The 57,072-nt window shown below is 60.1% G+C and carries 51 protein-coding genes, 4 tRNA genes and 1 other RNA gene (1 of these 56 cut by a window edge); 17 read left to right on the forward strand and 39 right to left on the reverse strand.

All coding sequences use genetic code 11. From position 1 onward, the window contains the following. Window positions 1-5 precede the first annotated feature (5 nt). Window positions 6-2,324, forward strand: a complete 2,319-nt coding sequence (locus J9788_RS17310; protein WP_182265657.1) for a zinc/cadmium/mercury/lead-transporting ATPase — start codon at window positions 6-8, stop codon at window positions 2,322-2,324. A gap of 59 nt (window positions 2,325-2,383) precedes the next feature. On the opposite strand, the gene J9788_RS17315 is transcribed toward J9788_RS17310, so the two are convergent. The 3 genes from J9788_RS17315 to tusA form a co-directional block, all read right to left on the reverse strand. Next, window positions 2,384-2,659, reverse strand: coding sequence for a type II toxin-antitoxin system RelE/ParE family toxin (locus J9788_RS17315; RefSeq protein WP_094141612.1), 276 nt, complete (start codon window positions 2,657-2,659; stop codon window positions 2,384-2,386). Further along, window positions 2,659-2,859, reverse strand: coding sequence for a stability determinant (locus tag J9788_RS17320; RefSeq protein ID WP_227414621.1), 201 nt, complete (start codon window positions 2,857-2,859; stop codon window positions 2,659-2,661). Before J9788_RS17320 ends, J9788_RS17315 begins: the two co-directional genes overlap by 1 nt. Before the next feature lie 62 nt (window positions 2,860-2,921). Further along, window positions 2,922-3,167, reverse strand: coding sequence for a sulfurtransferase TusA (tusA, locus tag J9788_RS17325; protein WP_025304890.1), 246 nt, complete (start codon window positions 3,165-3,167; stop codon window positions 2,922-2,924). Window positions 3,168-3,387: 220 nt separating this feature from the next. Here tusA and J9788_RS17330 point away from each other — a divergent pair, with 220 nt between their 5' ends. The 3 genes from J9788_RS17330 (at window position 3,388) to J9788_RS17340 (ending at window position 5,167) form a co-directional block, all read left to right on the forward strand. Next, window positions 3,388-4,047 carry a 7-cyano-7-deazaguanine/7-aminomethyl-7-deazaguanine transporter gene (locus tag J9788_RS17330; protein ID WP_182265656.1) on the forward strand — a complete coding sequence of 220 codons (660 nt, stop codon included), beginning with the start codon at window positions 3,388-3,390 and terminating at the stop codon, window positions 4,045-4,047. 41 nt (window positions 4,048-4,088) lie between these two features. Then, window positions 4,089-4,523, forward strand: coding sequence for a GNAT family N-acetyltransferase (locus tag J9788_RS17335; RefSeq protein ID WP_182265655.1), 435 nt, complete (start codon window positions 4,089-4,091; stop codon window positions 4,521-4,523). An 80-nt stretch (window positions 4,524-4,603) separates the two neighbouring features. Beyond that, complete coding sequence (locus J9788_RS17340; RefSeq protein WP_025304887.1) at window positions 4,604-5,167, forward strand: DcrB family lipoprotein; 564 nt, start codon at window positions 4,604-4,606, stop codon at window positions 5,165-5,167. A gap of 34 nt (window positions 5,168-5,201) precedes the next feature. On the opposite strand, the gene glpC is transcribed toward J9788_RS17340, so the two are convergent. Genes glpC through glpA form a run of 3 tightly spaced genes read right to left on the reverse strand, consistent with a single transcriptional unit; the run spans window position 5,202 to window position 9,305 of the window. Continuing rightward, window positions 5,202-6,401 (reverse strand): anaerobic glycerol-3-phosphate dehydrogenase subunit GlpC, encoded by a 1,200-nt coding sequence (glpC, locus tag J9788_RS17345; RefSeq protein ID WP_182265654.1) that lies wholly within the window; start codon window positions 6,399-6,401, stop codon window positions 5,202-5,204. After that, on the reverse strand, window positions 6,398-7,666 hold the full coding sequence (gene glpB, locus J9788_RS17350) for a glycerol-3-phosphate dehydrogenase subunit GlpB (RefSeq protein WP_038874127.1): 1,269 nt from the start codon (window positions 7,664-7,666) through the stop codon (window positions 6,398-6,400). Before glpB ends, glpC begins: the two co-directional genes overlap by 4 nt. Then, a complete protein-coding gene (glpA, locus tag J9788_RS17355) occupies window positions 7,656-9,305 on the reverse strand; it encodes an anaerobic glycerol-3-phosphate dehydrogenase subunit A (protein WP_182265653.1) in 1,650 nt (549 codons plus the stop codon). Before glpA ends, glpB begins: the two co-directional genes overlap by 11 nt. Before the next feature lie 364 nt (window positions 9,306-9,669). Here glpA and glpT point away from each other — a divergent pair, with 364 nt between their 5' ends. Further along, window positions 9,670-11,022 carry a glycerol-3-phosphate transporter gene (gene glpT, locus J9788_RS17360; protein ID WP_015376273.1) on the forward strand — a complete coding sequence of 451 codons (1,353 nt, stop codon included), beginning with the start codon at window positions 9,670-9,672 and terminating at the stop codon, window positions 11,020-11,022. A gap of 82 nt (window positions 11,023-11,104) precedes the next feature. Beyond that, complete coding sequence (glpQ, locus tag J9788_RS17365) at window positions 11,105-12,184, forward strand: glycerophosphodiester phosphodiesterase (protein ID WP_182265652.1); 1,080 nt, start codon at window positions 11,105-11,107, stop codon at window positions 12,182-12,184. Between the two features lie 217 nt (window positions 12,185-12,401). On the opposite strand, the gene yigL is transcribed toward glpQ, so the two are convergent. Continuing rightward, window positions 12,402-13,199 carry a sugar/pyridoxal phosphate phosphatase YigL gene (gene yigL / locus J9788_RS17370; RefSeq protein ID WP_046898837.1) on the reverse strand — a complete coding sequence of 266 codons (798 nt, stop codon included), beginning with the start codon at window positions 13,197-13,199 and terminating at the stop codon, window positions 12,402-12,404. Window positions 13,200-13,203: 4 nt separating this feature from the next. Next, on the reverse strand, window positions 13,204-14,247 hold the full coding sequence (pldB, locus tag J9788_RS17375; protein ID WP_182265651.1) for a lysophospholipase L2: 1,044 nt from the start codon (window positions 14,245-14,247) through the stop codon (window positions 13,204-13,206). Window positions 14,248-14,394: 147 nt separating this feature from the next. On the opposite strand from pldB, the gene rhtB reads away from it, so the two are divergent. After that, window positions 14,395-15,015 (forward strand): homoserine/homoserine lactone efflux protein, encoded by a 621-nt coding sequence (rhtB, locus tag J9788_RS17380; RefSeq protein WP_033645013.1) that lies wholly within the window; start codon window positions 14,395-14,397, stop codon window positions 15,013-15,015. Window positions 15,016-15,063: 48 nt separating this feature from the next. Here the strand turns inward: rhtB and rhtC are convergent, their stop codons facing one another. Both rhtC and recQ read right to left on the reverse strand, forming a co-directional pair. Further along, on the reverse strand, window positions 15,064-15,684 hold the full coding sequence (rhtC, locus tag J9788_RS17385; RefSeq protein WP_046898835.1) for a threonine export protein RhtC: 621 nt from the start codon (window positions 15,682-15,684) through the stop codon (window positions 15,064-15,066). A gap of 12 nt (window positions 15,685-15,696) precedes the next feature. Beyond that, window positions 15,697-17,529 (reverse strand): ATP-dependent DNA helicase RecQ, encoded by a 1,833-nt coding sequence (recQ, locus tag J9788_RS17390; protein WP_046688049.1) that lies wholly within the window; start codon window positions 17,527-17,529, stop codon window positions 15,697-15,699. A 199-nt stretch (window positions 17,530-17,728) separates the two neighbouring features. Between recQ and J9788_RS17395 the strand changes: the two genes are divergently transcribed. Further along, window positions 17,729-18,199 carry a thioesterase family protein gene (locus J9788_RS17395; protein WP_033645017.1) on the forward strand — a complete coding sequence of 157 codons (471 nt, stop codon included), beginning with the start codon at window positions 17,729-17,731 and terminating at the stop codon, window positions 18,197-18,199. A 66-nt stretch (window positions 18,200-18,265) separates the two neighbouring features. Then, the gene (gene rarD, locus J9788_RS17400) at window positions 18,266-19,153 is read left to right on the forward strand and encodes an EamA family transporter RarD (RefSeq protein ID WP_033645018.1); all 888 of its coding nucleotides are present in this window, start codon (window positions 18,266-18,268) and stop codon (window positions 19,151-19,153) included. Window positions 19,154-19,169: 16 nt separating this feature from the next. On the opposite strand, the gene corA is transcribed toward rarD, so the two are convergent. Next, window positions 19,170-20,120, reverse strand: a complete 951-nt coding sequence (gene corA, locus J9788_RS17405; protein WP_004934262.1) for a magnesium/cobalt transporter CorA — start codon at window positions 20,118-20,120, stop codon at window positions 19,170-19,172. A 446-nt stretch (window positions 20,121-20,566) separates the two neighbouring features. Here corA and J9788_RS17410 point away from each other — a divergent pair, with 446 nt between their 5' ends. After that, window positions 20,567-21,040 carry a WbuC family cupin fold metalloprotein gene (locus J9788_RS17410; RefSeq protein ID WP_025160392.1) on the forward strand — a complete coding sequence of 158 codons (474 nt, stop codon included), beginning with the start codon at window positions 20,567-20,569 and terminating at the stop codon, window positions 21,038-21,040. 51 nt (window positions 21,041-21,091) lie between these two features. On the opposite strand, the gene uvrD is transcribed toward J9788_RS17410, so the two are convergent. The 6 genes from uvrD to J9788_RS17440 form a co-directional block, all read right to left on the reverse strand. Continuing rightward, window positions 21,092-23,254 (reverse strand): DNA helicase II, encoded by a 2,163-nt coding sequence (gene uvrD, locus J9788_RS17415; protein ID WP_046898834.1) that lies wholly within the window; start codon window positions 23,252-23,254, stop codon window positions 21,092-21,094. 78 nt (window positions 23,255-23,332) lie between these two features. Beyond that, window positions 23,333-24,049 carry a 5-amino-6-(5-phospho-D-ribitylamino)uracil phosphatase YigB gene (gene yigB, locus J9788_RS17420; RefSeq protein WP_033636653.1) on the reverse strand — a complete coding sequence of 239 codons (717 nt, stop codon included), beginning with the start codon at window positions 24,047-24,049 and terminating at the stop codon, window positions 23,333-23,335. Next, the gene (gene xerC / locus J9788_RS17425) at window positions 24,049-24,960 is read right to left on the reverse strand and encodes a tyrosine recombinase XerC (RefSeq protein WP_033645020.1); all 912 of its coding nucleotides are present in this window, start codon (window positions 24,958-24,960) and stop codon (window positions 24,049-24,051) included. The genes yigB and xerC overlap by 1 nt, the downstream gene beginning before the upstream one ends. Further along, the gene (locus J9788_RS17430) at window positions 24,957-25,670 is read right to left on the reverse strand and encodes a DUF484 domain-containing protein (protein WP_033645022.1); all 714 of its coding nucleotides are present in this window, start codon (window positions 25,668-25,670) and stop codon (window positions 24,957-24,959) included. The genes xerC and J9788_RS17430 overlap by 4 nt, the downstream gene beginning before the upstream one ends. Then, complete coding sequence (gene dapF, locus J9788_RS17435; protein ID WP_004934244.1) at window positions 25,667-26,491, reverse strand: diaminopimelate epimerase; 825 nt, start codon at window positions 26,489-26,491, stop codon at window positions 25,667-25,669. Before dapF ends, J9788_RS17430 begins: the two co-directional genes overlap by 4 nt. A 71-nt stretch (window positions 26,492-26,562) precedes the next feature. After that, entirely contained in the window at window positions 26,563-26,769 is a 207-nt protein-coding gene (locus J9788_RS17440; protein WP_080273427.1) for a lipoprotein, read from the reverse strand. 78 nt (window positions 26,770-26,847) lie between these two features. Here J9788_RS17440 and cyaY point away from each other — a divergent pair, with 78 nt between their 5' ends. Next, window positions 26,848-27,168, forward strand: a complete 321-nt coding sequence (gene cyaY / locus J9788_RS17445) for an iron donor protein CyaY (RefSeq protein ID WP_033645025.1) — start codon at window positions 26,848-26,850, stop codon at window positions 27,166-27,168. Between the two features lie 36 nt (window positions 27,169-27,204). Here the strand turns inward: cyaY and J9788_RS17450 are convergent, their stop codons facing one another. Further along, entirely contained in the window at window positions 27,205-29,757 is a 2,553-nt protein-coding gene (locus tag J9788_RS17450) for a class I adenylate cyclase (RefSeq protein ID WP_046898832.1), read from the reverse strand. Window positions 29,758-30,073: 316 nt separating this feature from the next. Here J9788_RS17450 and hemC point away from each other — a divergent pair, with 316 nt between their 5' ends. From hemC to hemY, 4 genes are read left to right on the forward strand one after another with little or no spacing between them, the layout of a single operon-like run. Continuing rightward, window positions 30,074-31,015 carry a hydroxymethylbilane synthase gene (hemC, locus tag J9788_RS17455; RefSeq protein ID WP_182265650.1) on the forward strand — a complete coding sequence of 314 codons (942 nt, stop codon included), beginning with the start codon at window positions 30,074-30,076 and terminating at the stop codon, window positions 31,013-31,015. After that, on the forward strand, window positions 31,012-31,752 hold the full coding sequence (gene hemD, locus J9788_RS17460; protein WP_033645028.1) for a uroporphyrinogen-III synthase: 741 nt from the start codon (window positions 31,012-31,014) through the stop codon (window positions 31,750-31,752). Before hemC ends, hemD begins: the two co-directional genes overlap by 4 nt. A gap of 22 nt (window positions 31,753-31,774) precedes the next feature. Then, entirely contained in the window at window positions 31,775-32,899 is a 1,125-nt protein-coding gene (hemX, locus tag J9788_RS17465; RefSeq protein WP_046898830.1) for a uroporphyrinogen-III C-methyltransferase, read from the forward strand. 3 nt (window positions 32,900-32,902) lie between these two features. After that, complete coding sequence (hemY, locus tag J9788_RS17470; protein ID WP_033645031.1) at window positions 32,903-34,099, forward strand: protoheme IX biogenesis protein HemY; 1,197 nt, start codon at window positions 32,903-32,905, stop codon at window positions 34,097-34,099. A gap of 707 nt (window positions 34,100-34,806) precedes the next feature. Here hemY and J9788_RS17475 read toward each other — a convergent pair. The 20 genes from J9788_RS17475 to trxA form a co-directional block, all read right to left on the reverse strand. After that, a non-coding RNA gene (locus J9788_RS17475) (RtT sRNA) lies at window positions 34,807-34,933 on the reverse strand. Window positions 34,934-34,967: 34 nt separating this feature from the next. Then, window positions 34,968-35,044 (reverse strand) — tRNA-Pro (locus J9788_RS17480). Window positions 35,045-35,118: 74 nt separating this feature from the next. After that, window positions 35,119-35,205, reverse strand: a tRNA-Leu gene (locus J9788_RS17485). Between the two features lie 42 nt (window positions 35,206-35,247). Beyond that, window positions 35,248-35,323 (reverse strand) — tRNA-His (locus tag J9788_RS17490). A gap of 63 nt (window positions 35,324-35,386) precedes the next feature. Then, a tRNA-Arg gene (locus J9788_RS17495) sits at window positions 35,387-35,463 on the reverse strand. Window positions 35,464-35,598: 135 nt separating this feature from the next. After that, a complete protein-coding gene (locus tag J9788_RS17500) occupies window positions 35,599-37,002 on the reverse strand; it encodes an amino acid permease (RefSeq protein ID WP_004934226.1) in 1,404 nt (467 codons plus the stop codon). Between the two features lie 365 nt (window positions 37,003-37,367). Beyond that, on the reverse strand, window positions 37,368-38,108 hold the full coding sequence (gene wecG, locus J9788_RS17505; RefSeq protein WP_182265649.1) for a lipopolysaccharide N-acetylmannosaminouronosyltransferase: 741 nt from the start codon (window positions 38,106-38,108) through the stop codon (window positions 37,368-37,370). 14 nt (window positions 38,109-38,122) lie between these two features. Next, complete coding sequence (wzyE, locus tag J9788_RS17510) at window positions 38,123-39,490, reverse strand: ECA oligosaccharide polymerase (protein ID WP_033631481.1); 1,368 nt, start codon at window positions 39,488-39,490, stop codon at window positions 38,123-38,125. After that, window positions 39,487-40,572 (reverse strand): TDP-N-acetylfucosamine:lipid II N-acetylfucosaminyltransferase, encoded by a 1,086-nt coding sequence (locus J9788_RS17515; protein ID WP_033631480.1) that lies wholly within the window; start codon window positions 40,570-40,572, stop codon window positions 39,487-39,489. The genes wzyE and J9788_RS17515 overlap by 4 nt, the downstream gene beginning before the upstream one ends. Next, window positions 40,569-41,819 (reverse strand): lipid III flippase WzxE, encoded by a 1,251-nt coding sequence (gene wzxE / locus J9788_RS17520; RefSeq protein WP_033631479.1) that lies wholly within the window; start codon window positions 41,817-41,819, stop codon window positions 40,569-40,571. The genes J9788_RS17515 and wzxE overlap by 4 nt, the downstream gene beginning before the upstream one ends. A 1-nt stretch (window position 41,820) precedes the next feature. After that, a complete protein-coding gene (gene rffA, locus J9788_RS17525; RefSeq protein ID WP_033631478.1) occupies window positions 41,821-42,951 on the reverse strand; it encodes a dTDP-4-amino-4,6-dideoxygalactose transaminase in 1,131 nt (376 codons plus the stop codon). Beyond that, the gene (gene rffC / locus J9788_RS17530; protein WP_182265648.1) at window positions 42,938-43,669 is read right to left on the reverse strand and encodes a dTDP-4-amino-4,6-dideoxy-D-galactose acyltransferase; all 732 of its coding nucleotides are present in this window, start codon (window positions 43,667-43,669) and stop codon (window positions 42,938-42,940) included. The genes rffA and rffC overlap by 14 nt, the downstream gene beginning before the upstream one ends. Then, on the reverse strand, window positions 43,647-44,528 hold the full coding sequence (gene rfbA / locus J9788_RS17535; RefSeq protein WP_182265647.1) for a glucose-1-phosphate thymidylyltransferase RfbA: 882 nt from the start codon (window positions 44,526-44,528) through the stop codon (window positions 43,647-43,649). Before rfbA ends, rffC begins: the two co-directional genes overlap by 23 nt. A 48-nt stretch (window positions 44,529-44,576) precedes the next feature. Further along, the gene (gene rffG, locus J9788_RS17540) at window positions 44,577-45,644 is read right to left on the reverse strand and encodes a dTDP-glucose 4,6-dehydratase (RefSeq protein WP_182265646.1); all 1,068 of its coding nucleotides are present in this window, start codon (window positions 45,642-45,644) and stop codon (window positions 44,577-44,579) included. Further along, window positions 45,641-46,903, reverse strand: coding sequence for a UDP-N-acetyl-D-mannosamine dehydrogenase (gene wecC / locus J9788_RS17545; protein ID WP_182265645.1), 1,263 nt, complete (start codon window positions 46,901-46,903; stop codon window positions 45,641-45,643). Before wecC ends, rffG begins: the two co-directional genes overlap by 4 nt. After that, window positions 46,900-48,030 carry a non-hydrolyzing UDP-N-acetylglucosamine 2-epimerase gene (wecB, locus tag J9788_RS17550; protein WP_004934198.1) on the reverse strand — a complete coding sequence of 377 codons (1,131 nt, stop codon included), beginning with the start codon at window positions 48,028-48,030 and terminating at the stop codon, window positions 46,900-46,902. The genes wecC and wecB overlap by 4 nt, the downstream gene beginning before the upstream one ends. A gap of 87 nt (window positions 48,031-48,117) precedes the next feature. Further along, window positions 48,118-49,173 carry an ECA polysaccharide chain length modulation protein gene (wzzE, locus tag J9788_RS17555; RefSeq protein ID WP_182265644.1) on the reverse strand — a complete coding sequence of 352 codons (1,056 nt, stop codon included), beginning with the start codon at window positions 49,171-49,173 and terminating at the stop codon, window positions 48,118-48,120. 27 nt (window positions 49,174-49,200) lie between these two features. Beyond that, on the reverse strand, window positions 49,201-50,298 hold the full coding sequence (gene wecA, locus J9788_RS17560) for a UDP-N-acetylglucosamine--undecaprenyl-phosphate N-acetylglucosaminephosphotransferase (RefSeq protein WP_025160399.1): 1,098 nt from the start codon (window positions 50,296-50,298) through the stop codon (window positions 49,201-49,203). A 296-nt stretch (window positions 50,299-50,594) separates the two neighbouring features. Next, window positions 50,595-51,854, reverse strand: coding sequence for a transcription termination factor Rho (gene rho / locus J9788_RS17565; RefSeq protein WP_004934188.1), 1,260 nt, complete (start codon window positions 51,852-51,854; stop codon window positions 50,595-50,597). A gap of 400 nt (window positions 51,855-52,254) precedes the next feature. Beyond that, window positions 52,255-52,581 (reverse strand): thioredoxin TrxA, encoded by a 327-nt coding sequence (trxA, locus tag J9788_RS17570; RefSeq protein WP_004934187.1) that lies wholly within the window; start codon window positions 52,579-52,581, stop codon window positions 52,255-52,257. Between the two features lie 131 nt (window positions 52,582-52,712). Between trxA and rhlB the strand changes: the two genes are divergently transcribed. Both rhlB and ppx read left to right on the forward strand, forming a co-directional pair. After that, window positions 52,713-53,999, forward strand: a complete 1,287-nt coding sequence (gene rhlB / locus J9788_RS17575; protein ID WP_025160400.1) for an ATP-dependent RNA helicase RhlB — start codon at window positions 52,713-52,715, stop codon at window positions 53,997-53,999. A 5-nt stretch (window positions 54,000-54,004) separates the two neighbouring features. Beyond that, window positions 54,005-55,501, forward strand: a complete 1,497-nt coding sequence (gene ppx, locus J9788_RS17580) for an exopolyphosphatase (protein ID WP_182265643.1) — start codon at window positions 54,005-54,007, stop codon at window positions 55,499-55,501. Window positions 55,502-55,533: 32 nt separating this feature from the next. Here ppx and rep read toward each other — a convergent pair whose 3' ends face one another. Beyond that, window positions 55,534-57,072: the 3' portion of a DNA helicase Rep gene (rep, locus tag J9788_RS17585; RefSeq protein ID WP_033652441.1), read on the reverse strand. 486 nt of this gene lie beyond the right edge of the window; 1,539 of the gene's 2,025 nt are visible here — the last part of the coding sequence; the start codon falls outside the window, past its right edge; the stop codon is at window positions 55,534-55,536.

Consider the following 57,072-nt stretch of genomic DNA (forward strand, 5'->3'; position numbering starts at 1 on the left):
ACGTTATGCACAATCAGCAAAATCATAATCATCAGGAACATCACCACGCCGAAGGCGGATGCGGCTGCAACCACAGCCACAGCAAAACCCAGCATGGCTGCAGCAGCGAGCCGAAGAACGCCGCTGTGCAGACCGAACACGCCCACCACCATCACGATCATGGCGATAGCGGCTGCTGCGCCGCCGCCCCCGACGATCCGGACGAGGAAAGCGACAGGCTGGCCGCCGCTCCCCCTTCCGGCAGCCAACGTTTCAGCTGGAAAGTCACCGGCATGGACTGCCCCAGCTGCGCCAAGAAAATCGAAAATGCCGTCACCGCGCTCCCCGGCGTTGACAGCGCACGCGTATTGTTCGCCACCGAAAAACTGGTGGTCGACGCACAGTCCGATATCAGCCTGCGGATCCAGGACGCGGTCGCCCAGGCCGGTTTTACCCTGCTCGGCGCTCAGACCGCCAAAGATGCCGCGCCAAAAGCCTCGCGCTTCGGCGAATTTGCGCCGCTGCTGTTGTTAACCACCCTGATGGTGGTCAGCTGGGTGCTGGATCGGATTAACCCGGAGCTGGGTCGCATCGCCTTTATCGCCACCACGCTGGTCGGGTTGGCGCCGGTCGCCGCCAAGGCGCTGCGTCTGATTCGCTCCGGCACGCCGTTCGCCATCGAAACGCTGATGAGCGTGGCGGCCATCGGCGCGCTGTTCATTGGCGCCACCGCCGAGGCGGCGATGGTGCTGCTGCTGTTTATGGTCGGCGAGCTGCTGGAATCCTACGCCGCCAACCGTGCGCGGCGCGGGGTAAAGGCGCTGATGGAGCTGGTGCCGGAAGATGCGCTGCTGCTGCAAGGCACGGAACGCAAACGCGTGCCGGTCGCCAGCCTGCGCCCCGGCGACGTGATTGAAATCGCGCCCGGCGGGCGCCTGCCGGCCGACGCCGAGCTGCTCAATCCGTTCGCCAGCTTCGACGAAAGCGCCCTGACCGGTGAATCGGTGCCGGTCGAGCGTCAACAGGGGGAAAAAGTGGCCGCCGGCAGCCTGTCCGTCGATCAGGCGGCGCAGATGAAGGTGATCTCCGAGCCCGGCAAAAATGCCATCGACCGTATTCTACAGTTGATTGAAGAGGCCGAAGAGCGCCGTGCGCCGATCGAACGCTTCCTCGATCGCTTCAGCCGCTATTACACCCCGGCCATTATGCTGCTGGCGGTCGCGGTGATCCTGGTGCCGCCGCTGCTGTTCTCGCAACCATGGGATACCTGGATCTATCGCGGCCTGACGCTGCTGTTAATCGGCTGTCCATGCGCGCTGGTGATCTCGACCCCGGCGGCCATTACCTCCGGACTGGCGGCCGCCACGCGGCGCGGCGCGCTGATTAAAGGCGGCGCAGCGCTGGAACAGCTGGGGCAGGTGCAAACCATCGCCTTCGATAAAACCGGTACCCTGACCGAGGGCAAGCCGACGGTCACCGACGTGCTGCCCATCGGCACGCTCACCGAACAACGGCTGTTGCAGCTTGCCGCCGCGGTGGAAGCCGGTTCACATCACCCGCTGGCGCAAGCGATCATCAACCGCGCCGCCGAGAGCGGGGCTGAGCTACCGCTGGCGCAGGCGCGCCGCGCGCTGGCCGGCATCGGTGTGGAAGGAATAGTGGACGGCAAGACCGTGCTGATCAGCGCGCCGGGCAAGCTGGCGCCAGGCCTGCTCGACACCCAATGGCAGACCCGGGTGGACAAGCTGGAAAACGCCGGTAAAACGGCGGTGGTGGTGCTGGCAGACGGCACGCCCATCGGTTTGCTGGCGCTGCGCGATACGCTGCGCGGCGACGCCAAACAGGCGATAGCCGAACTGAACGCGCTGGGTATTCGCGGCGTGATGCTGACCGGCGACAACCCGCGCGCCGCCGCGGCGATCGCCGGCGAACTGGGCCTCGACTATCGCGCCGGTCTGCTGCCGGAAGATAAGGTCAAAGCGGTCACCGAGCTGAGCGAACTGCGCCCGACGGCGATGATCGGCGACGGCATCAACGACGCCCCGGCGATGAAAGCCTCCAACATCGGCATCGCCATGGGCAGCGGCACCGATGTGGCACTGGAGACCGCCGACGCCGCCCTGACCCACAACCGGCTGCTGGGCGTCGCGGAAATGATCCGCATCTCGCGCGCCACCCACGCCAACATCCGGCAAAACATCACCATCGCGCTGGGATTGAAAGGGGTCTTTCTGATCACCAGCCTGCTGGGGTTAACCGGGCTGTGGCTGGCGGTGCTGGCGGACTCCGGCGCCACCGCGCTGGTCACCGCCAACGCGTTGCGACTGTTGAGAAAGCGCCAATAACATGGTGTCAGACCGGGTTTCTCAATGGAAGCCCGGTATGATGGATTACGGTGCCGATACTAAGGATATTGTCGGCGCGCATGTAAAACCCTCAACACCCGGATGTGAGTTTCCAGCACTTGATAAACCAAGAGATAATTGGGATGTAGAGGAATTTCATGCGTGCCGTCCACTCTGCCACGCCGGAAAAGTCGAGGATGACTGGCGGCGGGAATGACCGCCTCCATGATGAGAAGCTTCATTTTTCTGGCCGCCAAAGGATTGTCATTGGCGATGAATCCCACAATCTCCGCCAGATCCTGACGTGCGGCTCGAGTCCATTCGATGCTGAGCATTATGACTGTTTAGCTTTGATCCTGGCTTCTGCAGCAGCGATAACAGCATCCATTTCAGCCATCACGTCATCATGAGGAATACCGGGCAATGGCTCATCCATGGCTTCCTGAACTTTTTCAAGAAACCAGCGCTCATAGCCCTGCGTGTGTTCCTCATTTTCCATCTTGGCAACCGTAGGCACTAGTAAAATACTCATCATCGTTTGTCCCTTTCGAACGCTCCCCCAATCGCAGGGAGCTTATCTTACGAGACGATTAAAAACTATACACCTTTACGTAACAGATAACGGTATGGCGCCTGCTCGGTCTCCTGCGCCACCAGCGTATGCTCCATAAAGCGGCAGAACCCCGGGATATCGCGGGTGGTGGCCGGATCGTCGGCGATAATCAGCAGCGTTTCGCCGTTGTCCATATGGCGCACGGTTTTGCGCACCATCATCACCGGTTCCGGGCAACGCAGCCCCAGCGCGTCGAGCGTCTGGTCTGCCTGGGCAAATAAGTCAGTCATGCAATTTTTCTCGTTCAAAAACGATCGGCGAACGCTCGCCGCATCTCATTAGCGCCTAGTTTACGCCGGTAGTTTTTCTGCGCAAGATGCGTTAACGTTTACGTTAAATTTAACCATTGCATTGGTTGCGCAAACGCGTATCATGCCGCCGCGCAGCGTTTTTTGCTGTTTTGACAAGACACACTGGGTTCCCTCACCCCACTGCTAAAAAGGCTACAACATGTATTCGTTTACCGCACAGCAGCGCTTCACGGCGTTGGTCTGGCTTTCGCTGTTTCATATCGCCATCATTACCTCCAGCAACTACCTGGTGCAGCTGCCGATCAGCGTTTTCGGCTTCCATACCACCTGGGGCGCCTTTACCTTCCCGTTTATCTTCCTGGCGACCGATTTGACCGTGCGCATCTTCGGCGCGCCGCTGGCGCGGCGCATCATCCTGGCGGTGATGGTGCCGGCGCTGTTCATCTCCTACGTGATCTCCACCGTCACCTATCAGGGAGAATGGCAGGGCATCGCCGCGCTGAGCAGTTTTAACCTGTTCGTGGCGCGCATCGCCGTGGCCAGCTTTATGGCCTATGTGCTCGGCCAGATCCTCGACGTACACGTCTTCAATCGCCTGCGTCAACGCAGCGCCTGGTGGGTGGCGCCGGCGGCGGCGATGTTCCTCGGCAACATCAGCGATACGCTGGCGTTCTTCTTCATCGCCTTTTATAAGAGCAGCGATCCCTTCATGGCCAACAACTGGGTGGAGATCGCGCTGGTGGATTACAGCTTCAAGGTGATGATCTGCCTACTGTTCTTCCTGCCGATGTACGGCGTGTTGCTGAACATGCTGCTCAAACGCATCGCGGCGCGCAGCGGCAGCCTGCAGCCGGGCTGAGTCGTGTTATTCTGGGCGGCCTTATCCTTTGGAGGCCGCTCATGACCCCAATCGTCCGCACCGCCACGCTCGAAGAAATCCACCGCCTTTACCAACGCATCCCCGAATTCGGCGGCCTGCACAGCCTGGCCGATCTGCAGCAACGTATCGGCACCGCCCCCGCCAGCCTGTTGATCGCCGAGATAGGCGGACAGCCGGCCGGTTTCAAACTCGGTTATCAACAGCAGGAAACGGTGTTTTACAGCTGGCTGGGCGGCGTGCTGCCAGCGTTCCGTCGCCACGGCGTGGCGCAGACCTTGTTGGCCGAACAAGAGCGCTGGGCGCGGGCGCAGGGCTATCACCAACTGACGGTCAAAACCCGTAACCGGTTCCGCGCCATGCTGACGATGCTGCTCGCCCATCACTATCAGATTGTTCATCTGGAAAAGAAAGGCGAAGTGGCTGATTATCGGCTATTACTGGAAAAAAACTTGTGACAACATCTGCCTTGCATTTCAACCTGGAATAGGTTGCGATACGACAGTGAATCCCTACCGGAAAGGAATAAGGAAGCCCGATGCGTAAAGTAGCGAAATTGATGGGTATCAGCCTGCTGGCGCTTGGCCTCGCGGCCTGCGACGGCAACACCAAAGACACCAAGGCAGCGCCAGACGGCGCGGCGGCCAGCGCGCCGGCCGGGCAGCAGGTGAGCCTGCTGGATGGTAAACTGGCGTTCACCCTGCCGGTCGGCATGGCGGATCAGAGCGGCAAGCTGGGCAACCAGGCCAACAACATGCATGTTTACGCAGACAGCACCGGCCAGCGCGCAGTGATCGTCATCTTGGGCGACAAGACTGCCGACAGCCTGGAGACTCTGGCCAAGCGCCTGGAGAACACCCAGCGCGCGCGTGACGCCAACCTGCAGGTGATCACCAACAAGGCGCTCGACGTCAACGGCGTGCCGCTGCGTCAGCTGGACAGCATCATCACCAGCGGCGGCGAGAAAGCCTATTCTTCCGTCCTGATCGGTTCGCTGAACAACAACATGCTGACCATTCAGGTGACGCTGCCGGCGGACAACCAGCAGCAGGCGCAGACCGAAGCCGAAGGCATCATCTCCACCCTGAAACTGAAGCAGTAATCCCGCAGGGGCCGGTTTGCCGGCCCCTGAGTCTTTATGCCAACGCCTGCGCCAGCAGGGTGATCGGATGTTCGCAGCGCTTGCTGGTGGACATTTCTATCTGCCATTTGCAGGTTTCGCAGTCGGTCACCACCAGATCCACTCCGCTCTCTTCTATCTGCCGGAACAGCGGCGCGCCAATGCCTTGCGACGTGGCATAGTTCTCCGATTTGAACCCGTAGGTGCCGGCGATGCCGCAGCACTGCGAATCCAGCACCACCAGCTCCAGCCCCGGTATCTGCCGCAGCAGCTCCAGGGTGTAGGCGGTCCAGCCCATCTTCTCCATATGGCAAGGCGTGTGATAAGCCACCCGCAGCGGCGTGCGCTTGAGCGGCAGGCTGCGCCCCTGGTTGATCAGGCGATAGAGATAGCGCGTCGCCAGCTCCACCCGATCGCGCACCGCAGTGGTGTCTACGTCCAGCAGATGAGGGTATTCGTCACGCAGGGTGAAGGTGCAGCTCGATGAGGTCGCCACCACCGGAATGCCGCGATCCAGCACCGTTTCATGCAGCGATTCGGCATTGACCCTGGCCTGCTTTTTAGCCTGATCGATAAACCCGTTGGCGATCAGCGGCACGCCGCAGCATTTCTCGCGTTTCAGCAGTTGCACGCCGATATCCAGCGCGTTGAACACCCGGACCAAATCCTTGCCCAGCTGCGGGTGGTTATAGTTGACGAAGCAACCGTGGAAGAATGCCACCTGCTCGGCGTAACGCTGCTGAGCCTGCGCCTGTTGCCGGTACCAGCGGCGGAAGGTGCCGAAGGAATATTTCGGCAGTTCGCGCCGGTGATCGATCTTCAGCGCCTTGTCCAGCAGCTTGCGTACCGGTTTCAACCCGGTGGCGGCGTTGACGATCGGCGCAAACGGCGTCGACAGCGATCCCATGATATCGGTATGGCTGAGGATGGCATCGCGCAGCGTCGGCTTGCTCTGGGCGAAGTCGGCGCGGGCGCGCTGAATGATGTCGCCGATTTTGACGTCGGACGGGCAGGCCACTTCACAACGCTTGCAGTTGGTGCAGTATTTCAGCGCTTCATCGTACAGCGCCGGGTCTTTCAGCCGCAGCCGCTCGCCGTCCGGTCCCGCCTGTTTCGGCCCCGGGTAGAGCGGGTTCACTTTGGCGACCGGGCAGTAAGTGGTGCAGACGGTGCATTTAATGCAGCTTTCAAAGCTGTGGTCCCGATGCAGGCTCATACGTTCTCCTCCGCGGCGATCTGCTGCGCGACGTGCAGCGCGCCGATCAATGACACGCCGGCGCCGCAGCCCTGCTGCAGCGGATCGTAGCCGCCGGCGACCGCGCCGATGGCGTACAGGTTGTCGAACGGCACGCCCTGCTTCATCGCCCGCAGCCTGCCGTCGGTACGCACGCCGAACTGCAGGTAAGGCTGCGGCGCGAACAGCTCGCGTCGGCTCCAGTCGGCGCGATCCGCCCGGCTGTGTACGTCCAGCCCGAAGATCGGCTCACGCACCCCGTCGAAATCGGCCACCAGCCCGTTGCTGAAGAAGCTGCCGCTGGCCAGCACCACCTGCTGCGCCCGCAGCGGAATATCGCCGTGGTTGCGGGTGTACAAACCGGTGACGCGGCCGGCTTCGCTCTCGGCGCGCAGCACGCTGTCGCCCGGCATGAAAACGCCGCCCAACTGCTGGAAACGCCGCCGCAACGCCTGGTGCAAGCGCATGCCGGGCACCGAAGGCGGCAACGTCGGCAGCAGTCGGATCGGCTTGCCGACCGCATCCTGCAGCACCGCCAGCGACGCGTCGTCCTCCAGGCCCAGACAGGCCGGCAGGAAGAGCGCCTCGGCCTCGCCCGCCAGCCGCCGCAGCTCTTCGGCCATCGGCGGCAGGCTTTCCATCAAATCCAGTACCCGGGCGATGTTCACCGCGCGGAACTCGCTGGGGTTATTGCGCAATCTGTCCAGTGCCGGCATGTGCAGATAGGCCACGTCCGTCTGCACGCCGAGCTCGCGGCTTAAGGCGTCGGCGGCCATCTGCGGTTGGAAGTCGAGGAACCCTTCGATGCCGATCACCGCAATGCGCCGCCACGGCAGTTGGCCGGTCAGCGGCAGCGTCGGGATCGCTTGCGGGCTGAGCCAGGTGGCGCGGCGCGTGCCGAGCGGCGTGATGCGTAGATGGTTGTTCACCCCCTCGCCCTGCAGATTCAGCCCGCAGCGTTCCAGCAGCCGCTGCGCGGCGGCGGACAGCGCCGCCACCCGGCCGGGCCCGATCAGAGCGTACGGATGCTGCGGCGCCTGTTGCGCCAGCTGCGGCAACGCCGCCAGCGGCATCTCGACCGGCGTGCCGTCCGGCAATCTCGCCAGCAGATCGAGCGAGCCGGAGGAGAAGTAGAGCGCGCTCTGGCCAGAACTGACCACCGCGCAGCGCTTGCCCTGTTCGGCCACGGCAATGGCGCAGCTCAGGCCCGCCAGGCCGCCGCCAATCACCACAACGTCAAATCGCATCATCCGCCTCCTGCTCCTGGTCGGTCTGGGCTTCAAGCCCGCATAATCCCTGGTAAACCCAGCTGGTGAATTCGCTCTCGCGCAGCGCATCGCCCCAGGCGATCGGCCGTACGCCTTTCCAGCGTTCGTTGAGGAACTGCGACAGCTGCGCGATGGATTGCTGCGGCGTGCTGACGTTAAAGCGCGTCAACAGCCCGGCGGCGCGGCAGGCGCAGAGTTCGCCCTGGCAGGTGCCCATGCCGACGCGGGTGCGGCGGCGCAGATCCACCAGGTTATTGACGGTCAGCGAGTTGACCGCATAACGCACTTCCCCGGCGGTCACCGCCTCGCACTCGCACACCAGGCTGGTGTCGAGCCGATCGGCCGCCGGCACCTGGCTGGCGCGATCGCCGTGCCGGTAAATCGCCGAGCCGCGGATGCTGGCGGGCAGAGAAACCACGCTGCGCACCGTTTCTTCCGCCGACTGACGGGATCCGGGCAGCGCGTCCTGCGCGGTGGTGCACGGACTATTTACGCCGAGCTTTTCACATACCTTGTCGGTGGCCCACTCCGCCATCAGGCGGTAGGTCATCAGCTTGCCGCCGGTGATGGTGATAAACCCTTCCAGCCCGTCGCGGGCGGCATGATCGAGCAGCACGATGCCGCGGCTGACGTTGCGCCCGCTGGGATCGTCGTCGCTGGCTACCAGCGGCCGCACCCCGGCATAGGCGCGCAAAATGCGGGTCTGCGCCAGGGTGGGCGCCAACAGCGCCCCTTCGCGGATCAGAATGTCCACCTCCTGCGGGGTCACCAGCATGTTGTCAATTTGGTCGTAGTCGATATGGGTCGAGGTAGTGCCGATCAGCGAGATGGTGTCGCCCGGCACCAGGATGTCGGCATCCGCCGGTTTGCGGCAGCGGTTGATCACCATGTTGTTGATGCGATGGCCGAGGATCAGCAGCGCTCCCTTGGCCGGGAACATGCGGATGCGCAAATCGGCGTATTCGGCGATCTGCTGGCCCCAGATGCCGGCGGCGTTGACTACCACCGGCGCGTGCAGCTCATAGCGCCGCTGATTCTGATGGTCGTAAACGCGCACGCCCGTCACCCGATCGCCGCTGCGCAGCAACCCCACCACCTGATGGTAGGTCAGGATCTGCGCGCCGTGCTCGCGCGCGTCCAGCATATTGGCGGCGGTCAGCCGGAAAGGATCGACGGTGCCGTCCGGCACCCGCACCGCGCCAATCAGCGCCGGGTTAGCCGCCGGCTCCAGCCGCAGCGCCAGCTGCGGGTCGATCGCTTCGGCGTCGATGTCTGCCTGGCGACAGGCGGCGATAAACTGCTGCTGATAGTCCAGCGAGTCTTGCGGCAAGGTGATGAACAGCCCGTCGGTGCGCTCGATACAGTGATGCGCGATGCGTTTCAGGATGCGGTTCTCTTCTATGCATTCGCGCGCCGACTCGCCGTCGGTCACCGCATAGCGCGCGCCGCTGTGCAGCAAACCGTGGTTGCGGCCGGTGGCGCCGGTGGCGATGTCGTGGCGCTCCAGCAAAATGCATCGCAAGCCGCGCCGCGCACAGTCGCGGGCAATGCCTGCGCCGGTGGCGCCGCCGCCGATGATGATCACATCCGTTTCGCCGCCGTCAAAATAGCTGCTCATGTCGCTCCCTCAGGATCGGTAGTTATGAGCCTATTGAGCCACGGTTATTAGGGTCTTTGTTTGATAAGGAACAATAACGAACATAAAACGAAATAAAAATGTCCACAAAAAACCATCAATGTGATCATAATCACGATTTTTGGACGTTTTTCTATTTCATAACGTTAACGAATCGCTCAAAATCCGCCGTGGTTTCATGAAAGTGTAACAATTGCGCCATTCGTCACAGCGACACCAGGCGTATTTGATGACAATGGCGCTCGTTATGGAACACAAAAACACCACATTCGATATCCGCTCAATCATCAAATGAACGTAAAAGGTCATATTGATGTGATAACAGATAAAGCCATCGGAGGCGCTCATGTTGAGTATTTTTAAGCCGGCCGCACACATCGCCCGTGTGCCGAGCGATAAGGTAGACCCGCTCTACCGTAAGCTGCGCTGGCAAATTTTCCTGGGGATCTTCTTCGGTTACGCCGCCTACTATCTGGTGCGTAAGAACTTCACCCTGGCCATGCCTTACCTGATCGAACAAGGCTTCAGCCGCGGTGACCTCGGCTTCGCGCTGTCGGGCATCTCCATCGCCTACGGCTTCTCCAAATTCATCATGGGTTCGGTCTCCGACCGTTCCAACCCGCGAGTGTTCCTGCCTGCCGGCCTGATCCTGGCGGCGGCGGTGATGTTGTTCATGGGCTTCGTGCCGTGGGCCACCTCCAGCATCGCGGTGATGTTCGTTCTGCTGTTCCTGTGCGGCTGGTTCCAGGGCATGGGTTGGCCGCCGTGCGGCCGTACCATGGTGCACTGGTGGTCGCAGAAAGAACGCGGCGGCATCGTTTCCATCTGGAACTGCGCCCACAACGTGGGTGGCGGCCTGCCGCCGCTGCTGTTCCTGCTGGGTATGGCCTGGTTCAACGACTGGCACGCGGCGCTGTACATGCCGGCCTTCGGCGCCATCCTGGTGGCCCTGATCGCCTTCGCCCTGATGCGCGACACCCCGCAATCCTGCGGCCTGCCGCCGATTGAAGAGTACAAAAACGACTATCCGGACGACTACAGCGAAAAAGACGAAGAAGAGCTGACCGCCAAACAGATCTTCATGCAGTACATCCTGCCGAACAAGCTGCTGTGGTACATCGCGGTCGCCAACGTGTTCGTCTACCTGCTGCGTTACGGCATTCTGGACTGGTCGCCGACCTACCTGAAAGAAGTGAAGCACTTCGCGCTGGACAAGTCTTCCTGGGCCTACTTCCTGTATGAATACGCCGGTATCCCAGGCACTCTGCTGTGCGGCTGGATGTCGGACAAAGTGTTCAAAGGTAACCGCGGCGCCACCGGCGTGTTCTTCATGACGCTGGTGACCATCGCCACCGTGGTGTTCTGGATGAACCCGGCCGGTAACCCGACCGTGGACATGATCTGTATGCTGGTCATCGGCTTCCTGATCTACGGCCCGGTGATGCTGATCGGCCTGCACGCGCTGGAGCTGGCGCCGAAGAAAGCCGCCGGCACCGCCGCGGGCTTCACCGGCCTGTTCGGCTACCTGGGCGGCTCGGTCGCGGCCAGCGCCATCGTCGGTTACACCGTGGACTTCTTCGGTTGGGACGGCGGCTTCATGGTGATGATCGGCGGCAGCATCGCAGCGGTCATCCTGCTGCTGCTGACCATGCTGAACGAGAAGAAACACCACGCGGAAATCGCCGCCAAGCGCGGTTAAGCGTCACACGACTTTTGCATGATTTAAAGGCCGCCCTGCGGCCTTTTTACTACCCTGCCCCCAACAACACGGAGAAAACGGAATGCGGACTCAAGTCAAAGCCCTGCTGACAGGGATCATTCTCGCCACCTCGATGGTCAGCGCCGCGCAGGCGGCGGACAAAGTGGTCATCGCCCACCGCGGCGCCAGCGGCTACCTGCCGGAACACACCCTGCCGGCGAAGGCGATGGCCTACGCGCAGGGCGCCGATTATCTCGAACAAGATCTGGTGATGACCAAGGACAACGAGCTGGTGGTGCTGCACGACCATTACCTCGATCGCGTCACCGACGTCGCCGAACGCTTCCCGGACCGCGCGCGTAAAGACGGCCGTTATTACGCCATCGACTTTACGCTGGCGGAGATCAAATCGCTGAAGTTCACCGAAGGCTTTGAAATCGAAAACGGCAAGAAGGTGCAGGGCTACCCTGGCCGCTTCCCGATGGGCAAATCCGACTTCCGCGTCCACACCTTCCAGGAAGAGATCGAGTTCGTACAGGGTCTGAACCATTCGACCGGCAAAAACATCGGCATCTATCCTGAAATCAAAGCGCCTTGGTTCCACAAGCAGGAAGGCAAAGACATCTCCAGCAAAGTGCTGGCGGTGCTCAAACAGTACGGCTACACCGGCAAGAACGACAACGTCTACCTGCAGTGCTTCGACGCCAACGAGCTCAAGCGCATCAAGAACGAGCTGGAGCCGAAGCTGGGCATGGATCTGAAGCTGGTGCAGCTGATCGCCTACAACGACTGGCAGGAAACCTACGAGCAGAAAGCCGATGGCAAGTGGGTGGAATACGACTACGGCTGGATGTTCAAACCGGGCGCGATGAAGAAAATCGCTCAGTATGCCGACGGCATCGGGCCGGACTACCACATGCTGGTGGTGGCGGATAAATCCAAGCCGGGCCACATCGTGCTGACCGACATGGTGAAAGAAGCGCACGCCAGCAAGCTGGCGGTGCACCCGTTCACCATTCGCGCCGATGCGCTGCCGAAGTACGTGACCGACGTGAATCAGCTGTATGACGTGATTTACAACCAGGCCGGCGTCGACGGCGTGTTCACCGACTTCCCGGACAAGGGCGTGCAGTTCCTGCAGAAGCAGGGCCAGCACAAGTAACGCCAAGGGCGCCGCAAGGCGCCCTTGGATTGCTGACAAAGGAGGAAAAAGCGTGGTTTTTCCTCCTTTGTGGATATCAGTCGAAAATCAATAAATTGATTTTCCTTATTTTTTTAGATATTGCCTGCTGTAAGCTCGGCAACGTCATCCGGTTTATCATTTACTTTAAGGGCGCCGCAAGGCGCCCTTGTTATTTCAGAGAAACGGCCTGTTTATTTCAGAGGAACATCTTGCGCAGGTAGTGCGGCACCGCGTTATCGACGTTGGAGCCGATCACTTCCAGCTCCGGCAGCATATCCTTCAGGCGCTGATGCGCATCGCGCATGATGCAGCCCTTGCCGGCCATCGACAACATCTCCAGATCGTTCATGCCGTCGCCGAAGGCGATGCACTCTTGCAGCGTATAACCGATGATCTTGGCCACTTCTTCCAGCGCATGCCCTTTCGACACGCCACCCGCCATCACTTCCAGGCAGGTCGGGAACGAGAAGCTGACGTTGACCCGATCGCCCCAGCGCGCGTTGATGGCGTCTTCCACCTGCAGCAACCGCTCGTGATCTTCACAGGTGAAGTAAACCTTGCAGACGCCGTCGGTTTCCAGCAGGCCCGGCTCGAACAGCTGATATTTGAACACCGACTCCTGGAAGTACTCTTCCTGCTCCGGGCTTTCGCGGTTGGTAAACCAATCGTCGTTGCGGTAGACGTTGGTGGTGATCTGCGGATCGTCGTGCAGCATGCCGTACAGATCGCGGGCGATATCCCCGTCCAGGTTATGGCTGAAGATCAGCTCGCCGGCCGTGTTGTGCACCCGCGCGCCGTTGGAGGTGATCATAAAGGCACTGATCTCCAGGCTGTCGCGGATCTGCGCCACGTCGATATGGTGGCGGCCGGTGGCGAACACGAAATGCACGCCGCGCTGGGTCAGCAACTTCAGCGTTTCTTTGGCGTACGGCGACAGGGTATGGTCGGGAGACAGCAGCGTGCCATCTAAATCGGAAGCGACGACGTGATACATAGCGTTATGTTCTAACCTCTGATGGAGTTGTCGGCGGCAGCGCGCCGCCTAAGTGTTGAGCAAAGAAGCGCAGAATTGCGTTCAGTGCTTCGGCGCGCATCGCGTCCCGCTCGAACAGGATCTCATGGCGTGCGCCGTTGATAACCAACGGGAGCCCCCCTTCGCAAGGGCGCCCCGCGTCTGACAGAGCCTGACAAAAAGCCTGGTGCGAACGGTTGTCGACCACCCGTTCCTCACCGGCCTGCAAAAGCAACAGCGGCGTTGTTATCTCCCCGGCCTGCGCGATAATCTGCCGACCGGCGCGGATGCTCTCCCGCACCCAATGGTAGGTCGGCCCGCCCACCTGCAGCTCGGGATAGTCGGCGTAATAACGCAGGCTGCGCCGGTAGCGCTCGCGGCTGTGGGTCAACACGTTGACCACATAGGGCAGCGGACGCCACTGGCCAGTGCCCACCGCGTAATAGTCTCGGATCGCCGGACGTGTCTCCGCCCAGTCGAGAATACGGTCGGCGAGCCAGCCCGGCATCGGCAACTGAATGCCGAACATCGGCGCGCAAAACGCCGCCGCGTCGAACGCCTGCGGCCGACGCTGCAGGAACCGCGCCAGGATCGCGCCGCCCATCGAATGCGCCAGCGCGAAGCGCTGCCGATAACCGCGCGACTCGACCTCGCGCAGCCACAGCTGCTCGAAATCGTCCACGTAGTCGTCGAAGTTTACCACATGACCGCGGTGCGTATCCGCCAGTAAACGCCCGGAGCGCCCCTGCCCGCGATGATCGACGATCACCACGTCGTAACCGCAGTGGAACAGGTCATAGGCCACCTCAGGGTATTTCACGTAGCTTTCGATGCGGCCGGGGCTGACCACCACCACCCGTTGATGCCGCGCGGAACGGAAGCGCACAAAGCGGATCGGCACGCCGTCCACGCCGCGGAACTCACCTTCTTCGCGCTGCCGCCAGAAATCCAGCAGCGGCCCGGTGGCGAAGGCAGCGAACTGCGTTTCACGCGTTAACCAGTCATCGGAGCTGAGAGTGAACGAGGTCATCGAGAGCGTTTTCCCTGTGGAGCCGGCGGAAAATGTGACCGCTGGCACAAGAAATCATACTAGCGTATTGTGATTCAATTCTGACAAAAAACGGCGCCGCCTAGGCGCATTGTGGCACAAAACGACACTTTCAGGGAGCCGAGAACCATGACCTTGGACTGGTGGTTAACCTATCTGCTGACCACGCTTATCCTCAGCCTGTCCCCCGGCTCAGGCGCCATCAACACCATGAGCACCGGCATCAGCCACGGCTATCGCGGCGCCGCCGCGTCGATCGCCGGGCTGCAGGTCGGGCTGAGCGCGCACATCGTGCTGGTGGGCATCGGCCTCGGCGCGCTGATTTCTCAATCGCTGCTGGCGTTCGAGCTGCTGAAATGGCTGGGCGCCGCCTACCTGGTGTGGCTCGGCATCCAACAATGGCGCGCCGCCGGCGCGCTGGATCTGCATGCGCTGGCGGGCAGCATGCCGCGCCGCCGCCTGTTCCGCCGCGCGGTGCTGGTCAACCTGACCAACCCGAAAAGCATCGTGTTCCTCGCCGCGCTGTTCCCGCAGTTCATCTTGCCCCATCAGCCGCAGGCCGAACAGTATCTGGTGCTCGGCGTCACCACCGTGGTGGTGGATATTCTGGTGATGATCGGTTACGCCACCCTGGCGACGCGCATCGCCGGCTGGCTGAAGACTCCGCGTCAAATGCAGCTGCTCAACCGGGTGTTCGGGTCGCTGTTCATTTTGGTGGCGGGGCTGCTGGCGACCGCCCGCAAAGCCTGACAAAAAAGGCCGGGCATCGCTGCTCGGCCTTGGGCATTTCACTGCCGGTTAGCGGGTAAAGATCAGGTGTAACCCGAAGCCGGTAAACAGCACGCCCGCCGCTCCGTCTATCCACTTGGCCAACCGCTGATAACCGCGGCGCATCGCCGGCAGCGCGAACACCACCGCCACCAGGCTGAACCAGACGAAGGTCTCGGCGACGATCAGCAAGAACAGCCCCCAGCGCGCCCCGGCGCCGACGCTGTCGCCGACGAACAGCGAGAACACGCTGCCGAAATAGATCACCGCTTTCGGGTTGGACAGGTTGGTCAAGAAGCCGCGAATAAAGCTGCGCCCGGCCTTCGGCAACGCCACCTGGGCCTCTGCCGCCGGCGGAGCTTGCTGCGCCCGCGCGGAACGCAGCAGTTGCCACCCCATCCAGCACAGGTAAATGCCGCCGCCGACCATGATGATCTGATGCAGCCAGGCCATCTTCTGCAGGATCAGATGCAACCCCATCAACGCCACGCCGGCCCATACCACGATGCCGAGCGAAATGCCGACCACGCCCATCATCGCCTCGCGGCGCGAGCGGCTGGCGGCGGTCTGCGACACGAAAAAGAAGTCCGGCCCCGGGCTCATCAGCGCAATCAGATGCACCAGCGCCACGGTGAGAAATAGCATCAGCATGATTTATCGCCCTCAGTCTTCGTCATTGTCGAGATGGTCGCGGATCATCGCCATAAAGGGCGCGCCGAAACGCTCCAGTTTGCGCTGCCCCACGCCGTTGACGCTCAGCAGATCGCCGGCCTTGATCGGCATCTGTTCGGCCATTTCCAGCAGCGTGGCGTCGTTGAACACCACGTAGGGTGGAATGTTTTCTTCGTCGGCGATCGACTTGCGCAGTTTGCGCAGCTTGGCGAACAGCTTGCGATCGTAATTGCCGCCGTAGGATTTCTGGTTGGCGCTGCTGCGCGACTTCAGGCTCTGAATGCGCGGCACCGCCAGCTGCAGCGCCACCTCGCCGCGCAACACCGGACGCGCCGCCTCGGTCAATTGCAGCGCCGAGTGCATGGCGATGTTCTGGGTGATAAAGCCCAGGTGGATCAGCTGACGCAGCACGCTGGTCCAGTGTTCGGTGGTCTGATCGCGGCCGATGCCGTACACCGGCAGCTTGTCGTGACCGTATTCGCGAATGCGTTGGTTGTTGGAGCCGCGCAGCACTTCCACGATGTACCCGAGGCCAAAGCGCTGGCCGACGCGGTACACGCAAGACAGCGCCTTGCGCGCGTCCTCCAGCCCGTCGTAGCGCTTGGGCGGATCGAGGCAGATATCGCAGTTGCCGCAGTTTTCGTGCTTGCCTTCGCCGAAGTAGTTGAGCAGCACCAGGCGACGGCAGGTTTGCGCCTCGGCGAAAGCGCCCATGGCGTTCAGCTTGTGACGCTCGATGTCCAGCTGTTGCCCGGCGGGTTTCTCCTCCAGACAGCGGCGCAGCCAGGCCATGTCGGCCGGATCGTACAGCAGGATGGCTTCGGCCGGCAGGCCGTCGCGCCCGGCGCGGCCGGTCTCCTGATAATAGGATTCGATATTGCGCGGGATGTCGAAATGCACCACGAAACGCACGTTGGGTTTGTTGATGCCCATGCCGAAGGCGACGGTGGCCACCACCACCTGCAGATCGTCACGCTGGAACGCTTCCTGCACCTGGGCGCGGCGATCGTTGTCCAGCCCCGCGTGGTAAGCGCCGACGCTCAGGCCACGGCTTTGCAGGCGCGCGGCGGTGTCTTCCACCTTGGCGCGGCTGTTGCAATAGATAATGCCGCTCTTGCCGCGCTGATCCTGCACGAAGCGCCACAGCTGATCGAGCGGTTTGAATTTTTCCACCAGCGTGTAGCGAATGTTCGGCCGGTCGAAGCTGCTGACCTGCACCAGCGGATCCTGCAGCGACAGCAGACGCACGATATCGCCGCGCGTGGCTTCATCGGCAGTGGCGGTCAACGCGATCACCGGCATCGACGGGAAGCGCTGTTTCAGCTGACCCAGCGCGCGGTATTCCGGCCGGAAATCGTGGCCCCATTGGGAGATGCAGTGCGCCTCATCCACCGCCAGCATCGCCGGCGGGCAGTGATCGAGCAGGTTGAGGAAGCTTTCCATCATCAGCCGCTCCGGCGCGATGTACAGCATCTTGATGGTGCCGTTGCGGCAGCCGGCCATGACGTCCAGCTGCTCCTCGCGGGTTTGCGTCGAGTTGTAGCAGGCGGCGGAAACGCCGTAGGCCAACAGTTGGTCGACCTGATCCTTCATCAGCGAGATCAGCGGAGAAACGACCAGCGTCAGGCCGTCCATCACCAGCGCAGGGATTTGGTAACACAACGACTTGCCGCCGCCGGTCGGCATCACCACCAGGCAATCCTGCCCGCCGATCGCGGCATTGATAATCGTTTGCTGCCCCGGACGGAATTGCTGGTAGCCGAAGGTATCGCGCAATACCTGCTCGGCCAGCAACTCTCTGTTAATCACTGCTGCGGTTGACACACACTTCCCCATTTTTTCATCGGTACACACTCACCGGGTATGATTACACAATATCGTTCAGCATGACACCAACGCGCGCGTGACTCTTTTGCCTAAACGGGCTGGCAAGCAACAAAGGTTAAGCATAAAATCAACATTCCATTAACCTGGACTGACCAGTTAGCTCCCTTAAAACGCAAAAGAAAAACGGAAACCCGCTATGTCGACAACACCACTGACCCTGGAAGCCGCCCGCCGCAAGATCGGCGAAATTTTTGTCTACCACATGCCGTTCAACCGCGAGCTTGGCCTGGAGCTGCGCCGCTTCGACGATGACTACGTCGAGCTGAGCTTCACCAACCAGCGCAAGCTGGTCGGCAATGCCGCGCAGGAAATTCTGCACGGCGGCGTGATCGCCGCGGTGCTTGACGTCGCCGCCGGGCTAGCCTGCGCCGGCGGCGTGCTGACGCGCCTGGAGCCGCTAGTCGAAGAGGAGATCGCCGCCAAGCTGTCGCGCATGGGCACCATCGACCTGCGCGTCGACTACCTGCGCCCCGGCCGCGGCGAGCACTTCGTCGCCTCCGCCAGCGTGCTGCGCAGTGGCAACAAAGTCGCCGTCGCGCGCGTAGAACTGCATAACCACGACGGCCTGCATATCGCGACCGCCACCGCCACCTACCTGGTCGGCTGATGATTGTGTGCGGTGAGCGTCTTCAGTACACTCACCGCATCTTAAGTTCCCCACCAGAGTGACGTCATGGACGCAAAGCAAACGCGTCAGGGCATTTTCTTTGCCCTGGCCGCCTATTTTATGTGGGGCATCGCCCCGGCTTATTTCAAACTGATCCAGCAAGTGTCCGCGGATGAGATCCTCACCCACCGGATCATCTGGTCGTTTTTCTTCATGCTGGCGCTGATCACGCTGGGCCGCAACTGGCCTAAAGTGCGCGCCGCCTGCCAAAATCGCAAACGGCTGCTGTTGCTGGCGGTCACCGCGCTGTTGATCGGCGGCAACTGGCTGCTGTTCATCTGGGCGGTGAACAATCACCATATGCTGGAAGCCAGCCTGGGCTACTTCATCAACCCGCTGGTTAACGTGCTGTTGGGGATGCTGTTTCTCGGCGAACGTTTCCGCCGCATGCAGTGGGTGGCGGTGGCGCTGGCGTTCACCGGGGTGCTGGTGCAGCTCTGGCAGTTCGGGTCGTTGCCGATCATCGGTCTGGGGCTGGCGTTCAGCTTCGCCTTCTACGGCCTGCTGCGCAAGAAAATCGCCATCGACGCGCAGACCGGCATGCTGATTGAAACGCTATGGCTGTTGCCGGTAGCGGCGGCCTATCTGTTCCTGTTCGCCGACAGCCCCACCAGCCACCTGAGCGCCAACCCGTGGTCGCTGAACCTGCTGCTGGTCGCCGCCGGCATCGTCACCACCGTGCCGCTGCTGTGCTTCACCGCGGCGGCTACCCGGCTGCGCCTGTCGACACTCGGTTTCTTCCAGTATCTCGGCCCGACGCTGATGTTCCTGCTCGCGGTCACCTTCTACGGCGAGACCGTCGGCCAGGACAAGCTGGTGACCTTCGGCTTTATCTGGGCGGCGCTGATCCTGTTCACCCTCGACGCGCTCTATACCCAGCGCAAGCTGCGCTGAGCCCGGCGCCGCCGGGTTACAGCCAGTTCTTGCGCTTGAAGTACAGGTAAGGGGCTAGGCCCGCCAGGATCATCAGCGTGATGGCGCCCGGGTAGCCGAACGACCATTTCAGTTCCGGCATGAATTCAAAGTTCATGCCGTAGCTGGAAGCCACCAGCGTAGGCGGCAGGAACACCACCGACACCACCGAGAAGATCTTGATGATGCGGTTCTGTTCGATGTTGATGAAGCCCATCGCCGCCTGCATCAGGAAGTTCACCTTCTGGAACAGCGATTCGTTGTGCGGCAGCAGGGATTCGATGTCGCGCAGCACTTCACGCGCCTGCTCCAGTTGGCCGGTTGGCAAACGCGCCTTGCGCACCAGGAAGTTGAGCGCGCGCTGGGTATCCATCAGGCACAAACGCACCTTCCAGCCGATATCTTCCAGCTCCGCCAGCGTCGACAGCGCGGCGTCGTATTCGTCGCCCTGATGCCCTTCCATGATCACCCGGCTGAGCTGTTCCAGATCGCTGTAGATATTCTCTATCTCGTCCGCCAGCTGTTCAATCTTGGTCTCGAACAGATCCAGCAGCAGTTCGTAAGCGTTGCCTTCGAGCATCGTCTGGTTGCGGGCGCGCATGCGGTACAGGCGGAACGCCGGCAGTTCGCGCTCGCGCAGGGTATACAGACGCCCGTCGCGGATGGTGAACGCCACCGTGGAGTTGCCGGCGTGATCTTCCGCATCTTCAAAGTAGAAGAAGGAGTGGATATGCAGACCGTCTTCGTCTTCGAAGAAACGGGCGGAGGCTTCGATGTCGTCCAGTTCAGGACGCGTCGCCAGGCTTTGTCCCAGCTCATTCTGCACGCGCTCACGCTCGCCCTCTTCCGGCTCGACCAGATCAACCCACAGCGATGACGTGAGATCATCTGAGTCGTCCAGTTCCAGACGGGACAAGCGGCGGTTATCTAATTTAAAAGCGCTCAGCATGTGCCAAAACTCCGTGAAGGTAACGGGTGCGGACAACGCGTTGAAGCACAGAAACAGAGGGAGATGCGTATCACCGATTTGTTTCAGACCATGAAGAGATCTGACTCATAGCGACACTTTGCGGGGTCGCCGACAACCACGAAGGCTATCAGCAAAAACGGAGAGCCTTAGAAGTTATACCTGCGGCGCAGGTCAGTGAGCCAGTATCTACTGGGTGTGTCCAAGGCGTCTGTCCTCAATGATAATAGTGCGCGCATGTTACGCCGAGAAGAAAAAGCCTGTCAACACGTTAGGCGGGATAATTGCGCAACAAATCATCACGATGATCAATAGCAGAAATGGGGCTTAAACCGTACTGAAAAAGTCGCGGCGATCGCTTACCGCCACCAAGAATGTTGCTAAGATGACATCACCCTAATGGTACGACAAGCATGCGGATTTAAATGATGAAACAGATTACCGCCCATGAACTGACCGCGATGAGCGAACAGGCCGCCAGCGTGGCCCGCCTGCGCGCGCACCGCACCTTACACGAAGAGCTGAGCGACCCGGTGCAACGCCTGGCGATCGCCATGGAACCCGGCACCTATATCCGCCCGCACCGCCACCCGCAAACCTGGGAGCTGCTGACGCCGCTGCGCGGCCGCTTTGTGGTGCTGCAGTTCAACGATGACGGCGTCGTAACACAGCGCACCCTGCTCGGCGAAGAAACCAAAGTGCTGGAGATGCCGGCCTTTACCTGGCATGCGGTGCTGTCGGTCGATGCCGGCGGCGTAGTGTTCGAAGTGAAGCAGGGCCCGTATCAGGCGCTAACCGAAGAAGACTGCATGCAGTGGGCGCCGCAGGAAGGCGGTGAAGGCACCGAAGCGGTGATGCGCTGGTATGCCACCGCACAGGTCGGCGACCGGTACCCTCACTGATCGTGAAAGGTTGCAGGGGCTGGCCCCTGCAACGCCTCTCTCTTTATACCGTTATACCGTTTCCAAACGCGCGTAAGCCGCCACCAGCCATTTGATGCCCTCACCCGGGAAGGCGATCTGCAGCCGGCTGTGCTCGCCGCTGCCCTCCAGATTGACGATGGTGCCTTCGCCAAACTTGGGATGACGCACGCGCTGGCCCAGCTTGTAACCGGTGTCGTTCTCGCTGATCGGCGTGCCCATGCGGCGGTGATTGACCGGGCGCGATACGCTGGCGCGCAGGCGCACTTCTTCCACGCACTCCTCCGGCAATTCGCCGATAAAGCGCGACGGCCGGTGATAAACCTCTTTGCCGTACAGACGGCGCGTTTCAGCATAGGTCAGCGTCAGTTTCTGCATGGCGCGCGTCACGCCCACATAGGCCAGACGGCGCTCCTCCTCCAGACGGCCGCCTTCGTCCAGCGACATCTGGCTCGGGAACATGCCTTCTTCCATGCCGACGATAAACACCAGCGGGAACTCCAGCCCCTTGGCCGAGTGCAGGGTCATCAGCTGCACCGCGTCCTGATAGGCGTCGGCCTGGCCTTCGCCCGCTTCCAGCGCCGCATGCGACAGGAATGCCTGCAGCGGCATCAGATCCTGATCTTCTTCCTGATAGCTGAACTGGCGCGTCGCCGTCACCAGTTCCTCAAGGTTTTCGATGCGCGCCTGTCCCTTCTCGCCCTTTTCCTGCTCATACATGATGAACAGCCCGGAGTCGCGGATCACCCGATCGGTTTGCACGTGCAGCGGCATATCGGCGGTTTCATGCGCCAGCGACTCCACCAGCTCGATGAAGCGCTGCAACGCCGACGCGGCGCGGCCGGCCAGAACCTTGTCCTGCATCAGTTCGCGCGTCGCCTGCCACAGCGTCAGCTGGCGATCGCGCGCCGCCTGGCGTACCACGTCGAGGGTGCGATCGCCGATGCCGCGCGTCGGGGTGTTGACCACGCGCTCGAAGGCCGCGTCGTCGTTGCGGTTGGAGATAAGGCGCAGGTAAGCCAGCGCATCCTTGATTTCCTGACGTTCGAAGAACCGCTGGCCGCCGTAGATGCGGTACGGCATCGCCGTCTGCAGCAGCGCCTCTTCCAGCACGCGCGACTGGGCGTTGCTGCGGTACAAAATGGCGCAATCGTTCAGCGCGCCGCCGTTGTCTTGCCAGGTCTTGATGCGGTTGACCACAAAGCGCGCTTCGTCGAGTTCGTTGAAGGCGCAGTAGAGGGAAATCGGCTCGCCTTCGCCGCCTTCGGTCCACAGGTTTTTTCCCATGCGCCCGTCGTTGTTGGCGATCAGGGTGTTGGCCGCTTTCAGAATGTTGCTGGTAGAACGGTAGTTCTGCTCCAGGCGGATGGTTTCCGCGCCGGGGAAATCCTTCAGGAAGCGCTGGATGTTTTCCACCTGCGCGCCGCGCCAGCCGTAGATTGACTGGTCGTCGTCGCCGACGATCATCACGTTGCTGTTGCCGCCCGCCAGCAGGCGGATCCAGGCGTACTGGATGCTGTTGGTATCCTGGAATTCGTCCACCAGTATGTTGGTGAAACGCTCGCGGTAGTGGTTGAGGATATGCGGCTTGTTCAGCCACAGTTCGTGCGCGCGCAGCAGCAGCTCGGCGAAATCCACCAGCCCGGCGCGATCGCAGGCTTCCTGATAGGCCTGGTAGATGCGCAGCCAGGTGGCCTCCACCGGGTTGTTGTAGGTCTCGACGTGCTGCGGCCGCAGGCCTTCGTCTTTCTTGCCGTTGATGTACCACATCGCCTGACGCGGCGGCCACTGCTTCTCGTCGACGTTCAGCGCCTTGATGATGCGCTTGAGCAGCCGCAGCTGGTCATCGCTGTCGAGGATCTGGAAATCCTGCGGCAGGTTGGCTTCCAGATGATGAGCGCGCAGCAGGCGGTGCGCCAGACCGTGGAAAGTGCCGATCCACATGCCGCCCTGGCTGGTGCCGATCAGATGTTCGATACGGTGGCGCATTTCCGCCGCCGCCTTGTTGGTGAAGGTCACCGCCATGATCGAATACGGCGAGCAGTTCTCCACCGACAGCAGCCAGGCGATGCGATGCACCAGCACCCGCGTCTTGCCGCTGCCCGCTCCGGCCAGAACCAACAGGTTGCTGCGCGGCGCCGCCACGGCTTCACGTTGTTTTTCATTCAGGCTGTCGAGCAGATCGGAGACGTCCATAGGCACCACTAATGGTTAAGGAAAAACCCGCCGGCGACGGGTTTTTCACTGGAAATTTATACAGAGTTCTGGCAGGGATTATAACAATGCTGTCAGCGATGCCAACTGCGAAATCTCAATATGCGGCAGCAGGCGGCTGTCGGCGGCCTGCATCAGGCTGCGTTGCCGATCGTTGATCCAACAGGCCTGCAGCCCCGCGCGCAGCGCGCCGGCTACGTCGGTGGTCAGATCGTCGCCCACGTGCAGGATCTGCTCGGGCGCCACGCCCAGCCGCTCGACGGCCAGGTGATACATGTCCTGATACGGCTTGGCACGCCCGTCCGGCCCGGAACGCAGCACAAACTGGAAGTAGCCGTCCAGGCCGCACTGCGCCGGATCGGCGTTGCCGTTGGTGATCGCCACCAGCGGGTAGCGCGCCGCCAGCGCCTTCAGCGTGGCATGGGTCGCTTCCGGCACCTCGATACGGCTGCGCCACAGCGCGAAATTCTGCATCGCCGCATCGGCCCCGATCGCCGCTTCGGCGTCGCGCAGCCCCTGCCGGCTCAGCGCCAGATGAATGGCGCGCCAGCGCCACTGGGTGACGTCGTGGTAGATCTCCGGATCCTGCTCGCGCAGTTCCTGGCGCAGGCGGTGAAAATCCGCCGACTGGAAGCCGTTCAGGCCGGGGTGGTAGCTCTGCAGGAAGGCCACCGACTGCTGCTCGGTTTGCCGGATCACCGGACGGTTGTCATACAGCGTGTCGTCCAGATCGAAAGTCAGCGCCGCCAGCGGGCGCAGCGGGCGATAAAAATGCATCAGGATTTCCCCCGTTTGGCGCGCGGATGCGCGGCATCGTACACGTTCGCCAGATGTTGAAAGTCGAGGTGGGTATAAATTTGCGTGGTGGTCAGGTTGGCGTGGCCGAGCAGCTCCTGCACCGCGCGCAGATCGCCGCTGGACTCCAGCATATGGGTGGCGAAGGAGTGGCGCAGCTTGTGCGGGTGGATATGGCTGTTGACGCCCTGCTTCACGCCCCATTCGGCGAAGCGTTTTTGCACGTTGCGCGTCGAGATGCGTCGCCCCTGATTGGACAGGAACATGGCGTCGTCCTGCGGTCCAAACAGATCGCGCATCGCCAGCCAGTGTTCCAGCCAGGTGACGGCGGTGCGCCCAATCGGCAGTTTGCGTTCTTTGCTGCCTTTCCCCATCACCCACACCTCGCCGGCCGCCATATCGACATGGCGGCAATCCAGCCCCACCAGCTCGGAGAGGCGCAGGCCGGCGCCGTACATCACCTCCAGCATGGCGCGATCGCGCACCGCCAGCGGATCGTTGAGATCGATCTCCAGCAGCTGGTTCATTTCATCGACGTCGATGTTTTTCGGCAGATGGCGGCCGCTGCGCGGTGTGCGGATGCCCTTGGCGGGGTTGGCGTGCAGCACGCCCTGGCTGACCAGCCAGTCGAGGAAGCTACGCAACGAAGAGAGCCGCAGCGCCAGGCTGGCGGACTGCAGACCGGCGCGTTTGCTGCGCGCCGCCAGCATGCGCACCCGGGCGGCGTCCAGCGTCGTCCAGTCGGTGACGCCGATCTCCTGCGCCAGGCGCATCAGCGCCGTCAGCTGGCGTGAATAGCTGAGCTGCGTCAGCGGGCTAAGTTGCCGTTCTACCTTGAGATAACGCAGAAAAGCGTCCACCGGCTGCTGCAGGCTGGGCGCAATCGGCGTCATGCGCGTTCGATCCAGCGTTCCAGCAGCGCCGGCAGCATGCGTGCCAGCTGATTGAGCATCACCGTGCCCATGCCCTGCTGATAATGTTGCGTATCGCGGCTGCTGAAGATCACCATGCCCAGCTCGCCGTCGTCGCCCAACATCGACAGCGCCACCGAGCCAATTTGGCCAATCTGTTTGGCCTGCGGCAACAGCAGCAGCAGCTCGGGGCCGTTCAGGCTGCCGAGATAGTGTTGTTCGCTGCCCAGCCGCTGAATGCGGAACGGCTCGAACGCCGAACGCGTCAGCGCCAGATGGGTGAAATCGGAAGGCGCGCCGATATTCCAGCGCTCGGCGAACAGCCGAACCGTGGCGCCGGCCAAACCGAAGCCGCGCGCCCAGCGCTGCAGCCGGTTTAGCATGTCCTGCAGGCTGTCGGCGGTGGCCAGATCGGCCTGCAGGTGCAGCAGCCTGGCGAACAGCCCTTCGTTGGCACTGGCCTGCTCCATCAACAGCGTGATCTCTTCTTCCAGCCGTTCGATGTGATTGCGCTGGCGAGCCAGATGCCATTCCACCAGCGAAACGGTGCCGCGCACCGGGTGAGGCACGCGCATCTGCTCAACCTGGCGCGCGTTGCGAATAAAGAAATCCGGGTTCTGCAGCAGGTACTGCATCACGGCGTCGTCATCCAGCGCCAGGCCGGCGACGCTCTGTTCTTCTACGCTTTTCATAGATGAATAAATCCGTCATAGACATGGGTTGCCGGACCGGTCATAAACAGCGGATTGCCCGGCCCTTTCCAGCGAATATGCAGGCTGCCGCCCGGCAGTTCTACATGCACCTCTTCTGACAGCAATTCCTGTTGGATCCCTACCGCCACCGCCGCACAGGCGCCGCTGCCGCAGGCCTGCGTTTCACCGGCGCCGCGCTCGTAAACGCGCAGCTTGATGTGATCGCGGCTGACCACTTGCATAAAGCCGATGTTGGCCCGTTCCGGGAAGCGCTCGTGCCCTTCCAGCACCGGCCCAAGCAGCTCCACCTTGGCGGTTTTTACATCATCCACCTGCAAAACACAATGCGGGTTGCCCATCGACACCACGCCGCACAGCACGGTATGTTCCGCCGCGCGCATGATGTAGGTCTTTTCCGCCTTGGCGGCGCGGAACGGCACCGCCTGCGGATCGAAATTCGGCTCGCCCATGTTGACGCACACCAGATCGTCGTCGGTGACGCTGAGCACCATACGCCCGGTTTGGGTGCTGACGCGGATGTCGCGCTTGTTGGTCAGCCCTTTCAGCCGCACAAAGCGTGCGAAACAGCGCGCGCCGTTGCCGCACTGCGCCACTTCGCTGCCGTCGGCGTTAAAAATTCGGTAGTGAAAATCCAGCTCGGGATCGTAAGGCGGTTCTACCACCAGCATCTGGTCAAAGCCGACGCCCAGGTGCCGATCGGCCAGCCGGCGGATCAGCTCAGGTGAAAAATAGACATTCTGTGTAACGGCATCGACCACCATAAAGTCGTTGCCCAGACCGTGCATTTTGGAGAACTGCATATCATACTCCGCTATCTGGACGCGCTATCCGTCTTGATTTTGCGGCGGCGCTCGCCACCGCAAACCGGGTGTTACTGGGCAACCATCGACGGTTTTTGCTGAGAGCCAGACTGCTCCTGCTGGTTCTTTTGCACCTGATCGCCCGTTTGCACCGGCGGTTTGGCCGGTTTTTGGCCGGCGGAGTCGGCAGGTGGGAAGTAAAGCGGGCCTTTCAGACCACAGCCGGCGAGGCCGGTAACCAGAACGGCCATCAGCGCATAGCGTAGTTGTTTTTTCATTTGCATTAATGCCTGTAATTCATGCGTCCAAGGTCTCTATAATCGCAGGTGGATCATGAAAAGCAATAGGAATTGAATATGAACGACAGTGAGTTTCACCAGTTGGCCGACCAGCTGATGCTGAATATTGAAGAGACACTGGACGATTTTGACGGCGATGCGGATATCGATTACGAAACCAATGGCGGCGTGATGACGCTGAGCTTCGAAAACGGCACCAAAATCGTCATCAACCGCCAGGAGCCGCTGCACCAGGTGTGGCTCGCCACCAAGGCCGGCGGTTACCACTTCAACTACCGCGACGGCGTCTGGGTATGCGATCGCAGCGGGCAGCCGTTTTACCAACTGCTCAGCGAAGCAGCCAGCGCGCAGGCCGGCGAGGAACTGAGTTTTTCCTGAGGCTAAGCAGGGCTCGGCAACCGAGCCCTTGCGGCGTCAATGCAGCTGGAACTGCTGCTTCAGCGGCTGAGCGGCGCCGTCGGCCACCGTCACGCACAGGCTGGACAGCACGTTGCTGCGGAACGGGATCACCTGCGTGCGCCCGTCGAGCTGCACGATTTGATAGAACTGCGGCAGGTTGAAGTTGATGAAGCTGGAGCCGTAGGTAAAGCGGTCGTGCGACGAGGAATAGAAGCGGCTGACGTCGCGCACCAGCTCCTCTTTGCTGCCCTCGCAGTGGTGATACACCTCCACCCGATTCGACTCATCCAGAATATAGATGTTGAAGCCCTTGTCGTCTGAGGTGTCTTCGAAGAAGAACTGGATGATCCCCTCGCTGGCGAAGCCGTCCACCACCGGCGGCAGATGCACCTGATCGGTTTCCACCTTGATAGACAGGCCGTGCAGCTTGTTGTTGGAGATGGCGCCGTAAAACTCTACCGCGTTCTCCAGCTTCTGCACCGACACGCTCAGGCGCTCGAAGAACAGCCCCCAGGTCTGCCCGGCGACGCGCACCGCCTTGAAGCGGCCGGGTTCCAGCCGGGTGCTGGACAGGCGCAGCTCGATGCATTCCGATACCAGTTGCTGAATGCGGGTGCGAATAAGGCCGCGCAGGTGCTGACTGTAGCAGAACACTTCCACCGACTCCGGCGGTGCGGCGTCCTGGTGCATTTTGCCGAGAATGGTTTTCAATGCTTCCAGCACCGACTGCTCGCCGCTGAAATGCAGGGTACGCACTTCGTTCCAGGAGTTGCGATACAGCAGATCGATGCTGCCCACCAAACACTGCTGCTGCTGGCCGAAGCTGAACACGTCCAGCTTGCGGAAATCGAAGTGCACCACCTGATTGCGGAAGGCGGCGGTCGGATCGTTTTCCAGATTGACGATGATCGCCAGATGGCGAATCTCGCACGGGCTGTACAACGCTTTCGGCGTCGGTGCCGGCAGGCGCAGCGGGAAGTGATGGGAAACGTCGGCCACCAGCTCCTGCAGCTTGGCGGTGTCACACAGATTGCCGCTCTTGATGTGCAGGCGGGTCTGCGGCGTCAGCAGGCCGTTGAAATAGGCCCAGGCCACCAGCTTGTTCAGGTAGCGGTTATATTCCAGCGGCTGATGGCTGACGATCGAATCCATGGCCGGCGCCTGATTGTACAGGTACCAGCCGGTGCGGTTGGCGCGGCCAACCGGCACATGAATAAAGGTTAAATCGTTTTCCGACAGGTCCGGCGAGATCTGCGGGTTCACCAACGTCACCTTGCCGGGCAGCGCTTCGAACGCCGCATACAGTTTGCGGGTCAGCACGCCGATATCCTGCGGGCTGGCGCTGACGCTGAGGTTGTTGCGGCGGGCGAAACGGATCAGGTTGCGGTAGCTCTGCATCATCGCGTCGAGCAGTTCGTTGTGCGCTTCGCGCACCCGCTCGATTTTCCAGTTGGCGCGGTTGTCCAGCATCGCCAGACGCTCTTCGCTCCAGCCCCACTCGCTGACCAGCTGGCTGAGGATCTCGCGCCGCCAGCCGACGCAGGCCTTGGCCAGCGACAGTTTTTCACACACTTTCAGGTAAAAACAGCGGCGGGCCAGATCGAGGCGGGTGGTGTCGTTGATGTCGGTCAGGTAGCGGGTCACGCGCTCAAGCATCATGCAGTAGGCGTCGAGCCCGAAGCTGACGATCTCGCCCTGATGCAGCCGGTGTTTGATGTCCGTCGCCAGCAGTTGGGTAGTGGGGTATTCCCAGGAATAGGCTTCCAGCAGCAGGGTCTTCAGCACCGCTTTGTAAGGCGAATCGATGCTCTTATACAGTTGCCACAGGCTGGCGCCAAAGTACTCTTCCGCCGACAGCGAACTCAGGCCGCCGAGATCCAGCCACTCGTTCGGCGTCAGCGCGCCCTGCGCGTACAGCGACAGCACGTATTCATCGTAGTGCGCTTCTTCTTCGCCCGGCACCATGTTCCACAGGATGCGTTTACCGGCCAGGCGCACCGCGGTGCGGTAGAACTCGTCCAGTAACAGGATGTGCTGCGTCGAGCCGCAGTCTTCGCCGCCCAGGCTGCCGCTTTCATTATGGCGGAAACGGTTTTCGTCGATCAGGAAGAAGCTGACTTCCACCCCCATCGACGCGGCCCACTTCTCAAGCAGGCTGCATTTTTGCTGCAGGCGGGTGCGTTCTTCGTTGTCCAGCCAGGACTGGTGACAGACCCAGATGTCGAGATCCGAGCTGCAGCTTTGGCCAATAGACGAGGTGCTGCCCATCGAATAGACGCCGGTGATCGGCAGCTCGCCGCTGGCCGGTTTGTCAAACGGGCTACCCCATTTGTCTTCTAAATCGTTCAGGTAATCTTGTTGAGTTTCATCAGGCGTGTAGAGGCAAATGCCGTGGGGAACGTTACCGTTCAGGTAACCCGGCATCAGCGGGTGGTGGTGGTGCAGTAAGGTGGGCAGCAGACTGTATACCCGTTGAAACGCGGGCTTCATAGCCGCCAGGGCGCGATCGACGCGTAGCTGATTGATCGCATCCAGTCTCTGCTTCAATGTCTCGATGTAGAGGTACAAGACGTCTCGCCTGATTATCCCGGTGTTTAGAAAAAAACCCGTATTCCATGAGCGCCGTTAGTGTAAGAAGAATATTTGGCGACTTATTGCTGGAAACGTGATCAATTTAACACCTTGCTGATTGACCGTAAAGGAGGTAACGCTTCACAATTATTGTAGCGCTTCCCTAAACGATTTACCCGCAGTGTTAACTGCCCCAAAGCACATCACACGTCCCTTTGATTCCGTTGTCCTTTTTCCGCCTCCGGCTTCTTGCACTGACAGTATTGACTCTCAGTGGTAGGATGGATGGCGAAATATAAAAACGGTAACAAGCATGTTAGACAAAATTATTCGAATTGCCACCCGACAAAGCCCGCTTGCACTTTGGCAAGCACATTATGTGCAGCAACGTCTGATGGCCTGCCATCCCGGCCTGCAGGTCGAGTTGGTGCCGATGGTCACCCGCGGCGACGTTATTCTGGATACGCCGTTGGCGAAAGTCGGCGGTAAAGGCCTGTTTGTTAAAGAACTCGAGCTCGCGCTGCTGGAAGGCCGCGCCGACATTGCCGTGCATTCGATGAAAGACGTGCCGGTCGATTTCCCTGGCGGGCTCGGTTTGACCACCATTTGCGAACGCGAAGATCCGCGCGACGCTTTTGTTTCCAATCGTTTCGCCTCGCTCGATCAGCTGCCGCTGGGCAGCGTGGTCGGCACCTCCAGCCTGCGCCGTCAGTGCCAGCTGCGTGAACGCCGCCCGGATCTGATCGTGCGCGACCTGCGCGGCAACGTCGGCACTCGCCTGGCCAAGCTGGACAACGGCGACTACGACGCGATTATCCTGGCGGTGGCCGGCTTGAAGCGTTTAGGCCTGGAGCAACGCATCCGCAGCCCGCTGAGCGCCGAAGAGTGCCTGCCGGCGGTCGGCCAGGGTGCAGTCGGCATTGAATGCCGTCTCGACGACAGCGTCACCCGCGCGCTGCTGGCGCCGCTGAACCATGCGGCCACCGAAACCCGCGTGCGCGCCGAGCGGGCGATGAACACCCGCCTGGAAGGCGGCTGCCAGGTGCCGATCGGCAGCTATGCCGAACTGGATGGCGACAGCCTGTGGCTGCGCGCCCTGGTCGGCGCGCCGGACGGCAGCCAGATGGTGCGCGGCGAACGCCGCGGCCCGGCCGCCGAGGCCGAACGGATGGGCATTGAGCTGGCGGAAGAGCTGCTGGCGCGCGGCGCGCGCGAGATCCTGCGCGAGGTTTATCAGGGAAATCCGCCGGCATGACGATCCTGGTAACCCGCCCATCGCCTTCGGGGGAGCTGTTAGTGAGCCGGCTGCGCGCACTCGGCCGGGTTGCCTATCATGCACCGCTGATCGACTTCGCGCCGGGCGGCGATCTGCCGAAGCTGCCGCAGGCGTTGCAGCAGCTTAGCGCCGGCGATCTGGTCTTCGTGCTGTCGCAACATTCGGTGAGTTATGCCGATTCAGTTATCGGCCGCGCCGGGCTGAGCTGGCCCGCTCACCTGGCTTATTACGCCATCGGCCGCACCACCGGGCTGGCGCTGCACCGCATCAGCAGTTTGCCGGTGGAATACCCGCGCGAACGCGAGATCAGCGAAACGCTGCTGCTGCTGCCGGCGCTGCAAAAATTGGCGGGCAAACGCGCGCTGATTTTACGCGGCAACGGCGGCCGCGAACTGTTGGGGTCGACGCTGAGCGAGCGCGGCGCCGACGTCAGCTATTATGAATGCTATCAACGCAGCCCGGTGCACTACGACGGCAGCGAGCAAAGCGCCCACTGGCAGCGCGCCGGTGTGGATACGCTGGTGGTGACCAGCGGTGAAATGTTACAACAGCTCTATACTTTAGTTCCTGATTACTATCGTTCTTCATGGCTGCTGCGTTGCCGCCTGGTAGTAGTGAGCGAACGCCTGGCTACCCTCGCCCGGGAATTGGGCTGGCGTACGATTCGGGTAGCTGACAACGCCGATAATGACGCGCTGATCCGCGCGCTACAATAATCTGACTATGGGATGTGCCACTATGACGGAACAAAATACCCCAGCCGCCCCGGTTGAAGAACCCACCACCGCGGTTGAGAGCTCCCAGCAGCCAGCCGCTGCCAGCCGCAAAGGCAAGAACACCGGCCCGGTGCTCGGCGCGATCGCTATCGTGCTGGTCATCGCCCTCGGCGCGGGCGGTTATTACCATACGCACAAGCAGGCACAACAGCTGATCGCCGCCAATCAGGCGCTGCAGCAGCAGCTTGACGGCGTGAAGCAGAGCCAGCAGCAGGAAAGAAATGCGCTGGAAGGCTTGTTGCAACAGCAGGGTAAAACCCTGGACGCCGCCGATCGCGAGCAGGCGAACCTGGCGCGCCAACTGAGCGAGCTGCAGGAAAAAGTGGCGACCATCTCCGGCAGCGACGCCAAAACCTGGCTGCTGGCGCAGGCCGATTTCCTGGTGAAAATGGCCGGCCGCAAGCTATGGAGCGATCAGGACGTGACCAGCGCCGCCGCGCTGCTGAAAAGCGCCGACGCCAGCCTGGCGGACATGAACGATCCGAGCCTGCTCGACGTGCGCCGCGCCATTACCGAAGACATCAGCACGCTTTCTACGCTGACCCAGGTCGATTACGACGGCATCATCCTCAAGGTCAATCAGCTGTCCAATCAGGTGGATAACCTGCGCCTGGCCGATAACGACACCGACGAAGCGCCGATGGATCAAAACAGCAGCGAGCTCTCCGGCTCGATCGGCGAATGGCGGCAGAACCTGGCCAAGAGCTGGCGCAATTTCATGGCCGACTTCATCACCATCCGCCGTCGCGATACCAGCGCCGAACCGCTGCTAGCCCCGAATCAGGACATCTACCTGCGCGAAAACATCCGTTCGCGCCTGCTGGTGGCCGCACAGGCCATTCCGCGTCACCAGAACGAGACCTACAAGCAGTCGCTGGAAACCGTCTCAACCTGGGTGCGCGCCTATTTCGACACCACCGACCCGGCGACCAAAGCCTTCCTTGAAGAACTGGACAGCCTGAGCCAGCAGTCGATCTCGATGGACGTGCCGGATCAGCTGAAAAGCCAGCCGCTGCTCGAAAAAGTGATGCAGACCCGGGTGCGCAACCTGATGACCCCGTCCCCTGCCGCTCATCAGGAGGGTTAAGCCATGTTACGCGTGCTATTTCTGTTCCTGGTGGTGATCGCCAGCGTGGTGCTCGGGCCGATGTTGGCCGGGCACCAGGGCTATGTGCTGATCCAGACCGATAACTACAATATTGAAACCAGCGTCACCGGCCTGGTGATCATGTTGGTGCTGCTGTTCGTGGTGCTGCTGGCGATCGAGTGGATCCTGCGCCGCATCTTCCGTACCGGCGCCCGCACGCGCGGTTGGTTTATCGGCCGCAAGCGCACCCGCGCGCGTCAGCAAACCAAAGCCGCGCTGATCAAACTGGCGGAGGGCGACTACAAGCAGGTTGAAAAGCTGATGACGCGCAACGCCGATCACGCCGAACAGCCGGTGGTGAACTATCTGCTGGCCGCCGAGGCCGCGCAGCAACGCGGCGATGACTTCCGTACCAATCAGTATCTGGAGCGGGCCGCCGAAGCCGCCGATACCGATCAGCTGCCGGTGGATATCACCCGGGTTCGCATCCAGCTGGCGCAGGGCGAGAACCACGCCGCGCGCCACGGCGTCGATCGCCTGCTGAACCAGGCGCCGCGCCATCCGGAAGTGTTGCGCCTGGCGGAACAAGCTTATCTGCGCACCGGCGCCTATGCGTCGCTGCTGGAAGTGCTGCCGTCGATGCGTAAAATCGAACTGCACAGCGAAGAGCAGCTGCAGGCGTTGCAGCAACAGGCTTACATCGGGCTGATGAATCAGGCGATGGCGGACGAAGGCAGCGAAGGCCTGAAACGCTGGTGGAAAGATCAGAGCCGCAAGACGCGTCACGAAGTGCCGCTGCAAATCGCGATGGTGGAGCACCTGATCGAATGTAACGACCACGAACTGGCGCAGGAGATTGTGCTCGACGGCCTGAAACGCCAATATGACGAGCGCCTGGTGCTGTTGCTGCCACGGCTGAAGTCCGGCAACCCCGAGCAGCTTGAGAAAGCGCTGCGTCAGCAGATGAAGCAGCACGGCGCGACGCCGCTGTTGAACAGCACGCTGGGGCAGTTGCTGATGAAGCACGGCGAGTGGCAGCAGGCGGCCGACGCCTTCCGCGAAGCGCTGAAACAGCGTCCGGACGCCTACGATTACGCCTGGCTGGCCGATACGCTGGAGAAACTGCATCGTTCGGATGAAGCGGCGCAGATGCGGCGTGAAGGACTGATGTTGACGCTGAAGCAGAACGGCGGCGAATAACGGCCCGCCCGGTAGAGAAAGCGTGGCCTCGGTGCCGCGCTTTTTTTTGCCCGTTAGCTTGCTGAAGCGCAAAAAAAAAACACTTGCCGCATGGCAAGTGTATAAAGAAGCAATCAGGTCTAGGACAACAGGGGCGGTGCCTCACTCAACGTTTTGCCCTGAGCGTGATGACGGGTTAGTCATCGTTCTCGTGGGCGATAGGCACCCTAAATCGGCTCTGCGTCATTCCCAGGGTTTATGAAGCCTAAGGCGAACATAAGAAATGGAATGAGCATCTACGTTGTAAGTATTGCACTTGGCGTGCCAACTTTCAGTTTCAGGTAAGTCGCCATAAAAAATAGCATTCAATTTATTGAAAATATTGAATTTTTATTTACGCCTAACTTTCTCTCAGCATGCCGTCCCCTGTCGCTCTTTACCCACGGCCGATCTGACGCTGTCGCCGCAAAACGACGACTTAAGCCAAAGCTACTTTTAATGTTTAAAATCAATGGATTATTTGTCTCAAACTGGCGACAACGTCGAACCACATTGTCGCTGAAAACCTACACACGTGCCGGTTGAGACAAAATGCCAATATTCAGATACGCAAAAACCCGTGCAAGGCTGCACGGGTTAGTCGCTATGCGTTTCGTCGCAGCGGGAAGGACTTACCCTCATAAACAGCGGACGTAAAAAAACCGACTTACGTCGGTTTCTTTGAAACTGGTCAGCGAGAGAAAGATTACGCGCATCCTGGATACGTGCCCTGCGGGCCGTTGCTAAAGCAACGTCGTTTCGCTTCGCGAGGCTCGAACCTCCTGCGGAGGTGCTCATCCTCATAAACTGCAGGCGTAAAAAAACCGACTTGCGCCGGTTTCTTTGAAAGTGGTCGGCGAGAGAGGATTCGAACCTCCGACCCACTGGTCCCAAACCAGTTGCGCTACCAAGCTGCGCTACTCGCCGATTTGTGTTGCTCATACTACCCGATTTATCAGACCGTTGTCCATATAAATCTTATATTTATCAGATATTTTGCGTGGTGCGAAGAGAGGGACTTGAACCCTCACGTCCGTAAGAACACTAACACCTGAAGCTAGCGCGTCTACCAATTCCGCCACCTTCGCACTGTCACAAAATACTGCTAAATCTTCACTTCGCTTAGGAAGTGGGGTGGCTAATGGGACTCGAACCCACGACAACTGGAATCACAATCCAGGGCTCTACCAACTGAGCTATAGCCACCATTACTACTTCTTCTTACTCACGCGGTAATATTACCACCGCAGCTCCTGCGCACAAACTTAATGGCGCGCCCGACAGGATTCGAACCTGAGACCTCTGCCTCCGGAGGGCAGCGCTCTATCCAGCTGAGCTACGGGCGCGTAGCGCCGTTGCGGGAGGGGATACTACGGATTTACGCCAATCCTGTCTAGTGCTTTTTCGCAGAAATGTTGCGTTTGATTACGCTTTGCTCACTCCTGCGCAGGAAAGCGCACTCCGTAGCCCCTTTTCACCGTTTATTGCCGCGTTTCTACCCGATTTTCAGCCGGATGATGTTTCTTATGCATGCCGAAAGCGAAGTAGCACAGGCTGACGCCCGCTAAGAAAATCGCCCCGACCAGCAGGGAAATTCGCGTATCCGGGTTGATTCCCATGCCGACCAGCACGCAAACCAGAAAAGCGATGGTCAGATAGTTCACATACGGGAACATGATCGACTTAAAGCTGTGGTTTTTGATCGCTTCCTTGTGCGCGCGGCGGAAATAGAGTTGGCTTATCAGCACCACGAACCACGGCACCATGCCCGGCAACACGCTGGCGCTGTAGACATAGACGAACACCTGCTCCGGATTAGGGATGATGTAGTTCAGCGCAGAGCCCACCAACAGGCAGCCGATGGTGACGGCGATGCAGTTGACCGGCACGCCGCTGGCGGAAAGCTTGGTCAGCGCCGCCGGCAGTTGGCGATTCTTGGCCAAGGCGTACAGCATGCGGCCGCCGCTGTACATGCCGCTGTTGCAACCGGAAAGCGCGGCGGTCAGTACCACGAAGTTAATGATGCCGGCAGCGGCGACGATGCCGATCTTGGCGAAGGTCAGCACGAACGGGCTGCCGGTAGTGCCGATGCCGTTCCACGGGAAGATGGTCACGATGACGAAGATCGCGCCGACATAGAAGATCAGGATGCGCCACAGGATATTGTTGATCGCACGTTTCAGCGTTACCTGCGGGTTTTTGGCTTCCCCGGCGGTAATGCCCACCAGCTCAACCCCCTGATAGGACGCCACCACGATGCACAGCGCAAACAGGAAGCCCTTCCAGCCGCCGGCAAAGAAGCCGCCGTGCGCCGTCAGATTGGCGAAACCGATAGGTTCACCGCCGTTGCCGAAACCGAAGAAGATCACCCCCAGCCCCACCAAAATCATCACGATGATGGTGGTGACCTTGATCATGGCGAACCAGAACTCCAGCTCACCGTACAGGCGCACCGCCGCCAGGTTGGCCAGCGCCACCATCGCCACGGCGATCAGCGCGGGGACCCACTGCGGTATTTCCGGGAACCAGAACTGCACATACACCCCGATGGCGGTGATCTCCGAAATGCCGACGGCGATCCACATAAACCAGTAACCCCAGGCGGTCAGGTAGCCGAAATAGGGATTCATGTATTTATGCGCGTAAACGGCGAACGACCCGGCGACCGGCTCGAGGAACAGCATCTCCCCCATCGAACGCATAATGAAGAACACGAACAGCCCGGCGATGATGTAAGCCAGCAGTACCGACGGCCCGGCCCATTTCAGCGTACTGGCCGATCCCATAAACAGGCCGACACCAATGGTGCCCCCGAGAGCGATAAGCTCGATGTGCCGGGCCTCAAGGCCTCGGTGTAGCCCTTGCGGTTTCTCTTTGTGTGCCATAAATCCTCAATAATTTTTCTCGGGTTGTGTTTGCCTGCCGGCCGCTGCCGGTCGTTATTGTCATTATTAAAAGAATAAATCATCCCCTGCCGTTCGGGTTGGCATCAACGGGTAGTCGGAGCGAAGTTACCGTGAGAAGAACATCGTTCAGCGCTGTCGCATCAGGCTTCAGCGGCCAGGGATAATTTCCGGGCGGTATCGTTTCGCATTTCGTCGCTATAAGCAAACCGCAATTTAAAACTTTATGGAATAAATGCGGCGACGTTTAGGGCTGGGGGTTATAGATATGCGGGAGAAATAGGCAAAAGCAGATTATTGGTACAGCAGACCGGGGCGAACCGACACATTCCACCCCGAATAAGCGATTACATTTTGCCACTGTAGTAGTAGCCGACAAACTTCAACAGCTTCAGCTGCCGGCCGATGCGGCTGGGCTGGCTGAGCAGGCGGTAGAGCCATTCCAGACCGAGGTTCTGCCACACCTTGGGCGCACGCTTCACGTGGCCGGTAAACACGTCGTAGGTGCCGCCCACGCCCATATACAGCGCCTGCGGATGCACCTTGCGGCAGTCGCGCATCAGGATCTCCTGCTTCGGCGATCCCATCGCCACCGTCACGATGGCGGCGCCGCTGGCGCGAATACGCTCGAATAGCGCCTCTCGCTGCTCCGGTTTGAAATAGCCGTCCTGGCTGCCCACCAGGTTAACGTTCCACTGGCTGCGCAGCTTCCGTTCGGTTTCCGCCAGCACCTCCGGCTTGCCGCCGATCAGGAAGACCGGCGTGCCTTCACGGCCGGCACGCTGCATCAAGGCTTCCCAAAGATCGGCGCCCGCGACGCGCGAAACGTCCGCCGCCGGGTATTTGCGGCGAATCGAGCGCACCATGCTGATGCCGTCGGCGTACTTGTACTCCGCTTCATCCAGCAACGCATGCAGCGCCGGGTCCTCTTCCGCCTTCAGGATCTTTTCCGCATTCATGGCCACCAACGTGCCCTGTTTGACCCGGCCGCCGTCGAACAGAAAGTTCATACAGTGTGCCATATCGCGAAAGCCCCACAGGCTGAAACCGCGCAGCTCATACTGCGGCACCGAAATCTTTGTTTCCATCGTCGTCATTACCCTTACAAAAGACCGTCCGCCCGTGGGGGAGAGGCCAGCGCGCGGGCGCGCGTCACTCTGGCCTTGATGAGCCCGGCGGTATCGAACAGCCAATACAGCAACTTCGCCAGCACCAGACAGGCGCCGAAAATAATGCAGAAGAACACCACGCGCGAAACGAATGAGTCCACCCCTTCGCGCGCCAATACAATCATGTTGAACACCGCACCGAAGCAGAATCCTTGCAGGATAGCCGCCTTATAGCGGTTCGGTTCGGTTTTGCCCAACTCATACAGCCAGTCGAACCACTTGATGATCATGCCCACCAGAATCGCACCGAGCGGGATAAACAGCGCGCCGCCCATCACCACCAGCGAACCGATCAGCGTCGGGGATATCGCCAGCCCGGAGTGGTTGTTCAGCACTTCCCAGGTGAAATAGTTGGCCGAGTTCAGCACCACGTCCGGCCGGCCCGGCCATAGCCACGTTGGGATAAAGACGTAGAAATCACGCAAGATCGGCGCCAGGCCCTGGAAATCGATCTTGTCGTAATTTTGCAGCAGCAGCGCCAGGTTTTCCCACGGCGAGAAGGTGTCTCGGGTCAGATAGAGGAAGGTATAAAACGCTTCCGCGCCGCTGACGTCCAGGCTATAGCGCTTCAACGCCAGCCAGAACATGCCGACCACGCCGAATATGCCCGCCGCCGCCAACATCCACAGCGTGATCCAGCCGCGCACGATGCCGATAAACAGGAACAGCGCGAAGGCGATGATGATATTGGCGCGGGTGCCGCCGACGATGACGTAGGTCAAAATGCCGAACGCCACCGTCGCCACCAGGAACAAGAACCAGGCGCGCAGATCCTGCCGCAGGAAATAGACCACCAGCATCGCCGGAATGAAGAAGTAGAAGAACCGTTTGAGCGCCACGCCGGACACGTCGCTGGAGAAGATCTGGCTGTAGGAATTGAGCTTGAACAGCAGGAAGCCGTTCTGCATGAAGAAAATCCCCACGGTCCCGATCGCCACCAGCGCCAGCAGCACCCAGGTCATATGGGTTTCCACCCGGTTCATGGTGAACAGCGCCGCGCGCGGCTGAGAGCGGCGCTTGCGCAGCCGGGTCTTGTAGGTGACGTAATAGATGGCGTAAAACGCCGTCGCCGACAGCAAGGCGTACAGCAGAAACTCCACCGGCACCACCTCGACGTCAAACTGAAACACCAGCAGACAGGTCAGCGGGAAGCCGAAATAAAACGTCAGCAAATACAGCAGCGAGAAGAAGACGTTGAAGTTAAAGCGCACGCGCCGAAACTCCTGGTAGGTCAGCGTCAGAATAAACGTCAGGCTGACCAGGTAGACGACGAACAGGCCGCCGAATTGCGCCAACGTCATGAGTGCTCTCCCGCCGCCAGCGCCAGGGCTTGCTGCCAGCCGTCGACATAGTTCGGATTAAAGAAGGCGATCGTCTGCTTGTCCACCGCCGCCAGCTGGCGCTGCGCTTCGCGCACCACCGCCTCGTCGAGCGAGTCGCCGTAGAACAGCACCGGCAGGTGCTGCTCCGCCAAATCCTGCCAGAACGGGTTTTGCCGGCTGAGCACGAAAGGCACGCCGAACTGAATCAGCAGGCACAGGGTGCCTATCCCCTGCTGGCGATTGAAAATGAAATAGCCGAGATCGCAGGCGCGCAGGATGTTGAGGTAGTCCTCAAACGCCACCTGCTGCGTGAGCAGCTGCAGATTTTTCTCGCCGAATAGCGGCAATCCGGCGGCGCGCACCTGCTCGATGTAGGCGTCGTTATTGGCCGGATAGCCCATCGGCAGGATCACGCGCACGTCGGCGCCGAACTGCTGATGGATCGCCTGCAGCGCTTCGATATGCCGGTTGCTGCGATCGCCGGAGTTGCCCACCAGAATTGTCATCGGCCCGGCCAGATTTTTCTCGACGTGAACGTCGGTCAGCGCCGGATCCATCCGCGTCGGGAAGTACAACAACGAGGCCGGCACCCGCGCATGGCGCTGCTGATAGTGGATCACGTCGCCGCGGGTGGCGAACACGTTCCCCACTCGCCCCTGCGCAATGCGGCGCAGCAGGTAAAACAGCCGAAATTTCCAGCTGGTGGCGTCTTCGTACAGATCGGCGCCCCAAATATGCCAACTGACCTGACGTGCCTTGATCTTGCCGCTCAGCAGCGCCAGCCACAGCCCCGGATTGAACTGACCGTGCAGGAAGAAGCGCGCATCGCGATCGGCCTGGGCGCGGGCGATCACCGCCGCCGCCAGGCTCTTCTTGTCGGCGTAAGGCTCAATGTTCAGGGCGGGGAAATCCCCCAGTGCCGCCACATCCTTGGCCGCCACCATAAAATGCCGCGTCTGCTCAGCCGGCAAACGCGGCGCCAGCACGTCGTTAAAGAAGCGCAGCACCGTCTGGTTATGATGCGGGATATCGGATCCCAGAACGTGAATCAGTGTGGTCATACTCGTCTACGATAAATAAGAAACACGCAGCTACAGAGCGCGAAATACACGATGTAGGTTGCCATATAGGCCTGAGCCGCCCCCAGCGCGCCGCGCAGCGGGATCAGCCAGTGCGAGAACAGCGTCAACAGCAGAAACTGGCTGACTTCCGTCAGGATATAAAAGCGCAGCGACGCTTTGGCGATCACCAAATAGCCGAACACATAGGCCCCGACTTTCAGCACGTCGCCCACCAGCTGCCAGGCAAACAGATCGCGCATGGCGACGAACTTGTCCGAGAACAGCAGCCAGATGGCGAAATCACGCAGCAACCACACCGTAAAGCTCGCCGCCGCTACCGCCGGCAGCACGAATTTCAGCGAGCGCACGATCTCCCGCGAGATGGCGCCCTTGTCCGTCAACCGCGACAGCGTCGGCAGCAGATAGACGGTAAACGAGGCGGTGATAAACTGCAGATAGGCATCGGAAATGCTGCTGACGCCTTGCCAGATCCCCACCTCATCCCAACCGTAATGCGCGGCCAACAGGTTACGCATCATCACGTAGGCCACCGGCAGCGTCACCGAGGTGATCAACGCCATGAGGGTGAATTTGCCGAGGTTGCCGGCCACCCCGTTGTCCCAGCGCGGAGCCAGGTAGCGCAGCGGCAACGTTTTGCGCCGCCACAGCATCAGCCCGGCCGGCAACACCACCAACGCCGGCACCAACGCCAGCCCTGCCAGCGCGCCTTCATAGCCGCCCAGCTTGAAGCACAGATAATAAGCCACCACGCCGATCAGGCTGCCGCCGATCACCGCCAGCGCGTTGCCCATCGCGTCGCGATAACCTTTCAGCACCGCCATGAACAGGTTGGCGTAGGCGATGCCCATCTGAATGAAGGCGACGGCGCGCACCACGCCGACGTAATCGGCATGCCCGAACAGCCCGACGCTGATCGGCTCGGCGGCGAACAAAAACACCAGCGCCAGCAAGGTCGAAAAGCCCAGCACGATGCTCGACGCGGTGCCGACCGCCAGACGCAGACGCTGCGAGTCCTGGTGGTACTCCGCCACGTATTTGGTGATGCCGTTAAAAATGCCCGCGCCGGACAGCACGCCCAGCACGGTGATCAACTGGCGAAAGTTACCCGCCTGCCCCACGCCGCTGGGGCCAAACGCCACCGCCAGCAGTTTCACCACCAATAGTCCCACGCCAATTTTGATCAGCGTGGAACCGGCGGTCCATATCGACGCTTTTGCCAACGACATATCAGGCGAAGAAGCTCAGGATGGTATTGATTACCGTACGCTGATTGACATCGGACATATTGTAGAACAGCGGCAAACGCACCAGACGCGCACTTTCCTGCGTGGTGTAACGGTCTTCGCCGGCAAAGCGGCCAAACTGTTCGCCGGCCGGGCAGTCATGCAGCGGGATATAGTGGAACACGGCCATGATTTCAGCTTCCTTCAGGTAGTCGATAAAGGCCGTGCGCTCTTCGATATCGCGCAACTTGATATAGAACATGTGCGCGTTATGCACGCAGTCCGCCGGAATGCTCGGCAACTCGATACGGCCTGACCGAACCAACGGCAGGAAACTGTCGTAGTACTTCTGCCACAGCGACAGGCGGCGCTGGTTGATGCGCTCCGCCACTTCCAGCTGACCCCACAGGTAGGCGGCCTGCAGGTCAGACATCAAGTAGCTGGAGCCGATGTCGCGCCAGGTATATTTGTCGACCTGGCCACGGAAGAACTGGCTGCGGTTGGTGCCTTTCTCGCGGATGACTTCCGCCCGATCGATCAGGGCCGGATCGTTCACCAGCGTCGCGCCGCCTTCGCCGCCGGCGGTATAGTTTTTGGTTTCATGGAAGCTGAAGCAGCCGATATGGCCGATGGTGCCCAATGCCTTGCCTTTGTAGGTCGACATCACGCCCTGCGCGGCATCTTCAACCACGAACAGGTTATATTTCTTCGCCAGTGCCATGATGGTATCCATCTCGCAGGCGACGCCGGCGTAGTGTACCGGCACGATCGCGCGGGTTTTATCGGTAATCGCCGCTTCGATTTTGGTTTCGTCGATGTTCATGGTGTCCGGCCGCAGATCGACGAACACCACTTTGGCGCCGCGCAGCACAAAGGCGTTGGCGGTTGAAACGAAGGTAAAGCTCGGCATGATCACTTCGTCGCCCGGCTGAATATCCAGCAGGATGGCGGCCATTTCCAACGACGCGGTGCAGGAAGGCGTCAACAGCACTTTCGCGCTGCCGAAATGCTGTTCCATCCACTGCTGGCAGCGACGGGTAAAACCGCCGTCGCCGCACAACTTGCCGCTGCCCATGGCAGCCTGCATATATTCCAGTTCAGTGCCAACAACCGGTGGTGCGTTAAATGGAATCATGTCTACCTCTGTATAACCAGTACGCGGTGCTTTCAATCACGGCACCCTGTCGTTGATAGAGTCGTAATGCGGCGATATTGCCTATCTGGGTCGCGACCCGTAGGCGCTGCATCCCCTGCCGCCGGCATTCGGCGATCGCCGCCGCCATCAGCCTGGAACCAATCCCCCGGCCGGATGCGCCGGGGAAAGCTGCCAACAGGCCGATGCGCGTTTCCCGTTCGCCCAAATTGCGCAGGCTGACGAATCCTTCTGGGTGCCCCTGTTCGTCCAGCGCCAACAGGCATTGATGATCGAAAGTGCCCAAAACGGCCTTTTCGATCCATAAAGCATAAAACCGGCCGCTGTCATCAGGTTGATACCAGGGTGCACGAAAGCGGCTGGCGGCGAATGCCTGAGCCGCCGCGCTACGCAATGCGGGGATATCGGCCTCGGTCGCGAAGCGTATCGCCTGTACGCGGTCACCAAATTTAAGTATCGACCTGTTATCAAGCGCCAAAACCAGATCGACCTCGCCCTCAACCAGGCGGAAGCCCAAATCGGCCAGGCCATCCGCCAAGGCCAATTGCTGTGCGGAGACTTTAGCCTGCACCAGGGCATAAGCCGCCAAGTCGGCCTCAGCCAGAACCGGGGCTGAGGAGGAGAAACTGAGTTTCGCGCTGTCTAGCGCAAAAAACTCACTTTCCCATGACAAAGGCTCAATAGTGGCGTGGACGTGCATGCAGCAGATCCAGCAAATACTTGCCGTAGCCCGTTTTGGACAATGCGGTGGCGGCGCGTTTCAGCCCCTTGTCATCCAGCCAACCGTTGCGCCAGGCGATCTCTTCCAGACAGGCGATTTTAAAGCCCTGACGTTTTTCTACCGTCTGTACGAAGCTGCTGGCTTCCAGCAGGCTGTCGTGAGTGCCGGTATCCAACCAGGCAAAACCGCGCCCCAACAGCTCGACGGTCAGTTCACCGCGCTCCAGATACATCTGATTGATGCTGGTGATTTCCAGCTCGCCGCGCTCGGAAGGCTTCACCTGCTTGGCAAACTCCACCACCTGGCTATCGTAGAAATACAGGCCGGTCACCGCCCAATCAGATTTCGGTTTCTTCGGTTTTTCTTCGATCGACAGCGCACGGAAGTTATCGTCAAACTCCACCACGCCAAAGCGTTCAGGATCCATGACCTGATAACCGAACACGGTGGCACCCTCGGTGCGAGCCGCGACGTTTTTTAATTTCGGACTGAAAGACTGGCCGAAGAAGATGTTATCCCCCAACACCAGGCAGCAAGAATCGCCGTTGATAAACTCCTCGCCGATCAGGAACGCCTGGGCCAAGCCTTCAGGCTTAGGCTGTGCAGCGTAGCTGAGATTGACGCCGAACTGTTCGCCGTTACCCAACAAACGCTCGAAGGACGGCAGATCTTCCGGGGTAGAGATAATCAAAATATCGCGGACCCCCGCCAGCATCAGTACCGACATCGGGTAATAGATCATCGGCTTGTCGTAGATTGGCAGCAGTTGCTTGGACACACCACGAGTAATCGGATGCAGACGCGTGCCGGAACCGCCGGCCAGAATAATACCTTTCATACTTACTCCAAAACCCGCCGCGCCACTTCAGGGCGGCGCGGCGTTAAATTAATCTGACAACCCCAAACGCTCGCCGGCATAAGACCCGTCTTGCACCCGGCGCCACCAGGTTTCGTTAGCCAGGTACCAGGCTACCGTCTTGCGAATGCCGCTTTCGAACGTTTCCTGCGGGCGCCAGCCCAGCTCACGATCGATTTTGCCGGCGTCGATGGCGTAACGCATGTCGTGGCCCGGGCGATCCTTAACGTAAGTGATCAGATCGCGGTAGTGCGCCACGCCCTGTGGTTTGTTTGGCGCCAGTTCTTCCAGCAGGTCACAGATGGTCTGCACCACTTCGATATTCTTGCGCTCGTTATGGCCACCAATATTGTAAGTTTCTCCTACTACGCCTTCGGTCACGACCTGATAGAGCGCACGCGCGTGATCTTCGACATACAGCCAGTCACGCACCTGCGCACCGTTGCCGTATACCGGCAGCGGTTTGCCAGCTACCGCATTCAGGATCACCAGCGGGATCAGCTTCTCCGGGAAATGATAAGGGCCGTAGTTGTTCGAACAGTTGGTCACGAGGGTCGGCAAACCGTAGGTACGCAACCAGGCGCGCACCAGATGATCGCTCGACGCCTTGGAAGCGGAATACGGGCTGCTCGGCGCATACGGTGTGGTTTCGGTGAACAGATCGTCCGTACCGTGCAGATCGCCGTACACTTCGTCGGTGGAGATATGATGGAAACGGAAAGCCTGCTTCTTCTCTGCCGCCAGCGGCTGCCAGTAGTGGCGCGCCGCTTCCAGCATCGTGTAAGTGCCAACCACGTTGGTCTCGATAAACGCCGCCGGGCCGTCTATAGAGCGATCGACGTGGCTTTCCGCCGCCAGGTGCATCACTACATCCGGTTGATACTGGGCGAATACCCGATCCAACCCGACGCGATCGCAGATGTCGATCTGCTCGAAGGCATAACGATCGCTGTCGGCCACTACCGCCAGCGACTCCAGGTTACCGGCATAGGTCAGCTTATCCACCACCACCACGCTATCGCCGGTGGCCTCGATGATGTGCCGCACAACTGCAGAACCAATAAAACCGGCACCACCGGTGACTAAGATACGTTTCAACGCCAGACTCCTTTGGTATCAATTACCCATGTTTGTTTTACATCTTCCGGCCGGATGGCCTTGAACTGCTGATGATCGACCAACATCACGATCACATCGGCCTGCTGCAACGCTTCGGCGATTGGCGTCAACGTCACATGGCCCGCCAACGACTTCGGCAGCTGCTCGACGTTCGGTTCCACTGCCAGCGTTTCGCCGGCGTGCCATTCGGCGATCAGGTGCGCGACTTCTACCGCCGGGCTTTCGCGCAGATCGTCGATATTCGGCTTGAAGGCCAAGCCGAAGCAGGCGATTTTCACCTCTGACGCCCGCTTGTCGGTGGCGGCCAGGCAATCGGCCACCGCCGCTTTCACCCGGTCGACTACCCACAACGGTTTACCGTCGTTTACCAGACGCGCGGTGTGGATCAAGCGCGCCTGCTGTGGGTTCTGCGCTACGATAAACCACGGATCGACGGCGATGCAGTGGCCGCCGACGCCTGGGCCAGGCTGCAGAATGTTCACCCGCGGGTGACGGTTCGCCAGGCGAATCAGTTCCCAGACGTTGATCCCTTGTTCGGCGCAAATCAGCGACAGTTCGTTAGCAAAGGCGATGTTCACATCGCGGAAGCTGTTTTCCGTCAGCTTGCACATCTCGGCAGTGCGTGAGTTGGTGACCACGCATTCCCCCTCGAGGAAAATCTTGTACAGTTCGCTGGCGCGCGCCGAGCACTTCGGCGTCATGCCGCCGATCACGCGATCGTTTTGAATCAGCTCCACCATCACCTGCCCCGGCAACACGCGCTCCGGGCAGTAGGCGATATTCACGTCCGCCGCTTCGCCCGCTTGTTGCGGGAAGCTGAGATCGCTGCGCGCCTGCGCCAACCATGCCGCCATCTGTTCAGTGGCGCCCACCGGCGAGGTGGACTCAAGGATCACCAGATCGCCTTTTTTCAGCACCGGCGCCAGCGATTTCGCCGCCGCCTCGACATAGGCCAGATCCGGCTCATGATCGCCCTTGAACGGCGTAGGCACCGCGATCAGGAACGCGTCAGCCGCCAGCGGTTTGGTCACCGCCTGCAGGAAACCGCCGTCGACGGCATCCTTGACCACTTTATCCAGATCCGGTTCGACGATATGGATAGCACCGCGATTAATGGTATCTACCGCATGTTGGTTAACATCTACGCCCACCACTTTTTTCTTGCGGGAAGCAAACGCCGCCGCCGTTGGCAAGCCGATATAACCCAGGCCGATAACCGAAATAGTGTCAAAACTCATAGTGTCACCTGATGATTCTTTAAAGCTTCGAGGATACGCTGACAGGCATGCCCGTCGCCGTATGGGTTGTGCGCCCGGCTCATCGCGTGATATTCGCTTTCGTCCGTCAACAGCCGGGTCACCGCTTCAACAATTTTGGCCACATCGGTGCCGACCAGGCGCACCGTGCCCGCATCTACCGCCTCCGGGCGCTCGGTGGTATCGCGCATCACCAGCACCGGCTTGCCTAACGAGGGCGCCTCTTCCTGAATGCCGCCGGAGTCGGTAAGGATCATGTAAGCGTGGGTCATCAGATAGACAAACGGCAAATAATCCTGCGGCTCGATCAGCATGACGTTGTCGATGCCTTTCAAAATGCGATTCACCGGCTCGCTGACATTCGGATTGAGATGCACCGGGTACACCACCTGCACTTCCGGGTGGCTGCGGGCGATCTCCGCCAGCGCGCTGCAAATCCGCTCAAAACCGCCGCCAAAACTTTCCCGGCGATGGCCGGTGACCAGAATCAGTTTTTTGTCGGCGTCGAGGAACGGGTAACGCTGCGCCAGGCTGGCGCGCAGCGCAGCATCGCTCATCACGCGATCGCGCACCCAGAACAGCGCGTCGATCACCGTATTGCCGGTCACAAAAATACGGTTGTCCGGCAGCAGCTCGCGCAGCAGATTTTGGCGCGAGTTCTCGGTCGGCGCGAAGTGGTACATCGCCAGATGGCCGGTCAGTTTGCGGTTGGCCTCTTCCGGCCAGGGAGAATACAGATTGCCGGTACGCAGCCCGGCCTCGACATGCCCAACGGGAATGCGTTGATAGAACGCCGCCAGGCTGGTCGCCAGCGTGGTGGTGGTATCGCCGTGCACCAGCACCACGTCCGGTTTGAAGTCTTCCAGCACCCCTTTCAGCCCTTCCAGGATGCGACAGGTGATTTCCGTTAGCCCCTGGCCGGGTTTCATGATGTTCAGGTCGTAATCCGGCGTGATCTCGAACAACCGCAATACCTGATCCAACATCTCACGATGCTGTGCCGTTACGCAGACTCTTGCTTCAAAGGCCTCATCCTGGGCCAGTGCATGTACCAGCGGCGCCATTTTAATGGCTTCAGGTCTGGTGCCGAAAACAGTCAACACTTTCACAGCGAATCTCTTTTGGTCGGTTAATCGCAGGCCCCGCCTGCGAATGGGGCGCTCACGCGCCCTGCATCAGATTATTATATTATTTTTTTAACTACGCGGCCGACGCGCCAAGGCCACACCGGCGCCAACCAACGCGCCCATCGCGCCCCACAAAATCAGCCAGAAGACCCGGCGTGGGCTGTCGCGTTTTACCGGCTCTTCCGGCGTGCGCAAATAGCGATAGGTCTGGAACTTCTCATCCAACGTCGGGCCAACGTTCAGCGTCGCCAGCATTGCGCGGTTCTGATCGTAATCCAGATCGTAGGTCGGGCCGGAGGCCTGCAGGCCTTCCAGACGCGCCTGCAGCATTGGCCGGCCCAGCAAGAACAGATCCGAATCCGGCAACTGTTCGGCCGGAGTGTCGGTTTGCGTACGGCTGATCCCCTGGCTCTCGGCAATTTTCAACGCCTGTTGCGTGGTGTTCAGCTCGCGCTTGTAAACCGCCTCCGCGACCGCTTCCTGGCGCTTGACCTGTGCCTTCATCGAGGTGGTGCGAGCGGCCCACGCGCCCTGGATCTCTTCGTTCAGGTGCAGGGCAGCGCGGTGGCTGGCGAAGGCCACGTATTGGCGCAGCAAGCGGTTGGCGTCCGCGGCGGTTTCCGCCGTCAGCTTCACGCCGTCGTTCGGGACTTTTTTGTCGTCGCGCGGCGTGAACAGGATGTTATTGATCAGCTCGTCGAGCAATGCCGCATCGGCACGGGCATCCCCTTCCTGACGCTGTTTGTAGTAATCGCTCTGCAGCCAGAAATCGCGACGGGTGTCGTAAGCCGCCAGCTGCATGATGAACTCATTGTACGCTTCATCCGCGATGCTCGGCTGATCGCCGGCCGCCGCCGCCGGCAGCGTGCGCACATCCAGATTGCGCAGGAACTGCTGCTGGGAGTAATAACCGCCCAGCGCATTCACCGTCGGCCTGTCAGTGATCGCGGTGGCGCTCCACTCTTGCTTAACCAGGTAAGAAACGATCAGCGCGACCGCCGCGAACAGCACCGCAATGCCGATAATCCACGGTTTGCCGCGCCACAGGGTGCAGCACAGGCCGCGGATATCGAGTTCGTTATCCACCGCCGGGGTATGCTTGTCAGACGTTGTTTCTGGATTCATCACAGCCAAAAAGCCTCTGGTCTCTGGTTAAGGTACTTGCTTGTTATCGCCCGAACGCCGCAAGCGGCGCTTGATACGCTTAATGTACCGCGCAACCCGCCAGGCGCGCTTGATGCAGTAACCGTACAGGAAGAAGGCAAGCAAGAATAATGCCAACATAACCCACTCAGGGATAAAAGTCAGGCGTTCGCCGATCACGCCCACCGCAGCCAGCAACGCGGCCGCCAGGGTGATCAGCACGAAAGCCTGCCGCGGCGTAAAGCCGGCGCGCATGATCAGGTGGTGAATATGTTGACGATCGGGAGAGAAGGGGCTCATCCCCTTGCGTAAACGGCGATACATGATTGCTATCATGTCCATCAGCGGAATAGCGATGATCCACAGCGCGGTCACCGGGTTGATCGAGTGCGCCTTTCCCTGTGAACTTTGCAGCAGCAGCCAAATGGCGGTAAAGCCGATCAGGGTGCTGCCGGCATCCCCCATAAACACCTTATAACGGCGGCCGAGGATGCCGAGATTGAGCAAAATATAGGGAACGATAGTGGCGATCATCGCAAAGCACCAGAACGCCAGCTCATGATGGCCGCTCAGGTACAGCAGCAGGCCCAGCGCCCCGAAGGAGACGCAAGACAAACCGCCCAGCAGACCATCGATGCCGTCGACCATATTGAAAGCGTTGATCGCCGCCCATACCGCGAACAGCGTCACCAGATAGCCGAACGGCCCCAGCAGCATCTCCCAGTCACCCAGCACATGGCCGAAGCTGCGCAGATACAGACCGGCGAACACCATCATGGCGATGCCGACCAGCGCCTGCACCAGGGCGCGAATTTTAACGCTGATATCGAAACGATCGTCGAGCGCCCCCACAAACACCAGAATACCGGCGCAGGTGAGATAAAGCTTGGCGTGTGCGATGGGTTGTTCAGAGATCCAAAACGCGAAGCACAACCCGGCATAAACGGAAATACCGCCGACCAGAGGAATCAGCCCCTGATGGCGTTTGCGATAATTGGGTTTATCTACCAGACCAATACGTTTTGCCGCCTTGCGGGCAACAAAGAGAAAAGCCAAAGAAAACAGGAAAACAAATAGAATTTCAGTACTCATAGTGAGTAAGTTCACAGTTAACAGATCTCTGTAGAAGATAAGGCAGCTTACCACGGGCTAAGGCTTGTGCCATCGGCCCCCGCTACCTTTCGGTCATTTCCTATGACAACGGTGATTCATGCCTATTTTCTTCGCATCGACTGACAAAATGACAGCAGCAAAGCCGACCGGCGCGAAACCGACCGACAAACAAGATGAATTCTCAATAAGTCGAGGAAACAACTTACTTTTCCATTACTGCTACTTATCGTATCCGCCAAAAGCGAAAAACGCCACGACTAGGCGTGGCGTTCAGCGAATTTTTTAACGAATTATGAGCGTTTCATCATATCGAAGAATTCATCGTTGGTTTTAGTCATCGCCAACTTATTAATGAGGAACTCCATCGCGTCGATTTCACCCATCGGATGAATGATTTTGCGCAGGATCCACATTTTTTGCAGCTCTTCAGAGGTGGTGAGCAGCTCTTCTTTACGGGTACCGGAGCGGTTGTAATCGATAGCCGGGAATACGCGTTTCTCGGCGATTTTACGCGCCAGATGCAATTCCATGTTGCCGGTACCTTTAAATTCTTCGTAGATCACTTCATCCATCTTCGAACCGGTATCAACCAGCGCGGTCGCGATGATGGTCAGGCTGCCGCCCTCTTCCACGTTACGCGCCGCACCGAAGAAGCGCTTCGGACGATGCAGGGCGTTGGCGTCCACACCACCTGTCAGCACCTTGCCCGAGGCCGGCACCACGGTGTTGTAGGCGCGCGCCAGACGGGTGATAGAGTCGAGCAGAATGATCACGTCTTTCTTGTGCTCAACCAGGCGCTTGGCCTTCTCGATCACCATTTCGGCCACTTGCACGTGACGCGAAGCCGGCTCGTCGAAGGTCGATGCGATCACTTCGCCTTTCACCAGGCGCTGCATCTCGGTCACTTCTTCCGGACGTTCGTCGATCAGCAGCACCATCAGCACACAGTCTGGGTGGTTGTAGGCGATGCTCTGCGCGATGTTCTGCAGCAGCATGGTTTTACCGGCTTTCGGCGGTGCCACGATCAGGCCACGCTGGCCGCGGCCAATCGGCGCCGCCAGATCCAGTACGCGCGCCGTCAAGTCTTCGGTCGAGCCGTTGCCGCGCTCCATCCGCAGACGGGAATTGGCGTGCAGCGGCGTCAAGTTCTCGAACAGGATCTTGCTGCGGGCGTTTTCCGGCTTGTCGTAGTTGACTTCGTTGACTTTCAGCAGGGCAAAATAGCGCTCGCCTTCTTTTGGCGGACGAATCTTACCGGAAATGGTGTCACCTGTGCGGAGGTTGAAGCGGCGGATTTGGCTAGGGGATACGTAGATGTCGTCGGGACCGGCGAGGTAGGAACTGTCTCCAGAGCGGAGGAAACCGAATCCATCCTGCAATATCTCGAGCACGCCGTCGCCGAAGATATCTTCTCCGCTTTTCGCATGTTGCTTCAGAATGGAGAAGATGATGTCCTGCTTGCGCATGCGGGCAAGGTTTTCCAGCCCCATATTTTCGCCGAGAGTAATCAGCTCAGAAACCGGCGTATTCTTTAATTCGGTAAGATTCATAGTGGTGGGTTCTTAAACTCGGGGTATGTCTCGAACTTGTATCGTGAATGGTATGGCAGCGAGATGCGTGCCTGTTTACTGGACGTTCGATCACCGGGCGCAGAGCCGTCGCGGTAAGAAATGGCTTACATCGGGCGCACGCATTGACGGTTGAAGATCGAAGGTACCTTAAAAATGATTTTTGCAAAACCGTTTGATTGCCAAAACACGGGTTGAGTTCAGTTTACTTTCAACGCCAGTGGTTCGACACAGAGTATAGCTTTAGATTCAAACTCTTTAGATTTAAAACTTCGGGCAAGTTCTATATGCAGTGTGGTTAAACTTAACACGCTTCTTGGCAGGCGTCTAGCGGTGAATTGAACATCACCGCCAGGCGCCTGATACTGGGCTTCCCGCCCGATTACAGATTCGCGTTCAGGAAATCTTTGAGCTGACCTTTGGACAACGCGCCAACCTTGGTCGCGGCCACTTCACCGTTCTTGAACAGCAACAGCGTAGGGATGCCACGGATACCGTACTTAGGCGCGGTAGCCGGGTTCTGATCGATATTCAGCTTGGTGATGGTCAGTTTGCCTTCGAACTCTTCGGCAATCTCATCCAGAATCGGAGCAATCATCTTGCACGGCCCACACCATTCAGCCCAGAAATCGACCAGGATCGGCCCTTCCGCTTTCAGCACGTCAGCTTCGAAGCTGCTGTCAGTCAGGTGAATAATTTTATCGCTCATGTTCTACTCCACAGGATTATGTCTACCTTGTTGGTGTAGCATTAACCAACTCAAGGTGATTTTATTGCACCGCGTTTATTTCAACGGATGTGCTTTCGTAAAGCAATAGTTAGCTGATATTCTACCACACTATGAGCAAAACACACTTGACCGAACAGAAGTTTTCCGACTTCGCCCTGCACCCGTTAGTCCTTGAAGCCCTTGAGAAAAAAGGGTTTCACAATTGCACGCCCATCCAGGCGTTAGCATTGCCGCTCACGCTCTCCGGGCGTGACGTTGCAGGTCAGGCGCAAACCGGTACCGGAAAGACGCTGGCGTTTTTGGCGTCTACTTTTCACTATTTGCTGACCCACCCGGCGAAACAGGATCGCCAGACCAATCAGCCGCGCGCCTTGATCATGGCGCCTACGCGTGAACTGGCGGTGCAAATCCACTCCGATGCGGAAGCCCTCTCCCAGACCACCGGCCTGAAGCTGGGCCTGGCCTACGGCGGCGACGGCTACGACAAACAGCTGAAAGTGCTGGAAAGCGGCGTGGACATTCTGATTGGCACCACCGGCCGTTTAATCGATTACACCAAGCAGAACTATGTCGATCTCGGCGCGATGCAGGTCGTCGTGCTGGATGAAGCCGATCGCATGTACGATCTCGGCTTTATCAAAGACATCCGTTGGCTGTTCCGCCGCATGCCTGCGGCCGATCAACGCCTGAACATGCTGTTCTCCGCCACGCTGTCCTATCGCGTACGCGAACTGGCCTTCGAGCAGATGAACAACGCCGAATATGTTGAAGTGGAACCGGAACAGAAAACCGGCCACCGCATTAAAGAAGAGCTGTTCTACCCGTCCAACGAAGAAAAAATGCGTCTGCTGCAGACGCTGATCGAAGAAGAGTGGCCGGATCGCGCCATCATCTTCGCCAACACCAAGCACCGCTGCGAAGACATCTGGGGCCACCTGGCCGCCGACGGTCACCGCGTCGGCCTGCTGACCGGTGACGTAGCGCAGAAAAAACGCCTGCGCATCCTCGACGACTTCACCAAGGGCAATCTGGATATCCTGGTCGCCACCGACGTCGCCGCGCGCGGTCTGCACATTCCCGCCGTCACGCACGTCTTCAATTACGATCTGCCTGACGACTGCGAAGACTACGTGCACCGCATCGGCCGTACCGGCCGAGCAGGTGCCAGCGGTCACTCCATCAGCCTGGCTTGTGAAGAGTACGCGCTCAACCTGCCGGCGATCGAGACCTATATCGATCACAGCATTCCAGTGAGCAAGTACAACAGCGATGCGCTGCTGACCGATCTACCGGCGCCGAAGCGCCTGTCGCGTCCGCGCGGCGGCAACGGCCCACGTCGCAACTCCGCGCCACGTCGCGGCGGCGCGCCGCGCAACAACCGTAAACGTTCGAGCTGATCGCCATGCTCAGCTCCAGCACGCTTTATGCTGCCATCGATCTCGGCTCCAACAGCTTCCATATGCTGGTGGTGCGCGAGGTGGCCGGCAGCATTCAGACTCTGGCGCGGATCAAGCGCAAAGTGCGCCTGGCGGCCGGGCTGGATCAGAATAATCACCTGTCGCATGAGGCCATGCAGCGCGGCTGGCAGTGTCTGCGGCTGTTCTCCGAACGCCTGCAGGACATTCCGCGCGAGCAGATCCGCGTTGTCGCCACCGCCACGCTGCGTCTGGCGTCCAACGCCGATGAGTTTCTGCAGGCCGCCGAGCAAATCCTCGGCTGCCCGGTGCAGGTCATCAGCGGTGAAGAAGAGGCGCGGCTGATTTATCACGGCGTCGCACACACCACCGGCGGGCCGGATCGTCGGCTGGTCGTCGATATCGGCGGCGGCAGTACCGAACTGGTCACCGGCACCGGCGCACAGGCATCGCAGCTGTACAGCCTGTCGATGGGCTGCGTCACCTGGCTGGAGCGCTACTTCAGCGATCGCAACCTCGGGCAAGAAAACTTCGAGCGCGCCGAACAGGCCGCGCGCGAAATGGTGCGGCCGATCGCGCCGCAGCTGCGCCAGCACGGTTGGCAAATCTGCGTCGGCGCTTCCGGCACCGTACAAGCGCTGCAGGAAATCATGGTGGCGCAAGGCATGGATGAACGCATCACCCTGCCCAAGCTGCGCCAGTTGAAACAGCGGGCCATTCAGTGCGGCAAGCTGGAAGAGCTGGAGATCGAAGGGTTGACGCTGGAACGCGCGCTGGTCTTCCCGAGCGGCCTGTCCATTCTGCTGGCCATCTTCCAGGAACTGGGTATCGAAAGCATGATGCTGGCCGGCGGTGCGCTGCGTGAAGGCCTGGTTTACGGCATGCTGCATCTGCCGGTGGAGCAGGATATTCGCACCCGCACCATCCGCAACCTGCAGCGTCGCTACCTGATCGACACCGAGCAGGCCGAGCGCGTCAGCCAGCTCGCCGCCAACTTCTCGCAGCAGGTCGCCAACGAGTGGCAGTTGGATGCGCGATGTCGCGAGCTATTACACAGCGCCAGCCTGATCCACGAACTCGGCCTCAGCGTCGATTTCAAGCAGGCGCCGCAACACGCCGCCTACCTGATCCGCCACCTGGACTTACCCGGTTTTACTCCCGCGCAGAAAAAACTGCTGGCCACCCTGTTGCAAAACCAGAGCAACACCCTCGACCTGTCGCTGTTGAACCAGCAAAACGCCCTGCCGCCGCGCACCGCGCAGCGTCTGTGCCGCATTTTGCGCCTGGCGATCATCTTCGCCAGCCGCCGCCGCGACGACACGCTACCGGCGGTGCGTTTACGCGCCAATCAGGACGATGACCTGACGGTGATCTTGCCGCCGGGTTGGCTGGAGCAGCATCCGCTGCGCGCCGAGGCGCTGGAGCAGGAAAGCCACTGGCAGAGCTACGTCCACTGGACGCTGCGGTTGGAAGAACAACGTTGAAATGACAAGGGCGCGATGAGCGCCCTTGCTTTTTAATTCCCGCCTTTGGCCTTGGCCAACTGGGCGCGGATATTGGCCAGATGGCTCTGCCCCTTCTGCATCCGCTCCTGCGGGCTCACCACTTTGCGCTCGGTTTCCCACGCCAAATCGTCCTGCGGCAGCTCCAACAGGAATCGGCTCGGCTCCGGCCGCACCAACTCACCGTACTGACGGCGTTCGCGGCACAGGGTGAAGATCAGCTCTTTTTGCGCACGGGTGATCCCTACATAGGCCAAACGCCGCTCTTCATCGACATTGTCTTCGTCGATGCTGCTCTGGTGCGGCAGCAGCCCCTCTTCCATGCCCACCAGGAACACGTAGGGGAACTCCAACCCTTTGGAAGCGTGCAGCGTCATCAGCTGCACCTGATCCAGCTCCTCTTCGCTTTCACCTCGCTCCATCATGTCGCGCAGGGTGAAACGCGTCACGACCTGAGTCAGCGTCATCGGCTCGTCCAAATCGTTGCCTTCCAGCATCTCCGTCATCCAACCGAACAGCGTATTGACGTTCTTCATCCGCATTTCGGCGGCCTTCGGGCTGGTCGAGGTTTCAAACAGCCAGCTCTCATAATCCACGCCGCGGATCAGATCGCGCACCGCCGCCACCGGCTCACGCTCCGCCTGCTGGGCGATGCCGCCCAGCCAGTGGGTGAAACGCTGCAGCGATTCCAGCCCGCGCCCGGTCAGGTGCTGGCTCAGCCCCAGATCGAAGCTGGCATGGAACAAACTCTTGTTGCGCTGGTTGGCCCACTCGCCGAGCTTCTGCAGCGTCGCCGGGCCGATCTCGCGCTTGGGAGTATTGACGATACGCAGGAAGGCGCTGTCGTCCTCCGGGTTGGTCAGCACGCGCAGGTAGGCCAGCAAATCCTTGATCTCGGGGCGGGAGAAGAACGACGTACCGCCGGAAATCTTGTACGGGATGCGGTTCTGCATCAGCATCTTTTCAAACACCCGCGACTGGTGGTTGCCGCGGTACAGAATCGCATAGTCGCCGTAGTTGGTTTTTTTCACGAAGTGGTGGGCGATCAGTTCCCCCACCACGCGCTCGGCTTCGTGATCCTCGTTATTGGCGGTCACCACCTTCAGCTCTTCGCCATACCCGAGTTCGGAAAACAGCCGTTTTTCAAACACGTGCGGGTTATTGGCGATCAGGATGTTGGCCGCCTTCAGAATGCGCTCGCTGGAGCGATAATTTTGCTCCAGTTTGATCACCTGCAGCGCCGGGAAATCTTCCTTCAACAGCACCAGGTTCTGCGGCCGCGCGCCGCGCCAGGAGTAGATCGACTGATCGTCGTCGCCCACCACGGTAAAGCGCGCGCGATGGCCCACCAGCAGCTTCACCAGCTCGTATTGGCTGGTGTTGGTATCCTGATACTCATCCACCAGCAGATAGCGAATGCGCTGCTGCCAGCGTTCACGCACCTCTTCGTTGCGTTGCAGCAGCAGCGTCGGCAACAGGATCAAATCGTCGAAGTCCAGCACGTTGCACGCCCGCATATGGGCGTGGTAAAGACCGTAGCAATGGGCGAACAG

Source organism: Serratia sp. X10 (assembly GCF_017811775.1).
Classification (GTDB): domain Bacteria; phylum Pseudomonadota; class Gammaproteobacteria; order Enterobacterales; family Enterobacteriaceae; genus Serratia; species Serratia ureilytica.

Bases quoted from the DNA above. Each gene is read 5' to 3' on its own strand.
- J9788_RS17310 (WP_182265657.1), top strand. From the start codon at position 6: ATGCACAATCAGCAAAATCATAATCATCAGGAACATCACCACGCCGAA.
- J9788_RS17315 (WP_094141612.1), bottom strand. From the start codon at position 2,659: ATGCTCAGCATCGAATGGACTCGAGCCGCACGTCAGGATCTGGCGGAG.
- J9788_RS17320 (WP_227414621.1), bottom strand. From the start codon at position 2,859: ATGATGAGTATTTTACTAGTGCCTACGGTTGCCAAGATGGAAAATGAG.
- tusA (WP_025304890.1), bottom strand. From the start codon at position 3,167: ATGACTGACTTATTTGCCCAGGCAGACCAGACGCTCGACGCGCTGGGG.
- J9788_RS17330 (WP_182265656.1), top strand. From the start codon at position 3,388: ATGTATTCGTTTACCGCACAGCAGCGCTTCACGGCGTTGGTCTGGCTT.
- J9788_RS17335 (WP_182265655.1), top strand. From the start codon at position 4,089: ATGACCCCAATCGTCCGCACCGCCACGCTCGAAGAAATCCACCGCCTT.
- J9788_RS17340 (WP_025304887.1), top strand. From the start codon at position 4,604: ATGCGTAAAGTAGCGAAATTGATGGGTATCAGCCTGCTGGCGCTTGGC.
- glpC (WP_182265654.1), bottom strand. From the start codon at position 6,401: ATGAGCCTGCATCGGGACCACAGCTTTGAAAGCTGCATTAAATGCACC.
- glpB (WP_038874127.1), bottom strand. From the start codon at position 7,666: ATGCGATTTGACGTTGTGGTGATTGGCGGCGGCCTGGCGGGCCTGAGC.
- glpA (WP_182265653.1), bottom strand. From the start codon at position 9,305: ATGAGCAGCTATTTTGACGGCGGCGAAACGGATGTGATCATCATCGGC.
- glpT (WP_015376273.1), top strand. From the start codon at position 9,670: ATGTTGAGTATTTTTAAGCCGGCCGCACACATCGCCCGTGTGCCGAGC.
- glpQ (WP_182265652.1), top strand. From the start codon at position 11,105: ATGCGGACTCAAGTCAAAGCCCTGCTGACAGGGATCATTCTCGCCACC.
- yigL (WP_046898837.1), bottom strand. From the start codon at position 13,199: ATGTATCACGTCGTCGCTTCCGATTTAGATGGCACGCTGCTGTCTCCC.
- pldB (WP_182265651.1), bottom strand. From the start codon at position 14,247: ATGACCTCGTTCACTCTCAGCTCCGATGACTGGTTAACGCGTGAAACG.
- rhtB (WP_033645013.1), top strand. From the start codon at position 14,395: ATGACCTTGGACTGGTGGTTAACCTATCTGCTGACCACGCTTATCCTC.
- rhtC (WP_046898835.1), bottom strand. From the start codon at position 15,684: ATGCTGATGCTATTTCTCACCGTGGCGCTGGTGCATCTGATTGCGCTG.
- J9788_RS17395 (WP_033645017.1), top strand. From the start codon at position 17,729: ATGTCGACAACACCACTGACCCTGGAAGCCGCCCGCCGCAAGATCGGC.
- rarD (WP_033645018.1), top strand. From the start codon at position 18,266: ATGGACGCAAAGCAAACGCGTCAGGGCATTTTCTTTGCCCTGGCCGCC.
- corA (WP_004934262.1), bottom strand. From the start codon at position 20,120: ATGCTGAGCGCTTTTAAATTAGATAACCGCCGCTTGTCCCGTCTGGAA.
- J9788_RS17410 (WP_025160392.1), top strand. From the start codon at position 20,567: ATGAAACAGATTACCGCCCATGAACTGACCGCGATGAGCGAACAGGCC.
- uvrD (WP_046898834.1), bottom strand. From the start codon at position 23,254: ATGGACGTCTCCGATCTGCTCGACAGCCTGAATGAAAAACAACGTGAA.
- yigB (WP_033636653.1), bottom strand. From the start codon at position 24,049: ATGCATTTTTATCGCCCGCTGCGCCCGCTGGCGGCGCTGACTTTCGAT.
- xerC (WP_033645020.1), bottom strand. From the start codon at position 24,960: ATGACGCCGATTGCGCCCAGCCTGCAGCAGCCGGTGGACGCTTTTCTG.
- J9788_RS17430 (WP_033645022.1), bottom strand. From the start codon at position 25,670: ATGAAAAGCGTAGAAGAACAGAGCGTCGCCGGCCTGGCGCTGGATGAC.
- dapF (WP_004934244.1), bottom strand. From the start codon at position 26,491: ATGCAGTTCTCCAAAATGCACGGTCTGGGCAACGACTTTATGGTGGTC.
- J9788_RS17440 (WP_080273427.1), bottom strand. From the start codon at position 26,769: ATGAAAAAACAACTACGCTATGCGCTGATGGCCGTTCTGGTTACCGGC.
- cyaY (WP_033645025.1), top strand. From the start codon at position 26,848: ATGAACGACAGTGAGTTTCACCAGTTGGCCGACCAGCTGATGCTGAAT.
- hemC (WP_182265650.1), top strand. From the start codon at position 30,074: ATGTTAGACAAAATTATTCGAATTGCCACCCGACAAAGCCCGCTTGCA.
- hemD (WP_033645028.1), top strand. From the start codon at position 31,012: ATGACGATCCTGGTAACCCGCCCATCGCCTTCGGGGGAGCTGTTAGTG.
- hemX (WP_046898830.1), top strand. From the start codon at position 31,775: ATGACGGAACAAAATACCCCAGCCGCCCCGGTTGAAGAACCCACCACC.
- hemY (WP_033645031.1), top strand. From the start codon at position 32,903: ATGTTACGCGTGCTATTTCTGTTCCTGGTGGTGATCGCCAGCGTGGTG.
- J9788_RS17500 (WP_004934226.1), bottom strand. From the start codon at position 37,002: ATGGCACACAAAGAGAAACCGCAAGGGCTACACCGAGGCCTTGAGGCC.
- wecG (WP_182265649.1), bottom strand. From the start codon at position 38,108: ATGGAAACAAAGATTTCGGTGCCGCAGTATGAGCTGCGCGGTTTCAGC.
- wzyE (WP_033631481.1), bottom strand. From the start codon at position 39,490: ATGACGTTGGCGCAATTCGGCGGCCTGTTCGTCGTCTACCTGGTCAGC.
- J9788_RS17515 (WP_033631480.1), bottom strand. From the start codon at position 40,572: ATGACCACACTGATTCACGTTCTGGGATCCGATATCCCGCATCATAAC.
- wzxE (WP_033631479.1), bottom strand. From the start codon at position 41,819: ATGTCGTTGGCAAAAGCGTCGATATGGACCGCCGGTTCCACGCTGATC.
- rffA (WP_033631478.1), bottom strand. From the start codon at position 42,951: ATGATTCCATTTAACGCACCACCGGTTGTTGGCACTGAACTGGAATAT.
- rffC (WP_182265648.1), bottom strand. From the start codon at position 43,669: ATGCACGTCCACGCCACTATTGAGCCTTTGTCATGGGAAAGTGAGTTT.
- rfbA (WP_182265647.1), bottom strand. From the start codon at position 44,528: ATGAAAGGTATTATTCTGGCCGGCGGTTCCGGCACGCGTCTGCATCCG.
- wecC (WP_182265645.1), bottom strand. From the start codon at position 46,903: ATGAGTTTTGACACTATTTCGGTTATCGGCCTGGGTTATATCGGCTTG.
- wzzE (WP_182265644.1), bottom strand. From the start codon at position 49,173: ATGAATCCAGAAACAACGTCTGACAAGCATACCCCGGCGGTGGATAAC.
- rho (WP_004934188.1), bottom strand. From the start codon at position 51,854: ATGAATCTTACCGAATTAAAGAATACGCCGGTTTCTGAGCTGATTACT.
- trxA (WP_004934187.1), bottom strand. From the start codon at position 52,581: ATGAGCGATAAAATTATTCACCTGACTGACAGCAGCTTCGAAGCTGAC.
- rhlB (WP_025160400.1), top strand. From the start codon at position 52,713: ATGAGCAAAACACACTTGACCGAACAGAAGTTTTCCGACTTCGCCCTG.
- ppx (WP_182265643.1), top strand. From the start codon at position 54,005: ATGCTCAGCTCCAGCACGCTTTATGCTGCCATCGATCTCGGCTCCAAC.